This is a genomic window from Terasakiella sediminum (genome assembly GCF_033100395.1).
Lineage (GTDB): Bacteria > Pseudomonadota > Alphaproteobacteria > Rhodospirillales > Terasakiellaceae > Terasakiella.
The window spans coordinates 1-56,122 of record NZ_JAWLVJ010000008.1 but is presented as its reverse complement, the minus strand read 5'-3'; the positions used below and the strand labels follow the sequence as shown (position 1 = coordinate 56,122).

At 49.2% G+C, this 56,122-nt stretch carries 62 protein-coding genes and 1 tRNA gene (1 of these 63 cut by a window edge); 33 read left to right on the top strand and 30 right to left on the bottom strand.

Annotated elements, in window-relative coordinates; all coding sequences use genetic code 11:
• The 3 genes in view from RYZ26_RS07920 to gloB are tightly spaced (at most 21 nt apart) and all read right to left on the bottom strand, a layout consistent with a single transcriptional unit that may run on beyond the window.
• A protein-coding gene (locus RYZ26_RS07920) for a cupin domain-containing protein (RefSeq protein WP_317682646.1) crosses the window boundary here: on the bottom strand, positions 1-209 show its 5' portion. Its footprint begins 211 nt before the window's first position; only the first 209 of its 420 coding nucleotides appear in the window; its start codon is at positions 207-209; its stop codon lies beyond the left edge, outside the window.
• Positions 206-811, bottom strand: coding sequence for a glutathione S-transferase N-terminal domain-containing protein (locus RYZ26_RS07915; RefSeq protein WP_317682645.1), 606 nt, complete (start codon positions 809-811; stop codon positions 206-208). The genes RYZ26_RS07920 and RYZ26_RS07915 overlap by 4 nt, the downstream gene beginning before the upstream one ends.
• Before the next feature lie 21 nt (positions 812-832).
• The gene (gene gloB / locus RYZ26_RS07910) at positions 833-1,603 is read right to left on the bottom strand and encodes a hydroxyacylglutathione hydrolase (protein WP_317682644.1); all 771 of its coding nucleotides are present in this window, start codon (positions 1,601-1,603) and stop codon (positions 833-835) included.
• A 90-nt stretch (positions 1,604-1,693) separates the two neighbouring features.
• Here gloB and RYZ26_RS07905 point away from each other — a divergent pair, with 90 nt between their 5' ends.
• The gene (locus tag RYZ26_RS07905) at positions 1,694-2,455 is read left to right on the top strand and encodes a class I SAM-dependent methyltransferase (RefSeq protein ID WP_317682643.1); all 762 of its coding nucleotides are present in this window, start codon (positions 1,694-1,696) and stop codon (positions 2,453-2,455) included.
• A 55-nt stretch (positions 2,456-2,510) separates the two neighbouring features.
• Positions 2,511-3,278 carry a transporter substrate-binding domain-containing protein gene (locus tag RYZ26_RS07900; protein ID WP_317682642.1) on the top strand — a complete coding sequence of 256 codons (768 nt, stop codon included), beginning with the start codon at positions 2,511-2,513 and terminating at the stop codon, positions 3,276-3,278.
• On the opposite strand, the gene metW is transcribed toward RYZ26_RS07900, so the two are convergent.
• Together metW and metX are read right to left on the bottom strand one after the other, a co-directional pair.
• Positions 3,275-3,895 carry a methionine biosynthesis protein MetW gene (metW, locus tag RYZ26_RS07895; RefSeq protein WP_317682641.1) on the bottom strand — a complete coding sequence of 207 codons (621 nt, stop codon included), beginning with the start codon at positions 3,893-3,895 and terminating at the stop codon, positions 3,275-3,277. The two genes, RYZ26_RS07900 and metW, sit on opposite strands and share 4 nt — an antisense overlap.
• Positions 3,888-5,063, bottom strand: a complete 1,176-nt coding sequence (gene metX, locus RYZ26_RS07890; RefSeq protein ID WP_317682640.1) for a homoserine O-acetyltransferase MetX — start codon at positions 5,061-5,063, stop codon at positions 3,888-3,890. The genes metW and metX overlap by 8 nt, the downstream gene beginning before the upstream one ends.
• A 152-nt stretch (positions 5,064-5,215) precedes the next feature.
• On the opposite strand from metX, the gene RYZ26_RS07885 reads away from it, so the two are divergent.
• The 6 genes from RYZ26_RS07885 (at position 5,216) to RYZ26_RS07860 (ending at position 12,976) form a co-directional block, all read left to right on the top strand.
• Positions 5,216-6,085 carry a chorismate mutase gene (locus RYZ26_RS07885; protein ID WP_317682639.1) on the top strand — a complete coding sequence of 290 codons (870 nt, stop codon included), beginning with the start codon at positions 5,216-5,218 and terminating at the stop codon, positions 6,083-6,085.
• Positions 6,086-6,100: 15 nt separating this feature from the next.
• Complete coding sequence (gene hisC, locus RYZ26_RS07880) at positions 6,101-7,192, top strand: histidinol-phosphate transaminase (protein ID WP_317682638.1); 1,092 nt, start codon at positions 6,101-6,103, stop codon at positions 7,190-7,192.
• A 2-nt stretch (positions 7,193-7,194) separates the two neighbouring features.
• Entirely contained in the window at positions 7,195-8,085 is an 891-nt protein-coding gene (locus RYZ26_RS07875) for a prephenate/arogenate dehydrogenase family protein (protein ID WP_317682637.1), read from the top strand.
• Positions 8,086-8,474: 389 nt separating this feature from the next.
• Complete coding sequence (locus tag RYZ26_RS07870) at positions 8,475-9,287, top strand: hypothetical protein (RefSeq protein WP_317682636.1); 813 nt, start codon at positions 8,475-8,477, stop codon at positions 9,285-9,287.
• A gap of 11 nt (positions 9,288-9,298) precedes the next feature.
• Positions 9,299-11,140, top strand: coding sequence for a methyl-accepting chemotaxis protein (locus RYZ26_RS07865; protein ID WP_317682634.1), 1,842 nt, complete (start codon positions 9,299-9,301; stop codon positions 11,138-11,140).
• 150 nt (positions 11,141-11,290) lie between these two features.
• Positions 11,291-12,976, top strand: coding sequence for a methyl-accepting chemotaxis protein (locus RYZ26_RS07860; protein WP_317682633.1), 1,686 nt, complete (start codon positions 11,291-11,293; stop codon positions 12,974-12,976).
• Positions 12,977-13,014: 38 nt separating this feature from the next.
• On the opposite strand, the gene RYZ26_RS07855 is transcribed toward RYZ26_RS07860, so the two are convergent.
• The 5 genes from RYZ26_RS07855 to msrP form a co-directional block, all read right to left on the bottom strand.
• A complete protein-coding gene (locus RYZ26_RS07855) occupies positions 13,015-13,638 on the bottom strand; it encodes an indolepyruvate oxidoreductase subunit beta (RefSeq protein ID WP_317682632.1) in 624 nt (207 codons plus the stop codon).
• On the bottom strand, positions 13,635-15,485 hold the full coding sequence (locus tag RYZ26_RS07850; RefSeq protein WP_317682631.1) for a thiamine pyrophosphate-dependent enzyme: 1,851 nt from the start codon (positions 15,483-15,485) through the stop codon (positions 13,635-13,637). The genes RYZ26_RS07855 and RYZ26_RS07850 overlap by 4 nt, the downstream gene beginning before the upstream one ends.
• Positions 15,486-15,730: 245 nt before the next feature.
• Entirely contained in the window at positions 15,731-16,189 is a 459-nt protein-coding gene (locus RYZ26_RS07845) for a hypothetical protein (RefSeq protein WP_317682630.1), read from the bottom strand.
• Between the two features lie 74 nt (positions 16,190-16,263).
• Complete coding sequence (gene msrQ / locus RYZ26_RS07840; RefSeq protein ID WP_317682629.1) at positions 16,264-16,884, bottom strand: protein-methionine-sulfoxide reductase heme-binding subunit MsrQ; 621 nt, start codon at positions 16,882-16,884, stop codon at positions 16,264-16,266.
• Positions 16,884-17,828: a protein-methionine-sulfoxide reductase catalytic subunit MsrP gene (gene msrP, locus RYZ26_RS07835; protein WP_317682628.1), complete on the bottom strand. Its 945-nt coding sequence runs from the start codon at positions 17,826-17,828 to the stop codon at positions 16,884-16,886. Before msrP ends, msrQ begins: the two co-directional genes overlap by 1 nt.
• 94 nt (positions 17,829-17,922) lie before the next feature.
• On the opposite strand from msrP, the gene RYZ26_RS07830 reads away from it, so the two are divergent.
• The 3 genes from RYZ26_RS07830 to RYZ26_RS07820 are packed head-to-tail and all read left to right on the top strand — an operon-like array spanning position 17,923 to position 18,760.
• Positions 17,923-18,126 carry a SlyX family protein gene (locus RYZ26_RS07830; protein WP_317682627.1) on the top strand — a complete coding sequence of 68 codons (204 nt, stop codon included), beginning with the start codon at positions 17,923-17,925 and terminating at the stop codon, positions 18,124-18,126.
• 17 nt (positions 18,127-18,143) lie between these two features.
• The gene (locus tag RYZ26_RS07825; protein ID WP_317682626.1) at positions 18,144-18,389 is read left to right on the top strand and encodes a DUF1178 family protein; all 246 of its coding nucleotides are present in this window, start codon (positions 18,144-18,146) and stop codon (positions 18,387-18,389) included.
• Entirely contained in the window at positions 18,386-18,760 is a 375-nt protein-coding gene (locus RYZ26_RS07820; protein WP_317682625.1) for a DUF423 domain-containing protein, read from the top strand. Before RYZ26_RS07825 ends, RYZ26_RS07820 begins: the two co-directional genes overlap by 4 nt.
• Here the strand turns inward: RYZ26_RS07820 and RYZ26_RS07815 are convergent.
• The 5 genes from RYZ26_RS07815 to RYZ26_RS07795 form a co-directional block, all read right to left on the bottom strand.
• Entirely contained in the window at positions 18,732-19,139 is a 408-nt protein-coding gene (locus RYZ26_RS07815) for a hypothetical protein (RefSeq protein WP_317682624.1), read from the bottom strand. The genes RYZ26_RS07820 and RYZ26_RS07815 overlap by 29 nt on opposite strands.
• A 135-nt stretch (positions 19,140-19,274) precedes the next feature.
• Entirely contained in the window at positions 19,275-19,604 is a 330-nt protein-coding gene (locus tag RYZ26_RS07810; RefSeq protein ID WP_317682623.1) for a hypothetical protein, read from the bottom strand.
• A 100-nt stretch (positions 19,605-19,704) separates the two neighbouring features.
• Positions 19,705-20,013: a hypothetical protein gene (locus RYZ26_RS07805; protein WP_317682622.1), complete on the bottom strand. Its 309-nt coding sequence runs from the start codon at positions 20,011-20,013 to the stop codon at positions 19,705-19,707.
• 21 nt (positions 20,014-20,034) lie between these two features.
• Complete coding sequence (gene polA / locus RYZ26_RS07800; protein WP_317682621.1) at positions 20,035-22,875, bottom strand: DNA polymerase I; 2,841 nt, start codon at positions 22,873-22,875, stop codon at positions 20,035-20,037.
• Between the two features lie 146 nt (positions 22,876-23,021).
• The gene (locus RYZ26_RS07795) at positions 23,022-23,204 is read right to left on the bottom strand and encodes a zinc-finger domain-containing protein (RefSeq protein ID WP_317682620.1); all 183 of its coding nucleotides are present in this window, start codon (positions 23,202-23,204) and stop codon (positions 23,022-23,024) included.
• A gap of 128 nt (positions 23,205-23,332) precedes the next feature.
• On the opposite strand from RYZ26_RS07795, the gene RYZ26_RS07790 reads away from it, so the two are divergent.
• Together RYZ26_RS07790 and RYZ26_RS07785 are read left to right on the top strand one after the other, a co-directional pair.
• A complete protein-coding gene (locus RYZ26_RS07790; RefSeq protein WP_317682762.1) occupies positions 23,333-24,286 on the top strand; it encodes an ABC transporter ATP-binding protein in 954 nt (317 codons plus the stop codon).
• Complete coding sequence (locus RYZ26_RS07785) at positions 24,270-25,247, top strand: alpha/beta fold hydrolase (RefSeq protein ID WP_317682619.1); 978 nt, start codon at positions 24,270-24,272, stop codon at positions 25,245-25,247. Before RYZ26_RS07790 ends, RYZ26_RS07785 begins: the two co-directional genes overlap by 17 nt.
• 112 nt (positions 25,248-25,359) lie before the next feature.
• On the opposite strand, the gene RYZ26_RS07780 is transcribed toward RYZ26_RS07785, so the two are convergent.
• Positions 25,360-26,013: a glutathione S-transferase family protein gene (locus RYZ26_RS07780; RefSeq protein ID WP_317682618.1), complete on the bottom strand. Its 654-nt coding sequence runs from the start codon at positions 26,011-26,013 to the stop codon at positions 25,360-25,362.
• A 57-nt stretch (positions 26,014-26,070) separates the two neighbouring features.
• Here RYZ26_RS07780 and RYZ26_RS07775 point away from each other — a divergent pair, with 57 nt between their 5' ends.
• On the top strand, positions 26,071-27,456 hold the full coding sequence (locus RYZ26_RS07775; protein ID WP_317682617.1) for a leucyl aminopeptidase family protein: 1,386 nt from the start codon (positions 26,071-26,073) through the stop codon (positions 27,454-27,456).
• A 71-nt stretch (positions 27,457-27,527) separates the two neighbouring features.
• Entirely contained in the window at positions 27,528-27,884 is a 357-nt protein-coding gene (locus tag RYZ26_RS07770; RefSeq protein WP_317682616.1) for a MarR family transcriptional regulator, read from the top strand.
• A gap of 85 nt (positions 27,885-27,969) precedes the next feature.
• On the opposite strand, the gene RYZ26_RS07765 is transcribed toward RYZ26_RS07770, so the two are convergent.
• The gene (locus tag RYZ26_RS07765; RefSeq protein ID WP_317682615.1) at positions 27,970-28,986 is read right to left on the bottom strand and encodes a complex I NDUFA9 subunit family protein; all 1,017 of its coding nucleotides are present in this window, start codon (positions 28,984-28,986) and stop codon (positions 27,970-27,972) included.
• Positions 28,987-29,179: 193 nt separating this feature from the next.
• On the opposite strand from RYZ26_RS07765, the gene RYZ26_RS07760 reads away from it, so the two are divergent.
• The 6 genes from RYZ26_RS07760 to RYZ26_RS07735 all read left to right on the top strand — a co-directional run bounded on the left by RYZ26_RS07760 (position 29,180) and on the right by RYZ26_RS07735 (position 34,764).
• Positions 29,180-29,266, top strand: a tRNA-Leu gene (locus RYZ26_RS07760).
• A gap of 217 nt (positions 29,267-29,483) precedes the next feature.
• Complete coding sequence (glmS, locus tag RYZ26_RS07755; protein WP_317682614.1) at positions 29,484-29,981, top strand: methylaspartate mutase subunit S; 498 nt, start codon at positions 29,484-29,486, stop codon at positions 29,979-29,981.
• A gap of 17 nt (positions 29,982-29,998) precedes the next feature.
• The gene (locus tag RYZ26_RS07750; RefSeq protein WP_317682613.1) at positions 29,999-31,504 is read left to right on the top strand and encodes a methylaspartate mutase subunit E; all 1,506 of its coding nucleotides are present in this window, start codon (positions 29,999-30,001) and stop codon (positions 31,502-31,504) included.
• Positions 31,501-32,748: a methylaspartate ammonia-lyase gene (locus RYZ26_RS07745; protein WP_317682612.1), complete on the top strand. Its 1,248-nt coding sequence runs from the start codon at positions 31,501-31,503 to the stop codon at positions 32,746-32,748. The genes RYZ26_RS07750 and RYZ26_RS07745 overlap by 4 nt, the downstream gene beginning before the upstream one ends.
• A complete protein-coding gene (locus tag RYZ26_RS07740) occupies positions 32,749-33,897 on the top strand; it encodes a CaiB/BaiF CoA transferase family protein (RefSeq protein WP_317682611.1) in 1,149 nt (382 codons plus the stop codon).
• Between the two features lie 15 nt (positions 33,898-33,912).
• On the top strand, positions 33,913-34,764 hold the full coding sequence (locus RYZ26_RS07735) for an HpcH/HpaI aldolase/citrate lyase family protein (protein ID WP_317682610.1): 852 nt from the start codon (positions 33,913-33,915) through the stop codon (positions 34,762-34,764).
• Here RYZ26_RS07735 and RYZ26_RS07730 read toward each other — a convergent pair.
• The 3 genes from RYZ26_RS07730 to putA all read right to left on the bottom strand — a co-directional run bounded on the left by RYZ26_RS07730 (position 34,748) and on the right by putA (position 40,959).
• A complete protein-coding gene (locus RYZ26_RS07730; protein ID WP_317682609.1) occupies positions 34,748-35,686 on the bottom strand; it encodes a LysR family transcriptional regulator in 939 nt (312 codons plus the stop codon). The genes RYZ26_RS07735 and RYZ26_RS07730 overlap by 17 nt on opposite strands.
• Before the next feature lie 9 nt (positions 35,687-35,695).
• Positions 35,696-37,291 carry a FumA C-terminus/TtdB family hydratase beta subunit gene (locus RYZ26_RS07725; protein ID WP_317682608.1) on the bottom strand — a complete coding sequence of 532 codons (1,596 nt, stop codon included), beginning with the start codon at positions 37,289-37,291 and terminating at the stop codon, positions 35,696-35,698.
• A 209-nt stretch (positions 37,292-37,500) separates the two neighbouring features.
• Positions 37,501-40,959 (bottom strand): bifunctional proline dehydrogenase/L-glutamate gamma-semialdehyde dehydrogenase PutA, encoded by a 3,459-nt coding sequence (gene putA / locus RYZ26_RS07720; RefSeq protein WP_317682607.1) that lies wholly within the window; start codon positions 40,957-40,959, stop codon positions 37,501-37,503.
• Positions 40,960-41,081: 122 nt separating this feature from the next.
• On the opposite strand from putA, the gene RYZ26_RS07715 reads away from it, so the two are divergent.
• From RYZ26_RS07715 to ptsN, 9 genes are all read left to right on the top strand, one after another.
• Positions 41,082-41,552, top strand: a complete 471-nt coding sequence (locus RYZ26_RS07715; protein ID WP_317682606.1) for an Lrp/AsnC family transcriptional regulator — start codon at positions 41,082-41,084, stop codon at positions 41,550-41,552.
• Positions 41,553-41,650: 98 nt separating this feature from the next.
• Positions 41,651-42,262, top strand: coding sequence for a ribonuclease D (locus RYZ26_RS07710; protein ID WP_317682605.1), 612 nt, complete (start codon positions 41,651-41,653; stop codon positions 42,260-42,262).
• 106 nt (positions 42,263-42,368) lie between these two features.
• Complete coding sequence (locus RYZ26_RS07705) at positions 42,369-43,361, top strand: KpsF/GutQ family sugar-phosphate isomerase (protein ID WP_317682604.1); 993 nt, start codon at positions 42,369-42,371, stop codon at positions 43,359-43,361.
• A 22-nt stretch (positions 43,362-43,383) separates the two neighbouring features.
• Complete coding sequence (gene lptC, locus RYZ26_RS07700; protein ID WP_317682603.1) at positions 43,384-44,076, top strand: LPS export ABC transporter periplasmic protein LptC; 693 nt, start codon at positions 43,384-43,386, stop codon at positions 44,074-44,076.
• Positions 44,076-44,894: an LptA/OstA family protein gene (locus tag RYZ26_RS07695; RefSeq protein WP_317682602.1), complete on the top strand. Its 819-nt coding sequence runs from the start codon at positions 44,076-44,078 to the stop codon at positions 44,892-44,894. The genes lptC and RYZ26_RS07695 overlap by 1 nt, the downstream gene beginning before the upstream one ends.
• Positions 44,895-44,928: 34 nt before the next feature.
• Entirely contained in the window at positions 44,929-45,705 is a 777-nt protein-coding gene (lptB, locus tag RYZ26_RS07690) for an LPS export ABC transporter ATP-binding protein (protein WP_317682601.1), read from the top strand.
• A 15-nt stretch (positions 45,706-45,720) separates the two neighbouring features.
• Positions 45,721-47,247 carry an RNA polymerase factor sigma-54 gene (gene rpoN, locus RYZ26_RS07685; RefSeq protein WP_317682600.1) on the top strand — a complete coding sequence of 509 codons (1,527 nt, stop codon included), beginning with the start codon at positions 45,721-45,723 and terminating at the stop codon, positions 47,245-47,247.
• Between the two features lie 235 nt (positions 47,248-47,482).
• Entirely contained in the window at positions 47,483-48,058 is a 576-nt protein-coding gene (gene hpf / locus RYZ26_RS07680) for a ribosome hibernation-promoting factor, HPF/YfiA family (RefSeq protein WP_317682599.1), read from the top strand.
• 43 nt (positions 48,059-48,101) lie between these two features.
• Complete coding sequence (gene ptsN, locus RYZ26_RS07675) at positions 48,102-48,569, top strand: PTS IIA-like nitrogen regulatory protein PtsN (RefSeq protein ID WP_317682598.1); 468 nt, start codon at positions 48,102-48,104, stop codon at positions 48,567-48,569.
• A gap of 60 nt (positions 48,570-48,629) precedes the next feature.
• On the opposite strand, the gene RYZ26_RS07670 is transcribed toward ptsN, so the two are convergent.
• A complete protein-coding gene (locus RYZ26_RS07670; protein ID WP_317682597.1) occupies positions 48,630-49,019 on the bottom strand; it encodes a hypothetical protein in 390 nt (129 codons plus the stop codon).
• 191 nt (positions 49,020-49,210) lie between these two features.
• On the opposite strand from RYZ26_RS07670, the gene RYZ26_RS07665 reads away from it, so the two are divergent.
• The 3 genes from RYZ26_RS07665 to grxD all read left to right on the top strand — a co-directional run bounded on the left by RYZ26_RS07665 (position 49,211) and on the right by grxD (position 50,784).
• Complete coding sequence (locus RYZ26_RS07665; protein WP_317682596.1) at positions 49,211-49,447, top strand: BolA family protein; 237 nt, start codon at positions 49,211-49,213, stop codon at positions 49,445-49,447.
• A gap of 5 nt (positions 49,448-49,452) precedes the next feature.
• Complete coding sequence (gene rarD / locus RYZ26_RS07660) at positions 49,453-50,379, top strand: EamA family transporter RarD (RefSeq protein WP_317682595.1); 927 nt, start codon at positions 49,453-49,455, stop codon at positions 50,377-50,379.
• A gap of 72 nt (positions 50,380-50,451) precedes the next feature.
• The gene (gene grxD / locus RYZ26_RS07655; protein ID WP_317682594.1) at positions 50,452-50,784 is read left to right on the top strand and encodes a Grx4 family monothiol glutaredoxin; all 333 of its coding nucleotides are present in this window, start codon (positions 50,452-50,454) and stop codon (positions 50,782-50,784) included.
• Between the two features lie 63 nt (positions 50,785-50,847).
• Here the strand turns inward: grxD and RYZ26_RS07650 are convergent, their stop codons facing one another.
• From RYZ26_RS07650 to RYZ26_RS07610, 9 genes are all read right to left on the bottom strand, one after another.
• The gene (locus RYZ26_RS07650; protein WP_317682593.1) at positions 50,848-51,297 is read right to left on the bottom strand and encodes an NUDIX hydrolase; all 450 of its coding nucleotides are present in this window, start codon (positions 51,295-51,297) and stop codon (positions 50,848-50,850) included.
• Positions 51,298-51,580: 283 nt separating this feature from the next.
• Positions 51,581-51,796, bottom strand: a complete 216-nt coding sequence (locus RYZ26_RS07645; protein ID WP_317682592.1) for a hypothetical protein — start codon at positions 51,794-51,796, stop codon at positions 51,581-51,583.
• Positions 51,797-51,962: 166 nt separating this feature from the next.
• Positions 51,963-52,700 (bottom strand): AAA family ATPase, encoded by a 738-nt coding sequence (locus tag RYZ26_RS07640; protein ID WP_317682591.1) that lies wholly within the window; start codon positions 52,698-52,700, stop codon positions 51,963-51,965.
• A gap of 63 nt (positions 52,701-52,763) precedes the next feature.
• The gene (locus RYZ26_RS07635) at positions 52,764-53,108 is read right to left on the bottom strand and encodes a peptidoglycan-binding domain-containing protein (RefSeq protein ID WP_317682590.1); all 345 of its coding nucleotides are present in this window, start codon (positions 53,106-53,108) and stop codon (positions 52,764-52,766) included.
• A 191-nt stretch (positions 53,109-53,299) separates the two neighbouring features.
• Entirely contained in the window at positions 53,300-53,914 is a 615-nt protein-coding gene (gene rpsD / locus RYZ26_RS07630; protein ID WP_317682589.1) for a 30S ribosomal protein S4, read from the bottom strand.
• Positions 53,915-54,070: 156 nt separating this feature from the next.
• Positions 54,071-54,544 carry a hypothetical protein gene (locus RYZ26_RS07625; RefSeq protein WP_317682588.1) on the bottom strand — a complete coding sequence of 158 codons (474 nt, stop codon included), beginning with the start codon at positions 54,542-54,544 and terminating at the stop codon, positions 54,071-54,073.
• A 113-nt stretch (positions 54,545-54,657) separates the two neighbouring features.
• Positions 54,658-54,819 carry a hypothetical protein gene (locus tag RYZ26_RS07620; RefSeq protein WP_317682587.1) on the bottom strand — a complete coding sequence of 54 codons (162 nt, stop codon included), beginning with the start codon at positions 54,817-54,819 and terminating at the stop codon, positions 54,658-54,660.
• 10 nt (positions 54,820-54,829) lie between these two features.
• The gene (locus RYZ26_RS07615) at positions 54,830-55,354 is read right to left on the bottom strand and encodes a hypothetical protein (RefSeq protein ID WP_317682586.1); all 525 of its coding nucleotides are present in this window, start codon (positions 55,352-55,354) and stop codon (positions 54,830-54,832) included.
• A gap of 86 nt (positions 55,355-55,440) precedes the next feature.
• Positions 55,441-56,001: an HNH endonuclease gene (locus RYZ26_RS07610; protein ID WP_317682585.1), complete on the bottom strand. Its 561-nt coding sequence runs from the start codon at positions 55,999-56,001 to the stop codon at positions 55,441-55,443.
• Positions 56,002-56,122: the final 121 nt, after the last annotated feature.

Below are 56,122 nucleotides of genomic sequence, written 5' to 3'. Positions count from 1 at the left end.
TCCAACGGAGCGCCGGCATACCAGTGCCACATCTCCACCGCATCCACGCGATGCCAGTGGGATTTTTCACCTTCTTTCAGCAGATAATAAATCGCTGTACAGGACCCACGACCAGCCCCATCTTCATCGCGGAAGGTTTCTTTATAATAGCCCCCTTCCGGATGCGGTTGCAGGCCAAGGGTTTCGATCAATTCATCAGCAGTTGTCATTCTTTTGGTTCTGTCACTTTCATTGAAGGACGTTCAGCAAAAGCTTCAAACCAGGCTTTCAGACGTGGACGTCCTGCAAACAAATCGTCTTCCAATTTACGAAATAAAATCCAGTCGAGCGAACAGGCAACCGAGATTTGACCAATGGTCAACGGCCCGCCAGAAAGCTCATCAATTTCTTTTTCCAGTGCATCCAGCCCCCGGTTCATCACCGTTGTCTGACGCGCAATCCATTTGGCTGATTGTTCAGCTGAATCACGACGTCCTTCAAGTAAGCGCAAAATCCCCGCATCCGTAATGCCATCGCCCAAGGCCTGAAAATGCAACGCTTTCCAACGCGCTTTGCCAGGCGCCGGGAACAAGACAACACTAGGTACCAGTTCATCCAGATATTCACAGATAACCGGAGAGTCATAAACCACATGCCCGTCATCCAATGTCAACGCAGGCACCTTGCCCAACGGATTGGTCAGGCCGATATCAGTTTCAGGGTCCCACACGTTTGTTGCGACCAGTTCAATCCGATCGATCAAACCCAATTCATGGGCACTGACCATAACTTTACGGACATAAGGGGAAGTCGGGGAATAGCATAATTTCATTATTCTGATCCTTTCATTGCGTTAGAAGTTGTCTTTTCGGCGGCGCACTTCTGCAAATACGTCAACGGCATCCTTGCCAATCAGCGAAACGGCCTTTTGGACGGATGTTTCCTCTGCACGTAAAAACGGATTGGTATGTTTTTCAAGCCCGATGGTGGAGGGCACGGTTGGCAGACCTTCGGCGCGCATCTCTTTAATCTTTTCCTGACGACTGATCAGCGCAGCATTTTCCGGATCAACCGTGATGGCAAATTCGGCGTTGGCTTCGGTATATTCATGGGCGCAATAGACACGGGTGTCATCGGGCAGGCTTCTGAATTTACTTAAACTGTGCCACATCTGGGCAGCCGTGCCTTCAAACAAACGCCCACAACCCAGCGCAAACAATGTATCCCCACAGAAAAGCGCTTCATCCTCTTCAAACCAGTAAGCGATATGACCGCTGGTATGGCCCGGGACTTCAAAGATGCGACAGTGTTTTGATCCGAACTGGAACATCTCACCTTCGCGCACTTCAGTATCAATCCCGTCAATCCGGTTGGCATCAATGGCGGCACCCACGATTTCACATTCATAAGCCTGCTTCAGCTGCAAATTGCCACCGATATGATCATGATGATGATGGGTATTGAAAATATGGGTCAGTCGCCAGCCCAGCTCATCCAACCGGGATTTAATGGGGGCAGAGACTGCCGGGTCCACACAGGCGCAAGCCTTCGTGTCAGGATCATAAATAAGATAGACATAGTTGTCTGACAGGACGGGGACTTGTTCAATTTGTAAGGCAGCCATGTTACTTCCCTGAAAAAACACCAATTTTTAACGACTATAACAGTAAAATCAGGAACTGACATCGTTAATTAACAAGGCTAAACTCGTCATATGTGGATGGATGTTGTCGATTTGAGAGACTTTTACAGCTCCCCTTTGGGCGGGGTTGCGCGCCGGATGATCCGACGCCGTATCCGTGCGCTCTGGCCGGACTGTAAAGACATGAAAATTCTGGGGCTTGGCTATACCACGCCTTATCTGGGGCTGTTCAGAAGTGATGCAGAACGCACCCTTGCTTTCATGCCATCTTCGCAAGGCGTGCTGCACTGGCCCAATGAAAACCGATCGCTTACCACCCTGGTGGATGAAGCCGACCTGCCTTTAGATGATGTCAGTGTGGACCGGGTCCTGATCGTTCATGCGGTGGAATGCACTGAACAACTGCGCAGCCTCTTGCGCGAAGCCTGGCGGGTCTTAAACGGCAGCGGCAAAGTTCTGATCGTTGTGCCCAATCGTCGCGGTGTCTGGGCACGCATGGAGCGCACGCCTTTTGGTTTTGGTCGGCCCTATTCACCACGACAGCTAAATAACCTGCTGCGTGACAATATGTTCACCCCCTTACGATCTGATCACGCGCTTTTTGTACCACCATCAAAATCCCGCATGATTTTAGGATCTGCGCCTGCCTGGGAAAATATTGGACGGCGATTTTTCCCCGGATTTGCAGGAGTTTGCCTGATCGAAGCCACCAAGCAGATTTATGCTGCCAATACTGGAACGCCCGCGCGTGCCCGACGTCGCCCCATCGTGGCCCTGCCCAGCAGACAAAGCTGGACCAGCCATCACAATCAAAAAATTCTCAATAAGAAATGACGAAAAGCCCCAAATGCTCTATCATAACTGTGGGTAGATTTGGGGAGAATAAAACATGTTCAAGACATCAGCTGTACTATTTGGGCTGCTGATCGGCTGTGCAACGCCTGTGTTGGCAGAAACCATAATCATTTCCACCCCTGCCATTCCGCCCGTCTCCGGGGCGGATAACGAGCCGGGCTATCTTAAAAACATCGTGACGGAAGCCGGACGGCGTATTGGAATAAAAATCATGTTTCGCCATCAGCCCGCCAAACGCAGTCTGGTGTCATCCAATTCAGGCCAAACCCATGGAGAACTGCACCGCATTGAGGGGCTGGAGAAATACTATCCCAATCTGATCCGCGTCCCCGAAGTCATGCTGATTGACCGCTTTGTCGGATTTGCCGCTAAACCTGACATGCATATTGAAGACTGGTTGAACACCGGGGCAATGAAAATCCACTACCCTCGCGGCTGGGCTATCTATGCCAATACCTTTGGGGAAGATGCAGAACATCATTCAGGTGGCAAAGGCGAAGACCTGTTTAAAATGGTTGCCAGCAAACGGATCGACATCGCCATGCATACGCTGGATAAGGGTACCTACATCGCAAAACAAGCTGGTGTGCAAGTCTATCCCGTCAGCCCACCTTTTGCCGTCAAGAAAATGTACGTCTATCTGCACAAATCCAAGGCTCACCTGATTGAACCCTTAGCCCAAGCTTTTCGCGATATTAAAGCAAGCGGTACCTATGAGAAAATCAAAAAGGATGTGCTGTATCACTATGGCCTGACAGATCAAGCTTACTTCACAAGCTCTTTCGCCATGCCAGCACCTTAGTTCTTTCGCAATAGGAAAACGGCTTGTTCACCCAACAAGTTGGCAAAGAACAGATTGGTGCGTACACGGTGGGCCTGCCCTGCCGCATCCAACGCGATGGACCGTTCAATGGTCACCCCCATTTCATCACACATCACGATAAAATCCTTGATGGTGCAGAAATGCATGTTTGGTGAATTATACCATTGATAAGGCAACGTTTTATTGACTGGCATGCGGCCATTAAAAAATAGATAACTGCGCACCCGCCAATGCCCGAAATTTGGGAACGACACAATCGCATGTTTACCCAAACGCAACAGGTCCTGAACGATCTGGTCCGGATGGTGGGTTGCCTGCAGGGTCTGGCTTAAGATCACAAAATCAAATGCATTGTCCGGGTAATAACCCAAATCTTCTTCTGCATCACCCTGCACCACAGACAGGCCTTTTGCCACACATTCGTTCACGCCTTCCGGGCTGATTTCCAACCCCCGCCCCTGGCAATTCTTTTCTTTCACCAGATAATCCAGCAGCTGGCCATCCGCACAGCCAACATCCAGCACGCGTGATCCCGGTTCGATCAGATCAGCAATGACCTGTAAGTCCACACGGATCGACTTGATATTCTTATTCATGCTCAAGCCCTCTTCTGCGCGCGGCCCCTTCCAGAAAACCATTCAGAACTTTGGTGAATTCCGGTTCTTCCAACAAGAAAGCGTCATGCCCTTTATCAGACACCACATCCACATATGATACGTTGGCAGCTGCCCCTGTAAGCCCGCGCACAATTACCCGGCTTTCTTCGGGCAGATAGTGCCAGTCTGATGAAAAAGAAACCACGCAGAAACGAATTTCCGTATCCTTGAACGCTTCAGCCAGCTTGCCATTGCCATGTGAGGTCGCGAGATCAAAGTAATCCATAGCCCGCGTCACATAGAGGTACGAATTCGCATCAAACCGTTCCACAAAGGTGCTGCCCTGATGACGCAAATAACTCTCGATCTGAAAATCCGCTTCAAAGCCAAAGGTGACATTTTCACGATCCTGAAGACGGCGACCAAACTTCTGGGTCAGCGCGGCTTCAGACATATACGTAATGTGCGCCGCCATACGGGCCACAGCCACACCAGCGCGCGGTTTCTTGCCTTCTTCCAGGTATTTACCCGCGCACCAGTCCGGGTCTGCCATGATGGCCTGACGCCCAACTTCGTAAAACGCAATGTTTTGCGCACTATGCTGGGCAGCGGTCGCAATCGGCACACAGGAAAAAACACGATCCGGATAAGCAGCTGCCCATTCCAGAGCCTGCATACCACCCATAGACCCGCCGATGACACTGAATAACGTCTCAATGCCAATTTCATCCAACAGCAAAGCCTGCGCGCGCACCATATCACCGATGGTAATCACCGGAAAATCCACGCCCCAGGCTTTGCCTGTTTCAGGATTGATGGAGGCAGGACCGATGGTACCCATACAGCCGCCCAATACATTGGTGCAAATAATAAAATAACGATCCGTATCGATGGGCTTTCCCGGACCAATCATCGTCGTCCACCAGCCGGGCTTTCCGGTCACTGGATTGGTACCAGCAGCAAACTGATCCCCGGTCAACGCATGGGTCACCAAAATCGCGTTGGTTTTATCATCGTTTAACGTGCCATAGGTCTGATATGCCAGCGGAAAATTCGCCAGTTCCGCCCCACAATCCAGGCGCAAAGGTTTGTCTTTCCCAAGGATCACACGCTCGGTGGGAAAGTCTTCTGCATTCGGGTCAGCCGATATGTTTGTTTCTGTCTTCATAACTGCTTTTATGGCACAAATATTCTTTACGAAGTGTTATGTCCTGACCCTAGCTAGGCTTCATGACATATTGAGTCAATGTTTTCTTTGCCTTTGGCGCACTTTCGGATTATTCCTAGTGCAAATATAACCTTTCAAAATAGATAGTGATCATGTCTCAAAAAGATCTTGCGAGCTTACGTAACGAAATTGACCGCATTGACAACACCATCCACGACCTGTTGATGGAACGTGCGTTGGTGGTTGAAAATGTCCGCGCTGCCAAAGGCGCAGACGGCATCAAATTGCGCCCGGGTCGCGAAGCCGAAGTGCTGCGCCGCCTGATCGCACGCCACAGCGGACCTTTCCCCAAGGGCGCATTGGTGCGCATCTGGCGTGAAGTTATGTCTGCTTATCTAAAACTGCAAGGTCATTTGGCCATGGCTGTCTATATGCCAGAACCGGGAGCCGCATATTGGGATCTCGCGCGTGATCAATATGGATCACAGACGCCGATGACATCCCATGCCTCTTTACATGGTGTGATCAGCGCTGTGCAAAATGAAGATGCCGCCATCGGTGTTCTGCCTGTACCGGAACCAGCCGATTCGAATCCATGGTGGCGACATCTCTATTCAAATGCACAAAACACCCCGCAAATTCTCTCGCGCCTGCCTGTGGCTCAAACTGAAAAAGTCCGCGGCACCTATGAAGAAGCATTGATCATTGGCCTGCCGTCAGATGACCACACGGACAATGAACGCTACTACACAGCGCTTGAATTTGACAAAGAAATCAGCACGCGCACCATTGTATCCACCCTCGCAGACTGCGGTCTGGATGTGGTTGTTCAGGGTCAATGGTATGATGAGTCCTTGCGTGATCAATGGCTCTTCCTGGTTGAAAGCGACAAAATTCTGACATCCGATATGGATGAGATGAAAACATTCGCTGAAAAATCCGGAGCGCAGATTAAAGGAATGAAAAAGCTCGGTGGCTATGCTGTACCGTTTACAGCCGAAGAATTAGCCCAGGACGCTTAAACTGGATATTTAAAAATGAGTTCTCTCACACCCCGTCCGGGTATTATGGACATCACCCCGTACAAAGGCGGTGAATCTGCCCTTAAAAATGTTGACCGTATTATTAAACTGTCTTCGAACGAAGGCCCCTTCGGCCCGGCACCCAGTGCCGTGGAAGCCATGAAAAACGCTTCTGACACCCAGCATCGTTACCCTGATGGCGGGGCAACCCGTCTGCGCAACAAACTGGCAGACAAATTCAACATTGATGCAGACCGCATCGTTTGTGGCGCAGGATCGGATGAAATCCTCGGCCTTCTATGTCGTGCCTATGCAGGTCCGGGTGATGAAGTACTTTATTCCGATCACGGCTTCCTGATGTATCCCATCGCAGCCAAATCCGTCGGCGCCACGCCTGTAACAGCAATGGAAACCGACCTGACCACCGATGTGGATGCCATGTTGGCGGCTGTAACGGATAAAACCCGCATTGTATTTGTCGCCAACCCGAATAACCCGACAGGTACCTATATTCCAAAATCGGAAATGAACCGCCTGCGCAAAGGTCTTCGTGATGATATCCTGTTGGTGATCGATGCGGCTTACGCTGAATTCATGACCGAAGAAGATTATGATGCTGGCTTTGAACTGGCAGGCAGCACCGACAACACAGTCATGACCCGCACCTTTTCCAAAATGTATGGTCTGGGCGGTGTGCGTCTGGGCTGGTCCTATAGTTCCGCTGAAATCGCCGATGTGTTAAACCGGGCGCGCAACCCGTTTAACGTCACGGCCCTGGCTTTGGCGGCTGGCGAAGCGGCCCTGGATGATGAACTGTTTGTCGCCAAGACCCGCAAGCACAACACAAAATGGCTGCGTTGGACCGAAGAGGAATGCCGCAAGCTCGGGCTGGAATGTACCACCAGCTATGCCAACTTCGCGCTTGTGCGTTTCCCCCATCAGACCAATCAGTCTTCACGTCAGGCAGATGAATTCCTGCGATCACAGGGCATCATCGTGCGTGCCATGGCATCTTATGGTTTGGGCGACTGCCTGCGTATCACCATCGGGACCGAAGAAGAAATGCTGGCCGTAATGGATGCCCTGAAAGAATTTATGAGTAAGTAACCATGTCAAACGATGGCTTTATTTTTGAACGTGTAACCTTGATCGGGATCGGACTGATCGGATCATCGCTTGCGCGCAGTGTGCGTGAAACAAAATCCGCACGTCACATCACCGTCTGCGACATTAATAAAGCCCATCGTGACAAAGCCATTGACCTTGGCCTTGCTGACGAAGCCACAGGTGATTTTATCGAGGCTGTAAAAGATGCCGACCTGGTTGTCATCTGCACACCACCGGGGTCGTGTGGCGAAGTGGCAGCCGCCTTTGCCCCGGGCTTGAAAGACGGTGCGATCGTCAGTGATGTGGGATCTGTCAAACAAGCCATCATCCATGATGTCTCCCAACATCTGCCTGATGGCGTCCATTTTGTCCCCGCCCATCCCATCGCCGGGACAGAACATTCCGGCCCGGAAGCCGGATTTGCCAACTTGTTTGATGGCCGCTGGCTGATCCTGACCCCACCTGCGGGTACAGACGAAACTTCCGTCGCCAAAGTTCGGGAAATGTGGGAACGCGCAGGTTCCATGATCGAAATGATGGATGCCCAACACCACGATATGGTACTGGCGATTACGTCCCACCTGCCGCATTTAATCGCATACACCATTGTGGGCACCGCAGATGATCTGGGCGATCACCTGAAGAAAGAAGTCATCAAATTCTCTGCTTCCGGTTTTCGCGATTTCACCCGGATTGCAGCATCCGACCCAGTCATGTGGCGCGATGTTTTCCTGAACAATAAGGAAGCCGTTCTGGAAATTCTGCAGCGTTTTTCCGAAGACCTTACTTTCCTGCAGCGGGCCATTCGCTGGGGTGAAGGCGACAAACTGGAAGAACTGTTTGAACGTACCCGCAAGATTCGCCGTGAAGTCGTAGAGGCCAACCAAGCCTAACCTATAGTGCTTTTGTATGCCTACAAAGAGATCAGAAATTGGCTTTTTTACAGCACTTGTAAAGGACATTTCCTCGAAAAAGAGCATGGTTTTGGTTTATTTTCCTTTTTTGGCAAAATAAAAGCCGTCAATTCGCTTTGAATCTTCCCTCCGCGCCAATAAAAGCGTAACCTGCCAAGCATAGGTTTCAAAAACAATTAACGCATTCAACAAAATCGAAATGCGACAATAAAGAAACCGTAGGGAGCACCATAAAGCGGAGAACGAGAATGCTTAATCGCACTCTTACGAAGATGCTTGCCTTGTGTGTCTGTATTCTAGGGATAGGCATAACTTTAACAACGGCAAGTCAGGCGGAAGAAAAAATAACCCCCAGTCAGGTTTTTAAAGTGACTGAAGATATTCTTGCCCAGTTAAACAGAATGCATGATGCGAACATGTCCTTGCCGGACCTGTCCAACACCAAACTGGACATTCCAGATCGACTGCCGCGTCATGTCATCCAGCAAGCGCTGAATATCAGAACCAAAATTCAGGTCCTCAAACGGATCAACAATCTGGAAACAGCAACCATCACACCCCCACCGGTACGCGAGGTCATGCCCGCAGACGTGATGGATGTGACAAAGACCATTTTAAAAGAACTGACCGACTTCAACACAGCCTATGGATTGTCAGATTTTAAATCGACAGCGAAAGTCGTGGATGGAAAGACACCGACAGAGGTCTATCAGAATCTTTTAAAAGCAGAGACCATGATCACCCAGCTTGGCATTCCTGAAACAGTACCAAACGAGGTATACAACAATGCCAAAATGATCGTGCAGGAAATCGAATATATCCGCATTGCCCTGGGTGAAACGGCTGTGATTGAAGCCCCGTCCAAATCCATTGGCAAACAACCTGCTGATGATTACTCCCTTGCCTTCTATGCTTTAAAAGGCCTACAGGGGCTGACAAAAAAGCCGGATTTTAATATTCCGGGCGGTGTTATCATGCCAGAACGGCTGAAAAGGAATATTACCGCTGTCGATGTCCAGCAGTTGCTGCTTTACAGCCTGGCGGAACTTTCCTCCATGAAAGTTACAGCCGGAGCGAAAGACAAGTTGATGATCCCACCGGAAACAGCCGGACAAACCCCGTCAACGGTGTTTGATGAGCTGGGTCTGGTCAATCGTCAAATTCAGTCATTGCAATGGTAAAGGAGGTTTCCATGAACGATATCGCGCAAAAAGAGACCCCAAAATCCAAAGCAGGTCTGGGTCTGAAAATCATCCTACTGGGCGTTGTGCCCGTTCTTTTAATGGCCGGGTTGAATCTGGCTGTCAGTTTCAAGACAAGTGACCTGTTTGACAACACGCTTGAAACATTGAACAAACAGGCGCAAACAACCGACAAACTGTTAAACGCCAGCAATCTTGTCAGTGATGAACTGGTCAATGTTCGCGACAACTTTTTCAAGCTGAATGCCTTTCATCAGAAAAGCATCCTTCAGCGCAATAAATTTGCCGTCAAAAAAACGCGCGAGTTACGCGACAGCGTTGCAGAAACTTTTGATGGTCTGCAAAGCACCATTAGTCTTCTTGATCGCACGATGAAGAAAAACAATATGGTGGATGAAAAAACGCCCATCGGCGCCACGCAGGCCAAGCGGCTTCGCTTCCTTGTGCGCACTGCAGCCAACCTGCCACGCATGTTTGACCTTTATGCAGAATCAAACGAACGCAGCGTTGTCTTTTTATCCAACCGACGCGCCGACAGTGCGGCCAATAACTTCATCTATGAAGAAGCGTCGCGTCAAAGCGTCATTCAGGACACGCTCAATCATACCTCAAAGGTACTTGAAGACCTGTTACTGGACGTGACAGACGAAGCAACCAGCCAGCGCAACTTCTTTCAAGACAAGGTTTTGGATGAACTCCATTCCACCCGTAACCTGAACTTCATCATTCTGGCCGTAGTCTGCGGTATCTTGATCGTCATCAGTATTGGTTTTGCAACCAAGAAAATATCCAATCCACTGATCAATATGGTCGGCGCGATGGGGCGTTTAAGTAACGGTGACCTGGACGTTGAAATTCCAGAAAATCAGAAAGATGAGATCGGATCCATGGCCGATGCGTTGGCCGTGTTCAAAGCCAATTTGATCGAGACCCAACGTTTGAATGAAGAACGTGAAAAAGATCGTGAACGTGTGGCAGCTGAACAAAAAGCTCAACGCAACGAACTGGCGGCTGATTTTGAAAGCAAGGTTGGCGAAGTGGTCAATTCCGTTGCCTCTTCCTCCAGCCAGCTGCAATCAACAGCCAGAGGCATGAATGATATTGCCTCCACCAACCAGCAGCGTGCAAGTAATGCAACGCAAGCTGCGGAAAATGCGACAACCAACGTGCAGACGGTGGCTTCTGCGGCCGAACAGCTCAGCAATTCCATCAACGAGATTTCACGTCAGGTGGCGGAATCTTCGACCATGGCATCGCAAGCCGTTCAACAGGCCGACAGCACCAACAACACCATGAAGGAACTGGCAGAAGCAGCAACCAAGATCGGTCAGGTGATCAACCTAATTACCGACATTGCCGAACAGACCAACCTTCTTGCACTGAACGCAACCATTGAAGCGGCACGTGCGGGTGAGGCTGGAAAGGGCTTTGCGGTGGTGGCAAGTGAAGTTAAGAACCTTGCCAATCAGACAGCCAGTGCCACGGATGAAATTTCGTCCCAGGTGCAGACCATTCAATCCACAACCGACAATGCGGTATCGGCGATTGATGAAGTTTCCAACATGATTAACCACATGAATGAAGTCTCATCCGCCATTGCTGCTGCGGTCGAACAACAAGGGGCTGCAACGCAGGAGATCGCAACCAACGTTGAATCTGCAGCGCACAGCACTCAAGATGCCTCCACTGATATGGAGCAGGTTGTCCAAAGTGCACAACAAAATGGTCAGGCCGCCAACGACGTACTTGACGCGGCAGAAGCCTTGTCAAGTCAAGCCACAGCCCTTCGCGCTCAGGTAGATGATTTCCTGACACAAGTCCGAAAAGGCTGATAAAAAGATCAAATGAGCAATGGTCACTTCAACCATTGCTCATTTAATTTTAGAAACGTGCAATCCCTAAGTAATTCTCCCTAATGTTTTTTATAAGCGGCTTCTGATAAATTCCTGCATAAAAATCGAACATATTGGAGGTGTTCTGAAATGCAAAAAGAAATTACGTTTGAAGAACGATTAAGTTATTACCAAATTGGTTCAGAACGACAGGAAGCTTTGCGAGACAATAAAGCATCCCTGATGAAGGCTGTTCCTAAAATTCTGGATGATTTTTATGATTTTGTGACCAGTCATCCCGCCTCAACCGAAAAATTTCAGGGGAAAACCATTGATGGCCTGAAAAAGGTCCAGGCGGAACACTGGGCAAACCTGTTTTCCGGCAAATTCGACGATACCTATACAAAACGCAGCATTGAAATTGGCAAAATCCACGAGAAAATCGGGATCACACCTTTTCTTTATATCGGTGGCTATACCTTTATTATGACAAAGCTGACAGATTATATTCTGGAAGCATGCGGCAACAAAAAGAACTGCAAAACCCTGATCCGGGCTGTAACAGCTGCTGTCTTGATGGATATTGAACTGGCAATCACCAGTTACGCACATGCTGCCAACGAAGCACAAGCTAAAGCCTCATCCAACGCATTTGCCGATAGTCTAATGGATAAAAATATCACTCTTTCCATGGCTGTGAACGAAGTAGCCATCGAAAACGCCTCCATGATGAATTCACTTGGCAATGTAAATACACAGGCCCAGTCAATTGCGGCTGCGGTTGAAGAAATGGCCACAGGCATTTCCACCATCAGCCAAAATGGAGATGAGGTTGTAGCCAGTGCACAAAGTGCGGAAGAACAAACCCAAATCGGTCGCGCCACCATCGAAGAAACCGCCAGCAACATGAACCGCGTTTCCGGTGCCGTGCGTCAGGCATCCGAACGTGTAGAATCTCTGGTCGCAACATCAAAAAACATCGCAGAAATGGTGCAATCAATTGAAAAGATCGCAACCCAGACCAACCTTTTGGCCCTGAACGCAACGATCGAGGCTGCCCGTGCAGGCGAAGCTGGCAAAGGCTTTGCGGTTGTAGCAGGGGAAGTGAAGAACCTGTCGCAACAAACCGCACGCGCAACAGATGAAATCCGCAATACTATCGAGGCTTTAACCGAAGAGATCGGCGGCATCGTGACGTCTATGAACGCAGGTGCCAAGGCAGTCTCAGACGGTGAAGCGTCCATGCAGTCGGCTGTGGCATCCATGGATTCCATCAGTGACGCAATCAACAATACATCGGCGCGTATGTCTGATATTTCAGATATCCTGAACGAGCAAAATGCGGTTGCAACTGAAGTTTCGGGTAATGTGTCCACCATCGCCACAGCAACGGGCGAGAATGTGGATGCGATCAACCACAGCATCAGAGCAACAGACAGTGTGGTGAAATTGATTGCCGAACAGATCACTGCACTTAGTGAATTTGACATTCCAAACAAATCCATCCGGATTGCCAAGTCCGACCATATCGTCTGGAAAAAACGACTCGCCGATATGATGGTTGGTCTGGAAAGTCTGGACCCTGATGAACTTGCCAGCCATAAAAACTGCCGCCTGGGTAAATGGTACTACGGTGCAGAAGGGGCGAGCCAGCAAGCGCAAGCTGCCTATAAAGAACTGGAACCGCCCCATGAAGTCGTCCATGAATGTGGCATCGAAGCGGTACGTCGTTATAACGCAGGTGATATTAATGGCGCGATGGAGATGCTGGAAAAAGTGGATGAGGCCTCCAAAGATGTGGTCCGCCTGCTGGATCAGCTTATCGCGCAAAAGTAAAAGGACAAAGGGAAGGCACCAAAAGGCCTTCCCTTTTTCTATTCCGCTGCCGTTTGTGCTGACTTCGCGGCAGCGTCCCTGCCTGCCTCAAACGCCCGATCATTCAACTCGGCCAGTTCCGGCTTTTTCTGACGGAAGCGATCCACAATGATAGTCTTTAAAATCTCTGCATCAAAAGGCAAATGTTCTGAAATCGCGCCCATCATGATGGTGTTCACCAATCGCATTTCTCCCAGTTCCAGCGCAATGGCCCCCGCATCAAAATCATAAACTTCTGTGCCTTTCCTGCGCATCTCCGCAATTGGGTCATCGGGATAGTCAAACAAGCCCACATTCACCACGGGCGGCTTGATGCGGAAGGTATTGACCATGGCAACACCGCCGTCTTTTAGATGGTCACACCAGCGCATGGATTCAGCAGGTTCAAAGCCAACGATCAAATCGGCCTGCCCTTTCGGGATCGCCGGGGAAAGAACTTTTTTGCCAAAGCGCACGTGTGACGTCACCACGCCACCGCGTTGCGCCATGCCTGCAACTTCGGTTTTTTTAACATCCATGCCCAATTCTATTGCGGCCATGGCCAAGACTTCCGACGCCGTCATCACACCCTGACCACCAATGCCAACCACCAGAATGTTGGTCAACCCTGTTTCCTTTCTCATGCGATAAACTCCTTTCTGAAATTGATCGGTTTAATCACATCCGGCCCGCATGTCTTGACGCAGAGATCACAGCCCGTACAGGCGATGGATTCAATTTTCACAAAGGCTTTTTCAACTTCCTTGCCGGATTTGCGCGTTTCGGTTTCCCGGTGCGTCACGATAATGGCAGGGCACCCAGTAGACAGACAGTTACCACAGCCCGTACAGCCATCAATCACTTCCAGAGGCTCATGCTTCACAAAGCGATCTGTCAAAACGCACGGCTGATCTGTAATGATGACCGAAGGTTCATTCTGTTTGATCTCTTCCTTGATGACCTTAAACATCTCTGGCATTTCATAGGGGTTTACTTTGCGGATTCGTTCCGGCTTTACACCAACAGCTTCAACAATTTTAACAAAGTCCGCACGCGGGGCCTCGTTCCCGTTGATATCAAAGCCGGTGCCGGCATGTTCCTGCCCGCCTGTCATCCCGGTGGTACGGTTATCCAGCAACATTACCGTGACATTGCCCTGGTTATAGATCACATCCAACAACGGCTGCAGTCCCATATGTAGGAAAGTGGAATCACCGATCACCGCCACCACAGGCTTGTCTTTATCTTCATCCGATGCCCCCAGCGTCATGCCGAGCGCCATAGAGATCGATGCGCCCATGCAGGTGGTCGTATCCAGCGCTTTCCACGGATGCCCAGCGCCCAATGTGTAGCATCCAATGTCGCCAGCAATGCGGATTTTCTTATGGATTTTGGACAGGCAGTAATAGGGCGAAAGATGCGGACAGGCCACACACATGGTGGGTGGGCGTGGGAAGACAGGCATGGCGTCATCTTCCAGTTCTTCCACCGTTTCCCCCAGCAATTTCCGGATCGGTCCTTCGATCACGAGCGGGCTAAGTTCCCCGGTCTTTGGCAGAATATCTTTACCGTGCACCTGAACACCTGCGGCCAGCAATTCTGTTTCCACAAGAGGTTCGGTTTCTTCCACGACAATCAGCTTGTCCACTGTTTCAGAAAAGCGTCTGATCTTCTCAATCGGCACCGGACAGGACAGGCCCATCTTGAAGATAGAGGCATGTGGGAAAGTTTCTTTGACATGAAGATATGCCGGACCAGACGTCACAAAACCAACTCGCGTATCTGATCCTTCTTCGATGCGGTTGAGGTCACATTCATTGGCATAGTTTTTCAGGATGATGTCGCGTTCGCCCTGCGTCTTTAAAAGATTCTTTGCATTGGCAGGCACCATGACCCATTTGGTCGGATCATCCAGAAAGCCTTTATGTTCATAGGTCTGACGTTCCCCAACTTCGACAATTCCTTTAACGTGACAGACCCGCGTCGTCATGCGGATCAGGACAGGCACACCAAACTGTTCAGAAAGTTCAAACGCGCGAATGCCCATCTCGTAAGCTTCCTGACTATCGCATGGTTCCAAAATCGGCAAATGCCCAAAGCGCCCCCAGAAGCGAGAATCCTGTTCATTCTGTGAGGAAGACAAGCCCACATCATCGGCAATCGCAATCACCAACCCGCCGTTCACCCCGGCAAGGGTTTGCGACATCAGCGCATCGGAGGCCACATTTACCCCCACATGTTTCATGGCACAGAAAGCACGAGACCCCACAACACAGGCCCCGATGGCGACTTCCAGAGATACCTTTTCATTCACCGACCATTGGGCATGAATATCAGGATAGAGTGCGAGATTTTCCAGAATTTCCGTTGAAGGTGTGCCGGGATAAGCGGTCGCCACATTGACACCGGCTTCCCAGACGCCACGCGCGAGCGCTTCATTCCCGGACAACAGATGTTTGGTCTGAGCGTGGGCTTTTACAATTGCATTCATGCTTTCCAACCTGTCTTACATAATTCACCATTTTTAGCAGGGGCAAAATTACGTGAAAAAGGTCGAGAAACCTAGATTTTTTGAAATATTATTTTTAAAAATTTAAATCTTATGAACTATAAATTCAAAGCGTTACATATTGAATCATAAATTTCATGTTAATGTGTCATATTTTTTAATGATTACATTTAGCCCATACCCACACAAATTTTCCGAGTTTCTGTGAGAAAGGGATAAAACCCGGATCAGGCCACACCATCAAACAGCCGATTCGATCCAATCACCGCATAAAGCCCTGCAACTTCGCGGCGTGCTGGAGGGGTGGTGAATTTGAGGGTCAGATCAATATCAATCTCCTTAAAGATAGCTGCAATATTCCCCAAGTCTTCTTCAAACTGATCCACCGCCCAATGAGGCAATAACCAGTTCAGGAACTGGCGGACTATATCCTGATGTCCCGATTGTGCCGCAGCCATGGCGTTGATCAGGCATCTTTCGTCACCGGAAATGGAGGGATAATTTTGCGAATAAAGTTCAATTTGTCTGCGCGATGACATTTGCAGCTTCTTTTTAAAACGGCAAATATCGGCGCAATGACGTTCTTCCAACCCGCTTCCCTGCAAAGCCTTTGGACAGGACCGGATGATCCGTAGGGCCAAGGTCTCGTTTAAATCTACATAAGTTTGAGTCTGATTAACCTGCATTGATCGCTCCATTGTTGATGGAGGCTAAATAACGCAATTAATAATTATTTGCAACAACTATTCTCTGGGAGAATTTAGCTCATGGCCTTTTTTGATGGCAACGGCAGCATATGGGGGTACTTGCGATACAAACGTTCCCCCAGCAACACGACCAGAATGGCCGCGTAAACCAAAGGCTCACGCACATCGGCTTTGACCAGCAGGAAGAAATGGACAACGCCTGCAATGGCAATGGGATAAACCAGCTTATGCAATTTCTTCCAACGCCCCGCCCCCATCTTGCGCACCATGGCTTTTGGTGATGTTACCGCCAGTGGGATCAGCAATAACAAGGCCGACATACCGATGGTGATATAGGGACGTTTGACGATATCTTTCCCGATGGTCGCCCAATCAAAGAAATGATCCACCCCGATATAGATCGCCAGATGCATGAAGGCATAGAAAAAGGCATAAAGCCCGATCATGCGGCGATAGCGCATCACCCAGGCCCAGCCTGTCACCCGGCGCACCGGACTGATGGCAAGACCCAACAAGATAAAACGCAACGCCCAATCGCCCAGGTCACGCAAGATGGTTTCAATCGGATTTGCGCCCAGTAAACCATTAAAGGTGCCATAGACCAGCCAAAGGGCAGGCCCAAGACAAGCAACAAAGACAAAGGGCTTTACCGGAATTTTCTTCTTGCGGGCCATTAATAGAACTTCCTTAAATCCATCCCTTTATAGAGATGGGCAACCTCTTCCCCATAGCCATTAAAGGCGGAGGTCGGACGGCGGAAGAATTCACCAATACGGCGTTCTTTGGCCTGGGACCAGCGCGGGTGGTCCACCGCCGGGTTAACGTTGGCATAAAAACCATATTCAGCCGGGGCCTGCTGCATCCATGTGGAACGGGGTTCTTTATCAACAAAACGGATGCGAATGATAGACTTGATGCTTTTAAAACCATATTTCCAAGGCACCACCAGACGCAGGGGTGCGCCATTTTGGGCTGGCAGTTCTTCCCCAAAAATACCTGTCGCCATCAAAGTCAGCGGGTGCATGGCTTCATCCATACGCAAACCTTCTGTATAAGGCCAGGGGATAGTTGGATATTTCTGACCAGGGAAACGGTCTTTATCAACCAGTGTGGTGAATTCGACATATTTGGCCTTTGAATTGGGTTCGAACTTCTTAAGGATTGATCCCAGTTCCACACCGACCCAAGGGATTACCATGGACCAGGCTTCTACACAGCGCATGCGATAAATCCGTTCTTCCTGCTGGAATTTGGTCAGCAGGTCATCAATATCCAATGTGCCGGGCTTATCACACAGACCATCGACCTGCACCGTCCAGGGGCGGTTGTTGAAATCGCCGGAATTATTGTAGGGGTCGTCCTTGCCCGTGCCGAATTCATAGAAATTGTTATAGCTGGTGACATCGTCATATTTATTGACAGGTTCATCAGTGCTAAAGGGGCTTTTCACCAGATTTTCGAATTTCATTGGCATGGCGGCATTTACATTCCAGGGAAATAAAGCAGCCCCGGCCAAAGCAGCGCCCCCTTTCAAGAACGTCCGGCGATCCAGATAGGTGGATTTGGGCGTAATCTCAAAAGATTTCGGGTCACTTGCAATTCGATTTTTGATCAACATGATTTTCTCGCTTTAAAAACGTTACCTGCCCCTTACTCTAATATGGTAAAGAGAAGCGCGCCTCCAACATTTGATAACTTTTTCGTGAGCAGCCATGAGCATCGAAGATCGGATCACCGAGCTTGAAATCCGCCTGACCCATCAGGATTCCACCATTGATGAACTGAACAGCACCATCTACGAGCAATGGCAGGTCATTGAAAAACAGGGCAAAGAGATACAAGCCTTGAAGCAGCGTCTGAAAACACTTACACAGACAGAAATTGATGATGCGCCGTATCTGCCGCCGCATTATTAAGCCAAAAGGAAAACGCCATGATTAAATATAAACTGCGCTGTGATCAGGGCCATGTCTATGAAGACTGGTTTGCAAGCTCTTCCAAATTTGATGAACAACTGGCCGCCGGTGAATTATCTTGCCCGGAATGTGGATCAACAGATGTGGCGAAAACCATCATGGCCCCCAATGTTGCCGCTGCTGCTGCGCAACCGCCTGCCCCCTCCTGTGCCTCTGCCCCCATGTGCGGCAATACGGGCTGTCCAGCGATGCAAAACGCATGACACCGTGGTTTGCGCTTTCCGGTCTCTTTGGCGCAACAGCCGTCATAACAGGGGCGGTATCTGCCCATGCGGACCTGTCTGACTATGGTCGGGAACTGATTGACAAGGCCGTGCAATATCAAATGTGGCACGCACTTGTGATCTTTGGCATCGCAGTCTTTCTGAAAAGCCACACTTCCAAAATACTGACAATCTCCGGCGTCTTTTTCACCGCCGGGATACTTCTTTTCTGCGGTAGCCTTTATAGTCTGGGCTTTCGCGAAACCAGCCTGTTTGCTATGTCAGCCCCCATTGGCGGCAGCTGCTTTATTTTGGGCTGGCTATCGATCCTTGCCTATGGGCTCACATCGATGCGTTCATCGGCTGACTAGCTTTTGCCTGGGCCATTTTCATGGCAGGCATCACGCCATCGGCAACACTGTGGTTATATCGAATGGTCATCGCCACCCCGCCAAACTTGGTTGGGGCCAGCATTTTGCGCCCTTTTCGCGGCAAGGGAATACCTGCGCGTTTTGAAAACAGCACCATCACCGCCACCGTGGTGGCATGATCAAAGACCTTGCGGCCGACTTCATGCTGTTCTGGTGAAGAGACTTTGGCAACGATGTTGAATTCATCGCCTCCCATAACCTTGATCCCTGAAACGCGGCCATCTGTGGCTTCGCCCCCTTCCATTTTGGACTGGTAAAGCGACAGTGCATTGCGCAGTTCAATTTCCGTATAATCTATCCGTCTGACTTCTGATGGCATCTTGCGTACCCCTTGAAAAGTTATACATAATGTATGACCTCTCTCAACCCAGACGACATCCCCTATTTGAGTGATATAGCTAAAAAATTTTAAATTTAAAAAAGATAAACAACCATAAAGGGGCATCTCGCGCGATCAAATCACCTTATGCAGATAGCGCACACTCAGGGAAATCCCGCCAAATTCCGTCGCAGATAGGCTTTTGTTCGCGGCCTTTGGCAAAGGAATACTCGCTTGTTTGGCATAGAGCACCAGAACCGCCAAACTTGTTGGAATATCAAAGACTTTCTGGATCGTTTGACCATCGGTTGATGATACTTTTGCAACGATTGAAAAGTCATCACCATTGCCCATAGCCCGGATATGAGACACGGCTTTACCGCCCACTGTCTTTTCCTGATAAAGGGACAGGGCGTTTCTCAACTCAACATCACTAAAATCAATTCGGCGGGTTTCAATGGGCATCGTGGGGCTCTGCATACTTGAAGTTATAACTTCAATATATACAAAAGGCAGAATCCCCGCCTATCAGTAAGACCCCTAGGGTGCGACACTTTTTTTGTGTTTATCCCATCTTCACCAGCATGACGACTTTTGCGCCTTCTGCCTTCAAGACCTTCTTGCCGCCTTTGGGAACAGGTATTCCCTTTTCCTGACAAAAGACCAGCAAGGCCGTCAGCATATCCTTATCGCGCATGGGCATGATTTTGCTGTCGTCATTATTAAATTCAATCTTCAGGCGGCCACCTGCTTCGGCAGCCACCATCGATATTTTACCTGCGGGGAATTTTTGTCCGGTTTTATCGCAAAAGACCTGCATGGCCATTTGCGTTTCTTCCAGATTGAATTCGATTTTTCTTATTTCCTGCGCCATCTATTCCCACAGCCCAAAAGATCAATGTGCTTCCTGCCAGTTCTGGCCTGTTCCCACATCCACCACCAGCGGTACGCTGAGCTGAGCTGCCCCTTCCATTACTTCTTTTAAAACTTCTTTTGTTTTTTGCTCTTCTTCCGGAGTCACTTCGAGGACGAGTTCGTCATGGACCTGTAACAAAAGCTTAGAAGATAAATTGGCTGCATGCAAGGCATCCGGCAATCGGATCATGGCACGTTTGATGATATCAGCCGCCCCGCCCTGGATCGGTGCGTTAATGGCTGCACGTTCACCCATAGCACGCAATGCGCCATTTTTATCATTGATACCGGGGATAAAACATTTACGGCCAAACAATGTTTTCACATAGCCATGTTCCTTGGCTTCTTCCTTGGCGTTATCCATAAAGGTGCGGATACCCGGATACTGCTCAAAATAGGCCGTGATATATTCTTTAGCTTCATCATTACTGATACCAAGTTGCTTCGCCAGGCCATATTGGGATTGACCATAAATGATCCCGAAGTTAATGGCCTTGGCATTTCGACGCACCATCGGGTCCATCCCGTCAACAGGCACACCAAACACTTGCGATGCCGTCAATGCGTGGATATCCACCCCGTCATGAAACGCTTGTTTCAACGTTTCAATTCCGGCCACATGGGCAAGCAGGCGCAATTCGATCTGCGAATAATCAGCCGCCATCAAAATCTTGCCTTCTTCCGGCACAAAAGCATGACGAATACGACGACCTTCTTCGGTGCGGATCGGAATATTCTGCAGGTTTGGATCAGATGAACTGAGACGCCCGGTCGAGGTCACCGCCTGCTGGAAGGATGTATGCACCCGTCCGGTCTTGGCATTCACCTGTGCGATCAAGGCATCAGAATAAGTACTTTTCAGTTTGGACAGCTGGCGATACTCCATCACCTTGACCGGGATTTCATGGCCAGCATCAGCGAGCTTTTCAAGCACACCGACACCTGTTTGGTAAGCGCCAGTCTTGCCCTTTTTCCCACCGGGCAGTTCCAGGTCATCAAACAGCACTTCACCCAACTGTTTGGGCGAAGCAATGTTAAATTCCTTGCCTGCCAATTCGTGAATTTCTTTTTCAAGTTCATTCAGACGGTTGCCGAATTCTTCACTGATGTTGCGCAGCTCCTGCACGTCTACCTTGATGCCGTTGCCTTCCATCAGGGCAAGGATGGGAATGAGCGGTCGTTCCATCTTCTCATAAAGGGTAACGTTTTGTTCTGCGGCCAATTGTGGCTTCAACAGCTTGTGCAGACGCAGCGTAATATCAGCATCTTCTGCTGCGTAATCGCGTGCTTTTTCCAATTCCACCAGATCAAAGGTGATCTGCTTTTTCCCGGTACCACAAACTTCTTTAAACGGAATGGGCGTAATGCCGAAATGAAGCTCAGAAAGCGCATCCATCCCGTGCTTATGTTTCGCCCCATCATTGATGTAAGACAGCACCATCGTGTCGTCAATCGGTGCGACATTGATCCCACCGTTATCCGGATTGCCTAAAACCAGCAGATCATATTTGATGTTCTGCCCCACCTTCAGCACACTTGGCGCTTCCAGAAGTGGTTTTAACAGGGCAATCGCCGTATCAAAATCCACCTGTTCTGGTGCGGCTGCTGTTGTTTCTTCCTCATCACCAAACAGGGATGTCTGTTCTGGCTGCGCAGATTTGTGACGCAACGGGATATAACAGGCAGACCCGACTTCATAAGATAGCGACACACCCACCAGATTGGCAGAGGTTGCATCCAGACTGTCGGTTTCCGTATCCACTGCAACGGTACCTGCGATCATGGATTGATCAACCCAGCGCTTCAGGTCAGCTTCTGTCTGCACCAGCTCATAAGATGTTTCTTTCGGACACAACTGTGCAATAGACGGAATGGCAACACCGCCGTTTTCACCGCGTTCTTCATGCCGTTCTTCGCCTTCAACTTCCACACCGAACTTGGTAGCGATACGGGTGATCAGGGATTTGAAAGATTGTTCTTCAAAGAAAGAGATCAGCTTTTCCGCATCCAGTTCTTTATTGGCGAAACTTTCCAGCGGCACATCGACTTCAACGTCCTGATCCAGTGTCACCAGCTGTTTGGAAATACGCGCAAGGTTCGCCTGTTCGATCAGACGTTCACGGCGTTTGTTCTGTTTGATCTCGCCTGCACGTTCCAACAGCGTTTCCAGATCACCATATTCATTGATCAATTGCGCTGCGATCTTGGGACCGATCCCTTCCACACCAGGGACGTTATCTGATTTATCACCGGACAGCGCCTGTACATCAACCACCCGGTCCGGGCCAACGCCGAATTTTTCCACCACCTCGTCATGGGTGATCACCACGTTTTTCATGGTATCCAGCATGGAGATATTATCATCTACCAGTTGCATCAAATCTTTATCGATCGACACGATGGTCACCTGTGCCCCCATCTTGGAAGCTTGCTTGGCGTAAGTCGCGATCAGATCGTCCGCCTCAAACCCTTCTTTTTCCACGCGTGCAACGTTAAAGGCTTCAACCGCTTCACGTACCAGATCAAACTGCGGGATCAAATCTTCCGGGGGTGGCGGGCGATGTGCTTTATATTCCGGGTAGATATCGTTTCGAAACGTCTTGCGCTTGGTATCAAACACCACGGCCACATGATCAGCGTCCGTATCGCTCAACAGCTTCATCAGCATGGAACAGAACCCGTAAACAGCGCCAACGGGCGTTCCGTCTTTACGGGTCATCGGGTTGCGCATATTGGCAAAATAAGCGCGGAAGATAAAGCTGGAACCGTCAATCAGATAAACGTGTTCAGGCTTTGCAGGTGCGTTCGAAATATCAGTCATAGGGGTGACTATAGCGAAGCTTTAAATCAGCACAAGAAAGAAGATGGCTTACAGAAAAAAACACAGCCCCGAACAAAAGAAGGCCCTTCCATCCCTTGACGGAAGAACCTTCACAAACTAAATCGAAAAATCAAACGGCGTCGGTCTTAGTGACCGTGCAGTGCAACGCCTTCTTTCAAACGATAAGTCCTGGAACAATATGGGCAAACGACTTCATAGCCGTTTTCCTGCTCTAGGCTTAGGAAAACACGCGGATGGCCTGCTGCGCCCCCGCCCCCATCACATGCAACGGATGCTGTTTCTACCTCGATGATTTCTTCAGGCTTCATGATTGCCCCCTAAAAACATTGTCATATACTATTCTGAATGGTACCGATTGCTGGATAAGATTACAACCGGAGCAAACCCCGTGACAGCTTCTATAGCGCAAAAACAAACCGATGACACTACTCAATTGATGCCCGATGCGGCAATTGAGGTCAAAAACCTTTCAAAAACATACAAAGGCGCCCATGGCCAGCCGGAAAAACACGCGCTGAACGACGTGTCTTTGACGATTCCACGCGGATCCTTCTTTGCGCTGTTGGGTCCAAACGGGGCGGGTAAGTCCACTTTCATCAATATCCTGGCAGGACTTGTGACCAAGACATCGGGTGATGCCAACATCTGGGGCTATGACATCGAAGACCAGATGCGCGCAGCACGTCGTTCCATCGGCATTGTCCCGCAGGAACTGAACCTGGACCCCTTCTTCAACCCGCGTGAACTGCTGGAAGTTCAAGCGGGTCTTTATGGTGTTCCGAAAAATCAGCGCCGCACGGATGAAATTCTGGAAGCCGTTGGTCTGGCTGATAAGGCAACTTCTTATGCGCGTACGCTTTCCGGCGGGATGCGCCGTCGTCTGCTGGTCGCCAAGGCCATGGTTCATTCCCCGCAAATTCTGGTTCTGGATGAACCGACAGCTGGCGTGGATATCGAACTTCGCATGCAGCTGTGGGATTATGTACGCGAGTTAAACCGCATGGGCACCACGGTCCTGCTGACCACCCACTATCTGGAAGAAGCCGAAGAACTGTGTGACAAAGTCGCCATCATCAACCATGGCCGGCTGGTCGCGTGCGATGAAACACAAACCCTGCTGTCCAAAATGGATGCGAAAGAACTGATCATCACCATCAGCGAAATTGTATCCGAAGTCCCAGTATCGCTTCGTGGATTCGGTTTCAACGTCACCCTTCAGCCCGGTAACAAACTGTCCTTCCAATATAGCCCAAGCAAACTTGACGTTGCCAAAATTCTGGAACTGGTGAGTGAGGCTAACCTCACCATCACGGACCTGACGACGAAAGAAAGCGATCTGGAAGACCTGTTCCTCAGACTGACCCGCGAAGACAATGCGAAGATCGCTTAGCACCCTTTTCACCCTGCTTTTCCTTGCAGCCTGCACGCCGCATATCGAAGGGCTGGGTGAAAAAATCCGCGTGGCTGATCTGGTAGATGATCACTATATCGCCGAAGACGGGGTTAAACTGCCTTTGCGCATCTGGGAACCTGTTGAAGCACCAAAAGCCATCCTGATCGGTGTCCATGGCTTTAATGATTATGGCAATTTCCTCACGCCCGGGATGGAAACATACCTGCAGCAAAATGCCATCAAGCTGATCACCTACGACCAGCGCGGCTTTGGCGCAGCCCCCCACCGGGGCCTTTGGGCAGGGACAGAAGCTTTAACCCATGATCTGGCATCTATCATCCATCTGGTCCATGCCCGCCATGAAAAGCTGCCGCTTTATGTGATCGGAGAAAGTATGGGCGGGGCAGTTGTCATGACGACCCTTGCCAAGATCAAACCGCTGCCCGTGACGGGCGCTATCCTCTCTGCCCCGGCTGTCTGGGGGCCAAGCACCTGGCCCTGGTATCAAAAGGCAAGTCTCTATGCTGTCAGCTACACAATGCCCTGGCTGAAACTATCCGGCGGCGGAATTGTGCAACCCACAGATCATATTGAAAACTGGAAGAATTGGAGCCTCGATCCCCTTGTCATTCGCGGCACACGAGTAGATGGCCTTTGGGGGATAAGCTGGCTGATGCAGGACGCATTGGATCACACATCCGACCTGAAGGTCCCCACCCTTGTTCTCTATGGGCAAAAAGACGAGCTCATCCCCATGGGCCCGACAGGTCAGATGATCAGCGCCTTAGATGACAAACACAAAGTCGCCTTCTACCCCGACGGCTGGCACTGGCTGCCACGGGACAAGAACGGCCCTGTGGTGTGGAAAGATGTGGTGAGCTGGATTGGTGACCCGGACAAGGGATTACCGTCAGGGGCCGATGTCGGCGCGCGTGAGAAGATCATCCAACACCCCTAAACCGTCATGCCGCACCCGTTGCGGCATAATGGGTAAAAGCAATACTCTGGCTTCCACCCATTATCGCGCAACAAGTGCGCGATGACGGGTTTTAGATAACTTTTCGGCTGAATTAAAGCTCAACCGCGTCCATCACCCATTCTTCCGCTTTCGCAGCCTCAACCCAATCCTGCATGATCTCCATTTCACGCACGGCTCTGGAATAGTCCGCAAGCGCCCCTTCCAGCACAATGCCATAACTGTTAAAGCGCCAGATGACAGGGGCGAACATGGCGTCAGCAATGGAAAATTCACCAAACAAGAATGGACCTTCGGCAGTTTTCATGTTCAGGCAATCCGTCCAGATTTCCTTGATCCGGTCAATCTCTGCCTGACAGTCAGCACTGGGATTAAACCCATCCACAATACGACGAATATTCATCGGCATGTCATTGCGCACGGTGAAAAAGCCGGAATGCATTTCATAGGCCACTGATCGTGCCAGTGCCTTTTCGCCTGCATCAGATGGCCAGAGCTTGCCTGCGCCATGTTCTTCATTCAGATATTCACAAATTGCAAGGGAATCCCAAACATCAAAACCGTCTGCCTTCAGGATCGGAACCTTGCCTGCCGGAGAATGAGCCAGAATTTTTGCCTTGAAATCATCCTGCATCAGCGGGATCACCACTTCATCAAATTCAAGCCCAAGATGCTTCATCACCAGCCAGGGGCGCAGGCTCCAGGAAGAATAATTTTTATTCCCAACGACGAGAGTATAGCGTGACATGATTTTCTCCGTTAATGTAATGGCTTAAAGAAATATGCTGATCATAAAGGAAAGTCCATGGCTGCGACCGATTATTTGGTAAAGAAAAGCGACACCGCCCCCATTTCCCTTATTCCCGTTGCCAGAGACGGGTTTGACAAATGGCTTAAAAAACAGCCCAAGGACTTACAAAACTGGATCGATGCCAATGACTTCAAAGCGGCAGGTGGATCAACACTGGCTGTTGCGGGCAAGAAAGGAACCGTTGAAAGCATCCTTGTCGGGATCAGTGATGATAACATCATGTGGGATTTCGCCGCCCTGCCCGCCAAACTGCCCAAAGCCACCTATAAAATCAAAGGCCGCCTAAAAGCCGGGCAAGCCGATGCGGCCTGTCTGGGTTGGGCGCTTGGGACTTATAGCTTTGACTGGTACAAGGAAAGCACCAAGGATTTTGCAAGCCTGATCCTGCCCAAATCCGTTGACAAGACATTGCTGGATGCGCTTGCGGGCGGGATTGAACTGACCCGTGATTTGATCAACATCCCCGCAGCCGACATGGGCCCGATGGAACTTTCGCAAGCCGCACGTGATCTGGCAGCAGAATTTGACGGGGAATGCTGTGTCATTGAAGATGAAGGGCTGATTGAACATAACTTCCCGGCTGTCTATGCAGTCGGCAAAGGGGCAGCTGATGACCGCCGCCCCTGTCTGGTAGATATGGTCTGGGGCGATGACAAGAACCCAAAAGTCACATTGGTCGGCAAAGGTGTGTGTTTTGATACAGGCGGGCTGGATATCAAACCTGCACAGTTTATGAAGCTGATGAAAAAAGATATGGGCGGTGCGGCCCACGTTCTGGGGCTTGCCAAGGCCATCATGACGGCCAAGCTGCCGATCAACCTGCGTGTAATCATCCCAGCTGTTGAAAATGCGGTTTCCGATAAAGCCATGCGTCCTCTGGATGTGGTCGATAGTCGCAAAGGCGCCACCATTGAAATCGGCCACACGGACGCCGAAGGGCGCGTTGTTCTTGCCGACGGTCTTGCACTCGCCTGTGAAGATAAACCAGAAATGATCCTGGATTTTGCCACACTTACCGGGGCTGCCCGCGTTGCGTTGGGTACGGAACTGCCTGCCCTTTTCAGCAACAATGATGATCTGGCAAACGGATTGATGGAAGCAGGCAAGGAAACAGACGATCATATGTGGCGCCTGCCACTTTGGAAACCTTATCGCAAAGCTATTGACGGCAAGACGGGTGATATCTCCAATGAAGCCAATATGCCTTATGGCGGGGCGATTACAGCCGCCCTTTTCCTGGAAGAATTTGTTGAAAAGAATATCGCCTGGGCGCATATGGATGTCATGGGCTGGAACACATCGTCGCGTCCTGGCAAGCCAGAAGGTGGGGAAGCCATGGGCCTGCGCGCGGCCTTCCTGATGATAAAAAACAAATTTTAACAATTTAAGGGTTGCCCTTGGGCAGGACCTCCTCTAAAACTGTTCGAAACCGTAACGAATTGGCGAGAATTATGAGCGTAGAACTCGAACCAGTCCAGGCCCTGGATCTTTGGCGAAAAGCAATTCTGGAAAGTGTCCGACGCGATGGACCAGACCTGTCTGCCCGTCAGATGGCTTTGCTGCTGACCGTTTACCTGACACCACCGCCACACACCGTTCGCGGACTGGCTGATAGCCTGAATGTTTCCAAACCCGCCATCACCCGCGCCCTTGACCGTCTGGGTCAAATGGAACTTCTGCGCCGCAAAATCGATGACAATGACCGCCGCAGCGTGCTGGTTCAGCGTACCGTAAAGGGGTCAGTTTTCCTGCGTGAATTCGGTGAAATCATCGTCCATAGCGCTGAAAAAATGGGCGACGAAGAGTAATTCTTCCCTTTCCCATATATGTAATAAATAAAGGCCTTGAAGGATTATCCCTCAAGGCCTTTTGTTTTTTATATTCACTTTGAGCTTAAACGCGGCGTTCAATATGGCGCGCCTGACGTTTAAGTTGCTTGAAACGCCCTAGGTAGGAAGGCAGGATCAGATCTGCCAGCGTGGCCTCAACGCCCAAATCTTTCAGGCCCAAAGCCCCTTCGCTTACCACATTGTCAGTTTCCAGCATGGTCACCTGATCACGGGTCAGAAGTGGGTTCGGCAAAAAGCCGAGAATGCCGCCGAGAATCTTCGCGAACGGATAAGCAACCGGAGCGAGGAATCGATCACGTTCTGTATGTTTCAAGATACGTTTCATGATGCCCATAAAGGTCATCACTTCCGGTCCGCCCAGTTCAAACGTCTTGCCTTTGGCAGCATCGTTATTGATGGCATTAAAGGCCGCCTGTGCCACATCACCCACATAAACCGGCTGCAATTTCGCACCGCCATCGCCATAAAGGTTTATATCCAATTCGCCATTTTCAAATTTGACCTTCGGCATCAATGGTGCCCCGATCACAGGCAGAGCTGGTGTAAAACGCATGATGCCCGCAAACAGGTTGAAGAACCCATCTTCCGGACCAAATACCACACTTGGGCGCAGAATGGTTGCAGTTGGATACGCCTTCAACACAGCCTTTTCCCCGGCAGCCTTTGTGCGGGCATATTCAGCTTCGGCATTTTCATCAGCACCAAGGGCGGACATATGGATTAGATTCGCAACACCTGCGTCAGCACAGGCTTTGGCCACATTGGCAGCGCCTTCGGTATGAACCGCACCAAATGTCTGCTTGCCCCACTGAGACAAAAGACCAACCAAATTGACAACCACATCTGCACCTGCCACGGAACGCGCGACCATATCGGCGTTTCTGACATTACAGGCCTGTAGAATGATCTGACCGGGGTCCCCATATGGTTTCACCAGCATGGCGGATTCGACATCCCGCACGGCCACACGAACCGTGTAGCCATCTTCAGCCAGACGTTTTACAATATGACGACCCAGAAAACCGGATCCCCCGAATACTGTCGCAATTTGGCGCCCCATCACCCATCTCCTTAAAATGTGGTCTTCCCTATAGACTACATTGATTTATATACCCCTTGTGGGCACGCAGCAACCATCGGATTGGGGAAAATGACAGATGTTTCAATTTTCTTTCATTATTCCTATTGACATCTGCTTCACATAGCCCTAAAAACCGCCTCGCAAACACGACAGTACATGTCGTTGCAACTAAGCCCAGGTGGCGGAATTGGTAGACGCGCTAGCTTCAGGTGCTAGTTCTCGCAAGGGAGTGGAAGTTCGAGTCTTCTCCTGGGCACCATAAAAAAGGCCTTGTAACTCCGGTTACTTAAGGCCTTTTTTTATTGCTTCATCCCAAACATATCACACGCTATTTCCCGAACGCGACCACGCATGCACTACTCCCTGCTCATATTGATAAGCAATAATTAACAAAATAACTTAATAACTAAGCAAAGTTGACTAAATCAGAAGTGTCGACTAGGCATGTGTGCTCACTTCAGAACTGGATATTTTAGATGACGACTAAAACTGATGAATACACGATTGTCTTGGGTGTGATTGGGGCTGACTGTCATGCGGTTGGCAACAAAATCTTAGAAAATGCGCTCACCACAAAAGGGATCAATGTTGAAAACCAGGGTGTTATGGTTTCTCAGGATGAATTCGCCCAAGCTGCACTGGATTGTAATGCAGATGCTATTCTGGTCTCTTCCATCTATGGACATGGTGAAATCGATTGTCAGGGCTTTCGTGAAAAATGCGAAGAATATGGGATCGGTGACATCGTTTTATATGTCGGCGGCAACCTGGTGATCGGTAAGAAAGATTTTCAAGATGTGGAAAAGCAATTCCAGGAAATGGGATTTGACCGCGTCTTTCGCCCAACAGCAGACATCGCCCATGTCGCAGATTTATTGAAAGACGATATCAATCTTCACAGATCAAGAATTGGTCACAACTATTCTGCTGTTTTCCAGAAAACAGACACGTCTTCTGAAATCTCAAAAAACTGATAGCCTAAGCATAGACGATGATTGACTCCATTAATGTATCGAATAAACAGCTTTCAGATGCCGAATTTGAAGCTGAACGTGAAAAAGTCCTGCAGACCTGGCACACTGGCAAAGACGTCGATTTCCAAAAAGGCGTGAAACTGCAACAGGACCTGCCGAAAGAAAAGCAATTCTCTTCTGCCCTTGCAGATGCCCATGCCCAGGGGCGCACCTTGTTACAACCGCGCGCAGGTGTGGCTTTGCTGCGTGAACACACAAAGCTTCTGCAGGATTTAACCCCTTATTGTGATGTCCTGCCAACGACAGTTGATGCCTACACACGTCACAACAGATATGAAGAAGCCCAAAAAGGGATTGATAAATCCCGCGCTGCCGGAACCTCTCTTCTAAACGGTTTCCCCCCGGTCAACCATGGTGTTGAGGCTTGTTCCAATCTGGTTGCAAGCCTGGAAAAACCTGTCCAGGTCCGTCATGGCACACCAGACGCCCGGCTTTTAGGTGAAATCACGCTGGCGTCCGGTTTTTCAAGTTACGAAGGCGGTGGCATTTCCTACAATATTCCTTATGCCAAACGCATCCCGCTGGAACAGTCCATTCGACACTGGCAATATTGCGACCGTCTTGTGGGTCTGTATGAACGTGAAGGCGTGCGCATCAACCGTGAACCATTCGGCCCCTTAACCGGAACGTTGGTCCCACCCTTTATTTCACACGTGGTTGCCATCCTTGAAGGATTGCTGGCCCTGGAACAAGGTGCGCGTTGCATCACGCTTGGTTACGGCCAATCCGGTAATGTGGCACAAGACATTGCCGCAATCAGATCTCTTCGCAAACTGGCGAACCATTATTTCATGGATGCAGGTTTTGACGACTACGCTTTAACCACTGTCTTCCACCAATGGATGGGGGGGTTCCCCGAAGATGAAGACCAGGCCACCGCCGTTATCAGTCTTGGTGCGATGACAGCCAAATATGCAGGTGCGACCAAAATCATCGTGAAAACCCCACATGAGGCCGCAGGCATTCCAACCATGGAAGCTAACCGCGCAGGCCTGCAGATGACCCATCAGATGATTGGCATGATCGCCAACCAGAACCGCATTGAAACCATGGACATCACCCAGGAAATGGAAGTGATCGAAGCCGAAGTCCGCGCCATCATGCGCCGGGTCATCAAATTCGGTGAAGGTGATATTGCCAAGGGGGCGATTTTGGCTTTCAAAAAAGGGATTATCGATATTCCGTTCGCCCCTGCTGTCGAAAACGCAGGCAAGCTGACACCCATCCGCGACAATTTCGGCGCTATCCGTGTTCTGGAAACCGGACATGTCCCCCTGCCGCCAGACGTGCGTGATTTCAACCGTGAAAAAATTGATGAACGCGCCCTTGCCGAAGGTCGCAGCGCATCCTTTGACATGGTTGTCGATGATGTGCGTGCCATTTCCAGCGGCAAACTGATTGGCCGCCCTGATGGCTACCGAGAAACTACGAAAAAACGTTTGGCAGAGTATAACAAACTATGAAGATCGAAAAAGTCTACTTCGCACCTGGTTTTTCCTCCTTTTACTTTGACGACCAGGCAGCGATCAAAGCGGGTTCGAAACAGGACGGATTTATATATGTGGGGGAAACTCTCACCCCCGGGTTCAACAGCATTCGCCAGTCTGGGGAATGTGTGTCGATCATGCTGGAACTGGAAAACGGATTGCTGGCCGAAGGTGATTGTGCCGCTGTCCAATATTCCGGTGCAGGCGGACGTGATCCTCTCTTTACCGCAGAACGGTTTATCCCGTTGTTAAAAGAACATATTGAACCGTTGCTGATTGGTCGCGACATCGATACGTTCCGTGAAAATGCCGCCTTCTTCGACACGTTGGAAATTGACGGCAAACCGCTTCACACCGCCATCCGTTATGGCCTGTCTCAAGCCCTGCTGGATGCAACAGCCAAGGCAAACAAACTATTAAAGGTCGAAGTCGTGTGCCGGGAATATGACCTTCCGTTACAGACATCTCCCTTGTCCCTGTTTGCACAAAGTGGAGATGACCGATATGGCGCTGTCGATAAGATGATTTTAAAACGGGTAGACGCCTTGCCCCATGCGTTGATCAATAACATCCCAACCAAGCTGGGTGAAAATGGTGGCAAACTGTTAGAATATGTCACCTGGCTGACACGCCGCATTGAAGCCTTGCGCGATGGCCCGACCTATAGCCCCAAGCTCCATATCGATGTTTATGGAACCATTGGATTGATCTTTAAAAATGATCCATTAAAAATTGCTGATTACCTTATTCAGCTGGAAGAACGCGCCAAACCGTTTCAGCTCTATATTGAAGGTCCGGCAGATGCAGGGTCTAAAGACGGGCAGATCAAGCTTCTGGCAGAAATTAAAAAGCATCTGGATGACAAAGCCTCAAATGTGCGCATCGTTGCGGATGAATGGTGCAACACTTACCAAGATGTCGTTGATTTTGTCGATCAGAAATGCTGCCACATGGTGCAAATTAAAACGCCGGATCTCGGCAGCATCCACAATACAATCGAAGCCGTCCTTTACTGCAAAAAGCACACTGTCGAAGCCTATCAGGGCGGTACCTGTAACGAGACGGATATCTCGGCACGTACCTGCGTCAATGTAGCCCAAGCTACCCGGCCCGAGCGGGTACTGATCAAGCCCGGTATGGGGTTTGACGAAGGCATGACCGTCGTTGCCAACGAAATGAACCGTAATCTGAGCATACTTGCACAAAAAGGAGAGGCTTAAATGTCTCAGGATAGCCTGAAGCCCTATGAAGGGCTGCTGATCGTTTCACTTGAACAAGCCGTTGCTGCCCCACTTTGTTCCTGCCATTTCGCCCAGGGTGGTGCGCGTGTGATCAAGATTGAACGTGACACTGGTGATTTTGCCAGAAAATACGATAAGGCCGTCAAAGGCTCTGCCTCTTATTTCGTCTGGGCAAACCATGGCAAAGAATCTCTCTGCCTCAATATCAAAGATCCGGAAGATGCTGCCCTCCTCCATCGTATTCTGGAAAAGGCAGATATCTTTATTCAGAACCTTGCCCCCGGTGCGATTGAACGGGCTGGCTTTGGGTACGAAACCTTAAAGAAGAAAAACCCGAAAATCATTACCTGTGACATCAGTGGCTATGGTGACGAAGGACGTTACAAAGACATGAAAGCCTATGACTTCCTGGTTCAGTGTGAAAGTGGACTGGTTGCCGTAAATGGTGCACCGGGGCATCCAGGGCGCATCGGGGTTTCAGTTTGCGACATTGGAGCGAGCATGAACGCCATCATCGGCCTGCAAAAAGCCCTGATCGCACGCAGCATTTCTGGTAAAGGCAGTTCGGTCAAAGTCTCTTTGTTTGATACCGCCGCTGACTGGATGACCGTGCCGTTGATGCATACGGTTTATGCAGGCAAAGCCCCACAGCCTGTTGGATTGCATCATCCATCAATCGCGCCTTATGGCGGTTTTAAAACGGCGGATGGGGAAACCCTGGCAATCTCGATCCAGAATGAACGTGAATGGGTTCGCTTATGCCGCGATGTCTTTAACATGCCGGAAATTGCAACGGATGAGCTGTTCTGCAATGCCAGCGCACGTGTTGAAAACCGCCAGGCATTAGATGGACTTGTGACGGAGATTTTCAAATCCAAGACACGTGCGGAACTTGAAGAGTTATTGCAAAAGGCAGCCATTGCCTATGGCGGGGTGAATTCCGTTCAGACATTTTCCGAACATCCACAGCTGCGCCGAACAGAAGTCACCCTGGAAGATGGTGAAAAAGCTGAACTTGTATCCGCACCTGTTGTACATAGTTTCGAAAAAAGTGATTATAAATTCGGTCGTGTGCCGGCACTGGGTGAACATAGTGCCGATATTCGAAACGAATTTGCCCCTAGCTAAAGACAGGAAAGCCAGATGTCTGCCTCTTACCTTTTTGTGCCTGCCCATGAACGCCGCTTTGTTGAAAAAGCCCATCAGAGAAATGCCGATGTGGTCATTCTTGATATGGAAGACAGCGTTCCACTGGCCCAGAAACAATTTGCCCGCGATGTGCTGACTGAACATGTTTCTTTGCTGGCACAAAAAGGGCAGAAGGTCTGGGTGCGTATCAATCGTGACTTTGGCGATTGCGCGAAAGACATCCCGGCTACAACCCTAAGCGATGTTGCTGGAATCATCCTTCCGAAAGTCATGGGGTCAGAACATATCCGCCTTGTCGATGAACATCTGTCTTCCTGTGAACGCGAAGCAGCCCTACAGGCAGGGCAGATCAAACTGGTGGCGCTGATTGAAACACCTGAAGCCCTGATGAAAGCATGTGAGATTGCAAACGCATCCAATCGACTTCAGACCCTTGCTTTTGGAACAGAAGATTTCAGCACGGAATGTGGATTTGAAGCCAATGCTGATAACCTGTTTAACCCTGCGCAAACATTGATTATGGCCGCACGCCAAGCCCAGGTCGATGTGATCGGCTTGCCCGGGTCAATAGCAGAAGTCCATGACATGGATCGCTTTGGGGCCTTGGTAAAAAAAGCCAAGAACATGGGGTTTGACGGTGTGCTTTGCATTCATCCACGTCAGGTCGCCTGTGTAAATGACGTTTTCGCCATTCAGCCCGAAGAAATTGAATATGCCAAACGCGTTGTCGCTGCCTATGAAACAGCGATTGCAGAAAAACGTGGCGCAATTCAGCTGGACGGCAAAATGATTGATTTACCCATTGTCGTGCGTGCGCAGGCCTTGCTGTCTAAATCTCAGTCTTGAAAAATCTTTTCATAAATTCCGGGCCATTTTCCACAATGAAGGAACAGAGTTTCTTGGCCGCAGGTGGCAGTCTTTTGGTGCGCCGATGCACCACATACCAATCAGACTGAACGGGCGTTCGTTTAACATCCAAAACGGTCAGCTTCCCCAATTGACATTCCAGATCAATCGTATGACCGGAAATAAAAGCGATCCCAAGGTCTGCCATTACCGCCTGCTTGATATTGGCGTTACTATTCATCACCTGCCCCGTTGGCACATTCAAACCAGCTTGCTTGAAAAACTGTTCATGCACCATATGGGTGCCACAACCGTCTTCACGCTGAATAAACTTACAGCTCAGCAGGTCTATGGGACGGATTTGTTTTTCTTTTGCCATCGCATGTTCTGGATGGGCAATAATGACATAAGGGTGTTCGGCAAACCGGATGGCTTCCACGTCCAGACCTTCCGGCAAGCGCCCCATGAACGCCAGATCGATTTCTCCCTTTTCAAGTTGCGTGATCAAAACGTCGCGATTTGAAATGGAGATATCAATATCAATGTCAGGAAAGGCGTTTGAAAATTCTTTTAAAAGCTGAGGTGCAAAGTTCCGCGACGTCGTCACAATACCGATACTGACACTGCGCTCACGCCGATCAACTTCAGCACCGATCACTTCATAGGCTTCAGCCAACGTCTCATTCACCTTCGTTGCATAAGGCATCAACGCTGTTGCGGCGTGCGTTGGCTGAATGTTGCGTCCGTCTTTTTCAAACAGGTCGGTGCCGAAGGCATCACTCAGGCGGCTCATTTGCATGGAAACAGCCGGGGGCGTTAAGCCAAGTTGTTCTGCCGCTTTGATAAAATTGCGGTGTTCAACAGCTGCGATAAATATCTGCAATTGACGTCTTGTGACTTTAGACAGCTTCTCTTCACTCATGTCCTGTCCCTAGCTTGTGAAGAAATCATTTCCTTTGTTGTCAATTACCACAAAAGCCGGGAAATCCTGAACAACAATTTTAAAGACCGCTTCCATGCCGAATTCTTCAAAATCAATTTGTTCAATCTTCTTGATAACGTCGCGCCCTAAAACAGCGGCCGCTCCACCAACAGAACCCAAAAAGAAACCATTATGATCTTTGCAACTTTGAACCACATCGCGCGAACGATTACCTTTTGCGATCATCACCAGCGATGCACCATTTTGCTGCAAGTCACGCACATATGGGTCCATGCGCGCCGCTGTTGTCGGCCCAAAGGACCCTGACGCCCGTCCTTCCGGCGTCTTGGCGGGTCCGGCATAATAAATCGGATGTTCCTTCATATAATCCGGAAGTGGTTTTCCCTGACTCAATTGTTTGGCCAGTTCTGCATGCACGAGGTCACGCGCAACAATCATCGTCCCAGACATTAAAACAGGCGTTGAAACCTCCAAGGTCGAAAGTTTGTCGCAAATCTCACTCATCGGTTCATCCAGATTGATTTTCACCGCATCTGCACTATCAAAAAGGACATCCTGTAGATAACGCTGCGGTTCTCTTTCCAGCGCTTCAAGCCACACGCCATCACGATCAATGCGTCCCTTGATTTGACGATCAGCCGAACAACTGACACCAATCCCCACCGGAAGACTGCCCCCATGGCGTGGCAATCGGATGATGCGAATATCATGACAGAAATACTTGCCGCCAAATTGCGCACCCAATCCAATAGAGCGTGTGATCTCCAGAACTTCCCGTTCCAGTTCCACATCCCTAAAAGCACGTCCACTCTCATCACCGGATTGAACCAGATGATCCAGTTCTTTCGCCGATGCCATTTTGACGGTCTTCAGATTCTGTTCAGCAGACAGCCCGCCAATGACAATGGCTAAGTGATAAGGTGGGCAGGCCGTTGTCCCCAGGGATTTGATTTTTTCTTCCAGAAAAGAAAGCAATCTTTCCTTTTCAAGCAAACGGCGGGTTTCCTGAAAGAGAAAGGTTTTATTCGCCGACCCACCGCCTTTTGCCATGAACAGAAAGTCAATCGCATCGCCATTGACGGCCTCTACATCAATCTGTGCTGGCAGGTTGGTCCGGGTGTTTTTTTCTTCAAACATTGTCAAAGGCGCCATCTGGGAGAAACGCAGATTTAGCTTCTGCCAGGTTTCTTCAATCCCAGCACAAAACGCATCATGCAGATCACCATCTACGAGGACGTTCTGCCCTTTTTTGGCAGAAATGATCGCTGTGCCCGTATCCTGACAGCTGGGGAATTCCCCTTCTGCAGAGATCACGGCATTTTTCAATAATTGCTGGGCAACAAACTGATCATTGGTCGTTGCATCCGGATCCTGAAGAATATTCTGCAGCTGCTGCAAATGTGCGGGGCGCAGTAAATGAGACACATCTTTAAAAGCTTCTTTGGTTAAGGCCGTAATAGCTTCCGGTGAAATTTTAATAAAGCTGTCACCGTCAATTTCAATGTGACGAATGCCATTTGTCGAAATTTTACGAAAAGGATTGTCGTCTGTGCTTTTCTGAAAAAGCGCGGAATATGTCTTCATGGGACCTGAAACCTAAGGGGGATTAAAAAGATAAACAAAACTTATCTATTTTTACAAAATAGTAATTCTTATTTAACATATACCATATTCCATCATCAACTGTTTCTTTATGCACACCTCACTTAAGATACCATCGGCATCAGCCAAAAAAATCCCCGCCTCAAGACATAACCTCGATGCAGGGATTTCTTTTTTCAGATGATTAATAATTATGACGCCACCGCCAACAAGGCCGCATTGCCGCCTGCTGCTGTGGTATCAATACAGATATGACGTTCCAGCACACAACGATCTGCAAAATCATCGGCTGAAATCAGCGGAATGATCATCCCATCGCGCTTTGCCAGCGCCGAACGAATGGCTTTCAGGTCCGTTTCTTCACTCCAACTGACCACCGCATCAAAGCCAACAAGGCGGCTTAGAAAATCCCGTTCCAGATGACCTTCCAGCACCACAGGTACGGCACCACTTCTTCGAACGATGTCAGCTTGTTTCTCTGCAGCTTCAACAGTTGGGCCAAGGCAGAGGATCACACCACGCCCATAAACAGAAAGTTCGTTTTTCTCCCCGGTTGGACCAGGCAAAATATGACGGCTGAGCTTACCCCTTTTTTCAGGGACCGCTTTCGAAATTAACTCTTGAACCGCATCAAACGACAGAACCTCATCCATAGCAGGCAATGGGAGGGAAACTGTCTTTTCCTTCGTAAAGCGTTTCACATAAGCCGGACCACCCGCTTTTGGGCCTGTCCCCGACATGCCTTCCCCACCAAAAGGTTGGGAACCGACAATCGCACCGATCTGGTTGCGGTTTACATACATATTACCGACACACAGGTTCGACGTAATATGCTGAACCCGGTCATCAATCCGAGTATGAAGCCCAAAGGTCAACCCGTAACCGGACGCATTGACATCTTCAATGATCTGATCGATTTCAGAAGCCTTGAAAGTTGCCACATGCAGGACCGGACCAAAGATTTCTTCCGCCATCTCCTTGATGCCCGACACTTTCAAAACCGTTGGTGCAACAAAGGTACCTGTATCTGGACAAGCAATCTGTTTCATTACCCGACCTTTGACCGCAGCAATATAGCTATTGATCTTGGTCCGTGCCGTTTCGTCAATCACCGGACCCACGTCTGTTTTATAATCCCACGGATTTCCGACGCAAAGCTCATCCATTGCACCATAAAGCATTTCCAGGAAAGTCTCTTTAATATCTTCTTGCAGATACAACAGACGCAAGGCAGAACAGCGCTGCCCGGCAGACTGGAAAGCCGAAGCCACAATGTCTTTGACCGCCTGTTCCGGCAAAGCTGTGGAATCAACGATCATGGCGTTCAGCCCCCCCGTTTCCGCAATCAAGGGCGCACTGGAAACCGCGTGTTCCGCCATGCCCCGGTTAATATGCTGAGCAGTCTGCGTAGACCCTGTAAAACAGACGCCGGCCACCTGTTTATTGGCAACAAGACCAGCACCCACAACAGCCCCTGTCCCGGGCAGCAATTGCAAGGCTGTGCGCGGCACGCCTGCCTGATGCAATAGTTCCACTGCCACATGAGCCATGATCGGGGTCTGTTCAGCAGGTTTCGCCAGAACGCCATTACCAACCGAAAGGGCCGCCACAATTTGCCCGGTAAAGATCGCCAGCGGGAAGTTCCAGGGTGAAATGCAGGTAAAGATACCGCGCGCCGCACGACCTTCCAGTTCTGCGGCACGTGCAGCGTAATAGCGTAGAAAATCAACGGCCTCACGCAGTTCCGCGATGGCATCCATCGGTGTCTTGCCAGCTTCACGGGTCAGGATGGCGAAGATTTTACCGAAGTTTTCTTCATAAATATCAGCCGCTTTATTCAAGACGAACGCACGGTCTTTTGCAGACACACCTGTCCAGTCTTCAGCTTCTGCAATCGCTTTTTCAACATCCCCAGGACTTGCTAGCAAGACATGCCCCAAAACATCATCCGGGTTAGCAGGATTGGTGACGGTCATGGTTTCTGCCCCTGTTGCCTTCTCAGCAGTCAGCGGGGCAATTTCCCATGTGGTATTCATGAACGGACCACGGGCCGCGTCAATAGCTTCCACATCATCATCATTATGCAGATCCCACCCCTTTGAATTCGGACGTTCAGCCCCATAAAGATCTACAGGCTTTTTAATAAAACCACCCGCATTCTTCAGACTTTCGCTGTGGGTCACAATCGGATCATCCGCGATTTCAGAAACTGGAACAGAGGTATCAACGATTTGGTTCACAAAGGATGAGTTCGCGCCATTTTCCAGAAGGCGACGCACCAGATAAGCCAGCAGATCACGGTGCGGCCCGACAGGAGCGTAGATGCGACAACGCACATTTTCACGTTCATGCACCAATCGGTGTAACACTTCGCCCATGCCATGCAGACGCTGGAATTCAAATGCCGCCTCATCTGTTGCCAATTCCAGGATCATCGCAACACTGTTGGCATTATGGGTCGCGAACTGCGGATAAATCCGATCCGTCATCGCCAGAAGCTTTTCTGCACAATAAATATAAGAACAATCAGTCGCTGATTTTTTGGTAAAGACGGGGAAATCAGAAAGCCCTTCGACCTGAGCGCGTTTGATCTCCGTATCCCAATAGGCACCTTTCACCAGACGCACCATGATTTTACGATCAAGCTTGACTGATAGATTATAAAGCCAGTCGATGACAAAGCTTGCCCGTTTGCCATAGGCCTGAACCACAACACCAAATCCATCCCAGCCTTCAAGGCGTGGATCAGACAAAACAGCCTCAATCACATCCAGGGATAAATCCAGACGATCGGCTTCTTCCGCATCAATGTTCAGCCCCATATTGGCCTCTTTTGCCAAAAGGGTCAGGGCAAGGGTGCTTTCCACCAACTCTGTCATCACCCGATCACGCTGCCCCACTTCATAGCGTGGATGAAGGGCGGATAGTTTGATGGAAATGCCGGGATTTTCTGCAACTGTATCAGCTTTGGCATGGCTTGCGAGATATTCGATAGACGCTTTATAGGATTGGAAGAACTTGTCCGCATCTTTCTTGGTCAGGGCTGCTTCGCCCAGCATATCATAGGAAAAAGTGTAACCGTCTTCTTCCTGTTTCTTGCCGCGTTTGACCGCATCACCAATAGTTTCACCCAACACAAACTGGCTACCCAGTTCTTTCATGGCATGTTTGACGGCCAGACGAATGACAGGTTCACCCAATCGTTTGACCAAGCCATGAATGGTGGCACCAATACCTTTGGAGGCATGATCATCCAGCACTTTCCCGGTCAGCATCAACCCCCAGGTCGAGGCATTGACCAGCATGGAATTGGAATGGCCCTTATGTTCGGACCAGGCAGACGGCGCGATCTTGTCTTCAATCAGATGATCCATGGTTTCCGCATCCGGCACCCGCATCAAAGCTTCTGCCAGACACATCAGGGCCACCCCTTCATTGGTGGACAATCCATATTCTGCCAAAAACACTTCCAGCAAGGCGGGCCTGTCATCATTTCGGATATCTTCAATCAACGTACTGGCACGGCTTACCATGCGATTTCGCTGATCCATAGACAGGACAGAATTTTCCTGAAGGGCAGACAGAACTTCAACTTCATCTTTTAAGTGGAAGTGGCGGATTTCTTCTCTGATTTCTTGAATAGTTTTCATCTGGTTTCACTTTTCTAGGCTGTTACCCCGTAATTATACCAATGATGAAAAGGTTGATTTTCTTTAAATTTTGAATTATCACTGATTATATCCTTTATTTTTATAATTTATCGGTGAAATCGATGGTCAAAAGCATTGAATGCAGTGAATTAGACGCTTACGATATTAAAATCCTCACCCATCTTGCCAAAGAAGGTCGCCTGACCATTACCGAACTGGCCAATCGGGTAGGCCTATCCAAAAGCCCGTGCCAGGTGCGGCTCAAGCGATTGATCGAAGAAGGCTATATCATGGGATTTCAGGCGATGCTGAACCCGGCCAAGCTGGGGCTGGAACATATCGCCTTCACCACAGTTAAACTGTCCAACACCACGGAAAAAGGCCTGACCGCCTTTAACGAAGCCGTAGTCAAAGTGCCGGAAATTGAACTGTGCCACATGATCGCCGGGTCATTTGACTATCTTTTGAAAGTGCGAACGTCCGACATTCAGGCCTATCGTCGCGTTTTGGGCGAAGAGATTTCCACCCTGCCCCATGTGGCCAGTACATCCACATTCGTCGTGATGGAAGCGATCAAGGATACCTTTAATTAAATCGCAAAGTGATTTTTCCAAAATGGGGGGCTTCTCTTTTGTTTGGGAACCCCATATAAATACGTATCAAATAAAGACGAACGACGAAAGGGAACGCTGTGGCGATTGAACTTCATTACGGGGACCTCCCCGCTGGTATCGATTTTGGAAAATCCGTCGCCATTGACAGCGAAACCTTGGGCCTGAACCCGCACCGTGACCGTCTGTGCGTTGTGCAACTTTCAAGCGGAGATGGCAATGCCCATCTGGTCCATTTTAACGAACCTGTCTATGACGCACCGAACCTGAAAAAACTCCTGTCTGATCCCAGCGTGGAAAAGCTGTTCCACTACGCCCGCTTTGACGTTGCCATCATTCAGAAGTATCTGGGGATCACCTGCAGCCCGGTTTACTGCACAAAGATTGCTTCCAAGCTGGTGCGCACCTATACCGACAAACACGGCCTGAAAGCCCTATGTCAGGAACTGCTGAAAATTGATCTCTCCAAACAGCAACAATCTTCAGACTGGGGCACGGATAAGCTGAGTGATGAGCAAATCAATTACGCCGCATCCGACGTTCTATATCTCCATCAGCTTCAGGAAATTCTGGACGGCATGCTGGTGCGTGAAGGGCGTAAAGAGATTGCGCAGGCCTGCTTTGATTTCTTGCCGACTCGTGCAGCATTAGACCTTGGCGGATGGCCGGAAGTCGATATTTTCTCGCACTAAGATTTTCTAAATATCTCTATTACTTAAGAGACTCTATCTCCCATTGACGAATAGGGGTAATCGCGCCTATATCTAGGCGCAAATTCAACTCCTGAAAATTAAAGATATGGCACCACACTCACGCATTGCGAAAGCCCGTCCGGCTGAACTTGATATCGCCTCCGCAAAGTCTGTTCTGAAACTGGAATCAGACGGGTTGCTCGCGCTTGCAGACAGTCTTGATGACACCTTTGCAAAAGCCGTTGATATTCTGGCAGGCGTCAAGGGACGCATTGTCGTCACTGGCATGGGAAAAAGCGGTCATATCGGGCGCAAAATTGCCGCGACGCTAGCCTCCACCGGAGCGCCCGCCTTTTTCGTTCATCCCGGTGAAGCCAGCCATGGTGATTTGGGTATGGTCACGCAAGAAGATGCAATTTTGGGATTATCCAATTCAGGTGAAACGGCTGAACTGAGCGATTTTATCGCCTATAGCCGTCGCTTCACCATCCCGTTGATTTCCATTACATCACGCCAATCCAGCACCTTGTCGGAATCGGCAGATGTCAGTCTGGTTCTGCCCAATGCAAAGGAAGCCTGCCCCTTAGGCTTGGCCCCCACAACATCAACGACGATGACACTGGCTTTGGGCGATGCCTTGGCGGTTGCCTTGCTGGAGCGTCGTGGCTTTTCATCGGATGATTTCCAGCAATTCCACCCCGGTGGCAGCCTTGGTAATCAGTTGATGAAGGTAAAAGACCTGATGCATACGGGCGATGCTTTGCCCATCGTCAGTCCCACTGATCCCATGAGTGATACATTGTTGGTCATGACGGCCAAGCATTTTGGCTGTGTTGCGGTGACGGATGAAAACAATAGGCTTCAAGGCATCATCACTGACGGTGATTTACGCCGCAATATGACAGATGAATTGATTAAACGCTGCGCAGGCGATATCATGACCACTGGTGCAAAAACAATCAGCGCGGGCGCACTTGCCGTTGAAGCATTGGGCATCATGAATGCAAAATCCATCACCAGCCTTTTTGTGGTGGATGAAAATCAAAAAGTCATGGGTGTGATCCATATCCATGATTGTCTGCGTGCAGGCATCGCTTAACCAATTGGTAGGAATCGGCTTGATGGCCTTGGCAACTCAACCCATGCAGGGAACACCCAAATCGCGCACAAGCTACCGCGATACGCATGCCATCAGCCTGTCCAAACGCTCCAAAATCAGTCGCGCTTATAGCCGCTTCGTTCAAATCCTGAAACTTCTGCTACCTGTAATCGCCGTTTTATTGGTGATCATGATCATCATCTGGCCACACCTGCGCGCCGATTCCAAACGGTTTTCCATTGGCTTTTCAAATATTGAACTGTCCGAAGCGAAAGACCCCTCCATGATCAATGCCCGCTACACCGGGACCGACAGCGAAAACCAGCCTTTTTCCGTCACCGCCGATATTGCCAAACGCATTGATGGCGACACGCAAAGCATCCTGCTGGAACTCCCCAAGGCCGATATCACCCTAAGTGACGGGTCCTGGCTGGTACTGACATCCGATAACGGTATTTTTGATCGCCCGACGCAATATCTGGAACTGGATGGTGCCGTAAACCTGTTTCATGATTCCGGTTATGAAATGCATACCAAAACGGCTGGGATCGATCTCGCCAATGGATCGGCCGAAGGCCACAATCCTGTTGTGGGCCAAGGGCCGTTTGGACGGATCGAATCTGAAGGTTTTCGCTTGATCGACAAGGGAAAAACCATCATCTTCACGGGCAAGACATCTGCCAAACTTTATTTGAACCGGATAAACGAAAACTAATGATGAAATCAGTTGTTCCGCTTGCCCTAGCCTTTGGATTTCTGGCCTCAACAGGCTTTGCTCAGGATATCAATCTTGCCAGTGGGTCACCTAATGCACCGCTAGAGATTTATGCAGATAACGGGATTGAATGGCAGCAGAACGAACAAATCATCATCGCCCAGGGCAATGCCGTTGCCAAACGCGCCAATGTGGACGTAAATGCGGACGAACTGCGTGCATATTACACGGAAAATGAGGGTGATCAGACGGGCAACACCAACATCCACCGCCTGGAAGCTTTAGGCGGTGTGACCATCACATCTGATACGGAAAAAGCAACGGGTGACCGCGCTGTTTATGATTTGAAACGCGCCATTATGGTGATTTCCGGCTCCCGCCCCACCCTTCGCACCCCGGATGATACCATCAGCGCCGATAACACATTGGAATATTGGGAAGAAAAAGCCCAGGCCGTCGCACGCGGTAATGCAACTGCCGTTCGTGAAGACCGCAAGATCAAGGCCGATGTCATCGCCGCCCTGTTTCGCAAGGACAAGCAGGGTAAAAGTGAAATTCACCGCGTGAATGCTTTCGGCAATGTGGTGATTGTCACCAAGACAGAACATGTTTCTGCCGACAAAGGTATCTATAACGTCAATAGCGGAGTCGCCACCCTGACAGGCGCGGTCAAAATCAAACGCGGCGGCAATTTGTTAAACGGTTGTTCTGCAACTGTGAATTTAAAGACCAATATCAGCCGTTTGAAGGCCTGTGCGGGCACAAATGACAACCGCGTACGCGGGTTAGTCTTGCCAACTGCAAAATCTGTGCAATAATGGTGCCAACAACAAACAAGTCTGGCCTAGCTATATGACCGAAAAAAACAAAGATCCGAAATCAGCGTCGCCTAAATTGATCACAAGTAATCAAGGGCTTGTGGCTGATGGTCTGGGAAAACGCTTCAAGAAACGCCCTGTGGTGCGTGGCGCAAGCCTGTCCATCCAGCGCGGCGAAGTTGTTGGTCTGCTGGGACCGAACGGGGCCGGGAAAACCACCTGTTTCTATATGATCACCGGATTGATTGCCCCTGACTACGGCAATATCACCCTGGACGGTCAGAATATTACTGATCTGCCCATGTACCGCCGTGCCCGCTTAGGCATTGGCTACCTGCCACAGGAAGCCTCGATTTTCCGGGGCATGAGCGTGGAGCAAAACATCCGCGCCGTTCTGGAAGTGGTTGAACCCAAACGCAACCGCCGCGAAGCCCGTCTGGAAGCTTTGCTGGCTGAATTTTCCATCACGCATCTGCGCCGCGCACCAGCACTTGCCTTATCAGGTGGGGAACGTCGCCGGGTGGAAATTGCACGTGCGCTTGCGTCCCAGCCGCACTTTATTTTGTTGGACGAACCTTTTGCCGGGATTGACCCGATTGCCGTTGGCGACATTCGTGAACTGGTAAAACATCTGAAAGACCGGGGCCTTGGTGTCTTGATCACGGACCACAACGTGCGTGAAACACTGGATATCATTGATCGCGCCTACATCATCCACGATGGCTCAGTTCTGATGGAAGGCACCCCGCAAGATATTGTGGGTAACGAAGATGTGCGCCGTGTCTATCTTGGCGACCGTTTCAGCTTGTAAGCAGGCATCTTATCTATGGCCCTTAGCGTTAGATTAGACCTCAAACAGTCTCAGTCTCTGGTGATGACACCACAGCTGCAGCAAGCCATTAAGCTTTTGCAGATGTCCAATATGGAACTGGGTGCTTTCGTCGAAGAAGAACTGGAGAAAAACCCGCTTCTTCAACGCGATGAAGGCGACAATACACCCATGCAGGAAGCAGTTGAATCACAAGACACAGCTGATCAGGGCAGCGCAGAAGATGCCCCTGCGCCTGCGTTGGAAGATATCAACCTCAATACCCAGGAAAACAGCAACAGCGATTCCATCGATGCAGATGTGGATAATCAATGGAGTAGTGACACCCCCGGCGATCAAACGCTGGCAGGATCCGGTGGTCTGGACACCACAAGCCCGGCCAAGTCCAGTGGCTCCCTTGAAGGGGACAGTTATGACTGGGAACAAAATCTAAGCGCTGATATTTCTTTGCGTGATCATTTGGTGGAACAGATCAATCTTGATCTCGATAGCCCGACAGAACGCCTGATCGGTACCCATATGCTGGAATTTCTGGATGAAAGCGGCTATTTCACCGCTGATCTGGAAGATATCGCCGCCAGCCTGTCCTGTGATGTGGCCCTGGTGGAAAAGGTTCTCTTAAAGCTGCAGAAACTGGACCCCATCGGCATTTTTGCACGCAGTCTGTCTGAATGTCTGGCCCTGCAACTGATTGAAAAAGATCGCTTTGATCCGGCCATGGAAAGCCTGATCAATAATCTGGAGCTGCTGGGCAAACGTGACTTTGCCGCATTGATGAAAATCTGCGGGGTCGATCAGGAAGATCTGGCCGACATGATGAGCGAAATTCAGGCCCTTGATCCGCGCCCTGCCCTTGCCTTTGATACGGGTGATGCACAAGCGATTACACCTGATATCATGATGAAACGCGGCCTTAAGGGTAAGTGGCTGGTGGAACTGAACAGCGACAACCTGCCCAAGGTTCTGGTGGACAATTCCTATTATGCCGAGGTCAATCAAGCCGGGCTGGATAAGGAATCAAAACATTACATCAGTGAATGTTTCCAGAATGCCAATTGGCTGGTGAAATCCCTCCATCAACGTGCAACCACCATTTTGAAAGTCTCCACCGAGATTGTACGCCAGCAGGATATGTTCTTTAAAAAGGGCGTAGAACATTTAAAACCCATCGTCCTGCGCGACATTGCCGATGCGGTTGAAATGCATGAAAGTACGGTATCGCGCGTCACATCCAACAAATATATCGCCACACCGCGTGGTATTTACGAGCTGAAATACTTTTTTACGTCGTCAATTAACAGTTCTGAAGGCGGTGATGCCCACTCCGCAGAATCGGTAAAATACAAGATAAAACGCCTGATTGATGACGAACCGCCCAATAAAATACTTTCGGATGATAAGCTGGTCCAATTATTGAAGAATGAAGGGATCGACATTGCCCGTCGAACCGTGGCAAAATACCGCGAAGCCTTAAACATTCCTTCCTCGGTACAAAGGAGACGAGAGAAGAAGGCTTTGATTTAGGTCGTGAAATTGAAATTTCAGAATCAGCACCTAAATATTATGACACACATCAAGTTGAGTCCGACCTGAAAGGCATATATTAATACTATTGACACATAAGGACTCTGCCACTAAGTTCCCGGCCTTCGCGTATAAAGTAAAGCTTTATCACTCTCGTGTGACCTTTATGAAATGAAAGAAACGCTTGAAGGGCCGGATTTACCGCAAGGCCAATAACAAGCAGGAACATTCAGATATGAAAATTGCTGTACAGGGTAAACAAATGGACGTAGGCGACAGCTTGCGTGCACACATCGAAGACGCGCTTAAAGCAAATACCGAGAAGTATTTCGACAAGGCCGTAAATGGCACAGCTACCGTCTCCAAGGACAAACACGAGTTTAAATCAGATATCACTGTTCACGTCGGTAAGGAAATCCGCGTACAGGGCCGTGGTCAGGCGGGTGACGCCTATGCTGCGGTTGATGAAAGCATTGAACGGATCTCCAAGCAGCTGCGCCGCTACAAGCGTCGCCTACGTGATCACCACCGCGAACAAGACCGTATTGAAATCGAAGCCGCACAACAAACAGTTTTTGACGGACATGAGGATGTGGAACAAGAACCAACGGCGCCAGCAATCGTTGCCGAAGTGGACACAAAAATCCATAAACTGGCTGTTGCAGACGCTGTGATGCGCATGGATTTGGCCGATCTGCCTGTTCTGGTTTTCAGAAATAGTGCAAATGGCAACGTAAATGTGGTATACCGTCGCGAGGACGGCAATATTGGATGGATTGATCCTGCCACAGCAGAATCCACCAGCGCATAAAGCGTAGCGATTTTTCGAGTAAGGACCGAAAGAGTAGTCTAAAATGGAAATCTCAGAAATTCTGACACCGGAACGTGTTGTTGCAGACTTGCGTGCCACAAGCAAAAAGCAAGCCCTGCAAGAACTGGCAAGACATGCCGCAGACGTCACCGGATTGAATGAACGGGCCATCTTCGACGTTTTGTTGGAGCGTGAACGCCTGGGCACCACAGGTGTCGGCAAAGGCATCGCGATCCCGCATGGCAAGCTCAATGATCTGGATGGGCTCTATGGCCTGTTTGCGCGCATTGAAAAACCCGTTGAATTTGACGCCATTGACGACGACCCCGTCGATCTTATCTTTCTTCTGCTCGCACCGGAAGGTGCCGGGGCAGATCATTTGAAGGCTCTGGCCCGGGTTTCCCGCCTGTTGCGCGATGACAGTGTCTGCGAAAAGCTTCGCGGCTCTGACACCAATGAAGCGCTCTATGTCGTTCTGACAGAACAGGGGGAGAATAACCAGGCAGCCTGAGCCTGAACGCAAAAAAGAAAAAGCCGATCCCCCGTAAAAAGTGGATCGGCTTTTTTTATTTTATGTAGATTGGTTGCAAGCGCTGTAGCTACAATGGCTGCAGCGTTCTTCACTTTCGATAAAACTGCTCATAAACCAGGACATCAGAATTTTTTCTTTTTCATCAATGTCATCTTCTGCTTCGATTTCCTGAATAAGATTATGGATCGCAATACGCTCTGCGCGCAGCTTTTCCCGACAGAAATCTTCAGGCACCCCGTCCAGCTTAATACTGGTCGATTTCAGTTCAATATGAGACAGCGCCCAGGAGCGAATGCGTTCAATGATATCGCTGCGTTGCTGCGGCGTACAAATCTCTTTCGATGCGACCAAACGATTCACCAGTTGAAACACCTTGGTGGATGAATAGTCACAGAACGTCAGATAGTTGCAGACCGGGCTGTAGGTCATAGACAAAGCCTCCCACCCAAAACATACGCATTCAGCTAAATCATATTATCGTTACAGATATAATAATTCAAACGTTCATAAGTATTAGAAAGTACGCCTTCTTGTTAAATATCAGCGACTTGAAATTGACAGACGGGGTCAGCCACCTTATATCCATAAGGAAGAATTATTCCTAAAATGGAGATGCTGTTATGGCAATGGAAGCCCACGAAATTGAAACACTCATCAAAGAAGGTTTGCCGGATGCGGACGTTCGCATTGAAGATTTACGTGGCGATGGCGACCATTATGCCGCTTATGTGGTATCCAAAGCTTTTGAAGGCAAAAACCGCGTTCAGCAACACCAGATGGTCTATGCAGCCCTGAAAGGCAAAATGGGCGGTGATCTGCACGCGCTTGCCTTGCAAACAACCACACCTGAAGATTAAGTCATTTGGCGCCCCCCCAACCGGCTGAAAACCATACCCAGCGCGAAATCAGGATGGCGGCCCTTTCCGCCATCACCGCTTATATTGCCTGGGGTCTGTTTGGCCTCTATTTCAAATCGCTGGATCACGTCTCAGCCCTTGAGATTCTGTCTCACAGGATTTTATGGTCTGTGGGATTATTGGCGATCATCATCACGGCCCTGAAAAAATGGTCGGATGTTATCCCCCTACTGATAAATCTGAAAAGCTTATCCGTTTACGGGCTCAGTGCCTTGCTGATCTCGGTGAACTGGGGCATCTATATCTATGCCGTCGTTTCCGGACAGGCCCTTGAAGGCAGCATGGGCTACTTCATTATGCCGTTGGTTGCAGTCATGTTAGGCGGTATCTTCTTTGGGGAACGGTTTACCAAAGAACAAACCATCGCAATCCTGCTGGCGGTAGCTGGTGTGCTTTATCAGATCATCAACTTTGGCCAACTGCCATGGATTGCCCTGTCCCTGGCCTTTTCCTTTGGCTTCTATGGCATGATCCGCAAGAAAGCTGCGGCTGATTCCATTGTTGGTCTGTTTTTGGAAACCCTGTTGATCAGCCCCATTGCCCTTGGCTTCATGATCTATTGGGCACAATCAGGAGACTTCTACTTCCTGACGGCTGAGATTGACATGAAGATTCTATTGATGCTGGCTGGCCCCATCACTGCAATCCCTTTAATCTTATTTGCCTTTGGGGCGCGCAAGCTCAGATATTCCACCGTCGGCCTGCTGCAATATATCAACCCGACCTGTCAGTTCCTGCTGGCGGTCTATGTATTTGGCGAAGATTTCAGCGTCCATGACCTGGTCACCTTCGGCTGTATCTGGACCGCACTGTTGCTTTATTCCCAAAACAGCTATCGCCAGTCACGCAGAAACAAAGCGGCTAATTCTTGACAAATGGGCTCAGGTAAGCCATATCCCATACCAAGCTGCTAAAGACAAATACTTTATAAGGAATACTATGTCATGAGTGACAATCCGGTTTTCGAACGTATCGAACAAGACATCAACGAAAATGCCGTTCTGCTTTTCATGAAAGGCTCCCCGATGTTTCCACAGTGTGGCTTCTCTGCTGCGGTGGTACAGGTTCTGACTCACCTGGGCGTTAAATTCAAAGGCGTTGACGTTCTGACTGATCCGGAAATTCGCGAAGGCATCAAACAGTTCTCTAACTGGCCAACCATTCCACAGCTCTACGTCAAAGGCGAATTCGTCGGTGGCTGTGATATCGTGCGTGAAATGTTCGATAATGGCGAGCTGGCACAACTGCTCAAGGACAACGGCATCGAAGCTGCTTAAGCGCTACTGCTGCTCTTTCAAGAAAGCCTCCTGATGTGATGTCAGGAGGCTTTTTTATGATGACTACGAACCTGCCTTCTTCGATTTTTTATTTTTCAAACGCGGTAAAGTTTCAGAAAAGCTGATCAGAATCTTCTTCAGCTTCTTTTCCTTCACGCTTTTGATCGCTTTGCCGGGGGACATCCAGATCTTGGTGCGTTTGTCCATCTCCGGCCATTTATCCAATTCTTCACGCACTTCCAGGGCAAACACTTTGACCCGACAATGATCCCCACCTTTTTGCGGTGTTTTCTTATAGTTATATTCACCGATCAGCGTTTTAGAGAGAATACCGCGCACACCTGCTTCTTCATAAGCCTCTTTCTCAGCCGAATGGCGTGCCTTCATATTCGGCTCAACCGTTCCTTTCGGCAGAACCAGCCGCCCGATTGATAAGGATGTAATCAGCAAGACCTCGATCTTGCCCTTACGCCGTCGATATGGAATGACTGAAGACTGTTTGCGGTATTTCATGATCCCCTCCCCCCTCAATACGGCATATAAGTATATACTGGTATGAGAAAGAATGTCGCCTTCGAAAACCGGAAATACAAAGTTTTCTCGTTTCCATTTCCGCCAATCAGCCATAAAAAAAGCTGCCGCACATGGGTGCAGCAGCTTTTCATACTGTCATAATCTATCTTCTGAGCACGATAGCCATGTATTATTCACATGGTATTACCAACCGATCCAGGAGACAGAAAAACATCTCGCTTTGGTCACGGCTTTGCACCCTCAGGAAAATAGATTTAACGGATTAGCCGCGCGCAGCTGAATGATCGTCTGTGAAGACAACAGCTTTGCTTTTCGCGCTAGTCTCAGCAAAGACAGAAACAGCTTTTTTTGCCAGTTTCACTAGGCTTTTTCCCAGGAATACAAAGCTTCTACGAATATATTTCGCACGTTCGATTTCGACCTGACGGATCAGTTCTGCCATTTCTTCGTGGGACAGCGGCTTAACAGTATCTTGCATTTTCTTTTCATTGCAGCTTGCCCTGCAATGCTCCTATTCACCTGGGGGGATGTGGTTTTGGACCACTCAATTTCGTTAACCCGGATAATAGAGAGATATTTTCAGAAGAAAAACGTAATTACTGCGCCGCAGCATTGCGAAATTTGCATAGCTCAATGAGCCATGATTAATCCATCAGTTCTCTTAAATACCGTCTAGGGTTATTTAAAAAGGTTTTGGTGATTTTGAAATGTTCCGTTTCTTCATAAGCCACATCTCGTAAACCATCCGCCGTAAACTCAATTATTCGGGCATTGGGATAAGCCAACAAAATCGGTGAATGGGTTGCTATAATCAACTGGGCATTGCCTGACTTCTCCCATTCACTTAACAGGGACAAAAACGTCAATTGCCGTTGCGGTGAAAGCGCTGCCTCCGGTTCATCCAGCAAGTAAGTCGATTTGAACTGCGCCCCTAAGCGATTACTGAACAAAGATAGAAATGCTTCCCCGTGGCTTTGTTTATGCATTTCCTGCCCACCATAGTACTTATCCAAATCACCATAGGTGTCGATATAGTTAGCCAGGTTAAAGAAACTCTCTGAACGAAAAAAGAAACCTTGGCGCACCTTTGGCAACCAAGTCGACTTCATCGCCTTTGCCAATGCAGATTCTGTATGATCCGATGATTCATAGTGAACGTGATCCAAACTGCCACCACTTTCATGATAGCCACACATCTTTGCAATTGCTTCTAGCATCGTTGATTTGCCAGACCCATTTTCACCAACAAAGAAAGTAATTGTCCGATCAAAATGAAGCTCAAATTCGTCATTCAAATAAGGCATTACGTTAAAAGGAAAGCTGCCCTTATCGATCTTTTCAGAAACAAGCGATATTTTCTTGAGGAATGGGGCCTTTAACATATCAATTTTCCCGCACGAGAAGGGCTAGCATTCGAAATCACCCCATTGTTATCAATTCTGCCATTAACTTAATAGTTTCTTATAACAATCTGGGCAATATATAGTTCCACTTGAACCTCCATGAAATGCACCGCAAGGACATTTGAGTCTTGGTGAGCGTGCCATCAAAGCACCAATTGTCGGGCCATCCGGTTTGACAATTCCGTCTACCGTTAGGTTATTTTCACTTTGAAATGACTTGATACCATTAATCATCGGTGTATCTGGATAAGGTGAAATGCCATGTATTGGAACTTGATAATGGCCGTTCTCAGACAACAATTTTTTCAACAATTTCACATCATCAGGGTTTGTGTTGTGTGAAGCACTAATTGTTGAACTCAATCCAAATTTATTTTTGGAAACCATAAGATATCCCTTTCTTTTGACATAAAAAAACCGTGCATCCGAAAGAACGGAGCACGGTTTGGATTAAAGAGGATGGCAGGTATTTCAATCACCCATCCAGTTAACAAAAAAAGCTGCCACACAATTGTGCAGCAGCTTCTCTTATTTGTCGCTTCCTATCCAGCATATCGCGGACAGTTGGCTCCCCCGGATTAACGAGAGTAATATTCGATAACCAGGTTTGGTTCCATTTGAACTGGGTATGGAACGTCTTCCAGCTTAGGTACGCGGATGAACTTGCCAACCATTTTCTTGTGGTCAACTTCAATGTATTCAGGAACGTCGCGCTCACCAGAGGCAACAGCTTCCAGAACCATCGGGATTTCGCGAGACTTGGCGCGAACTTCAACAGTGTCACCTTCTTTAACCAGGTAAGAAGAGATGTTAACGCGCTTGCCATTTACCAGCACGTGACCGTGGCTGATGAACTGACGTGCAGCGAACATTGTTGGGACGAATTTCATACGGTAAACGATCGCATCGAGGCGTGTTTCCAAGAGACCGATCAGGTTTTCGCCTGTATCGCCAACGCGACGAACAGCTTCTTTGTAGTAACGACGGAATTGTTTCTCAGTCATGTTAGCATAGTAGCCTTTCAGCTTCTGCTTACCCATGAGCTGCATGCCGTAATCTGATACTTTACGACGACGTTGGCCGTGCTGACCCGGGCGAGAATCGCGACGGTTGATCGGTGATTTTGCACGTCCCCACAGGTTTACACCCAGGCGACGGTCAATTTTGTATTTAGCAGCAATACGCTTTGACATTGGTTAAATCCTTATTTTAAAACCATTTTTTCTTGTCCCGATAGGCCACTCTGTGGCGTGATCCTTACGAATCAACGTTCTCGGGAATATGTAAGGCGCGGATTATATGAACTTCCGCGCCTTTGTCAAAGGGAATCTACAGAAAGGAAAACACCCTTAATTCATCGGCTGCATCAGACTGCCGCCTCCAGATCCGCCACCCATCATGGAATTACCAAACGAGCCGGCCGACTGACCCAGCTGCTTGTATAGAGTCCGATTAGTCGCTTTGGATTGTTCCAGCAGGTTTGACTGAATACTGGACAACGCACTATCCACATGTTCTTTGCGCTGCGTAAAATCTTCATGGCTTGCCTCAGCTTCATCCGTGCGCAGCCCCTGAATGATCGCGCCAGCTGAGCCATCAGCGGCTGAAAGACCCGAGGCTCCAAATCTGGCGCGACGTTTTGCCAGCGCCTTTTTCAGTTGATCCTTACGCTGCTTTTCCTGTTTTTCATAGGTCGCCCATTGTTCTTTCGCCACCGCATCCGCCTTTTGCTGGGCAGCCTTGGCAGCGGCTTTTTTCTGATCAGACGCCTGCTTCATCGCCATAGCCATCTGAACCACCATAATAATAATCTGTACCCACATAAAATATGCTCCTCACAATAAAAAAGGCCCCTCCTGATAAGGAGAGGCCTTCTGACAAATAAAAACAGCCACTGAAAAAAACAGTGGCTGCTGAAATAATTTTAGCTAAAAAACTAAGCTGCTTCTAAAGTTTCGTCCTGCACTTCTTCCACATTAACCTGTTCCCAAGTCCCAAAGAACCATGAAAGTTCTTGCACTTTCTCATCCCCCAAACGGCCCAAAGCAAAAAGGGCTGCTTCATAGAATGCGTCATACTGTTCTTGCTTGTTAAACATGGTAATCTCCTTAGTTCACATACTCTATATGCAACCAACCGCCTACAATTTCAACCGTAAAATCCTTTTGCTTGCCATTGTAAACAAAGGCCCAAGCACTTACAAACTCACGGTCTACGACATTACTTAAATGCATTTTGATACGATCTGCCTTCAATTCATTAAGCGACAACTCAATAGCACTAACCATTAATCCTGCTGAAAAATCAGCAAGTTCTGTATGATTCCATTGACCAAGATCGAAGTTTGGTGATTGCTGAATCCATGGCACCCTCATAGTCACACCCGGGTGCCCTTTTATCGGTTTTGCATGAGCATGAAAAATTGCCTTGCACACCTTATTTTCGTCGAAAAGACCGAATATTTGCGAATTCCCTTCAGGGTTTTTGATGAGAATCTCAGCATGCTCTAAATAAATTGCTCTAAAATCTTCTGTATCCCCACGAATTTTTTCGACTTCTGCAATCCATTGTTCGCGCACTTCTCTCAATAGACCTTCATTCAAAACAGAACAGTCTAGTGGTTTCGGTCCCATATATCTCCCCCTGGATAAGTTAACTCAAACTAGTTTGCATGATTTTCATTAAAACACAATTAAAAGATGCTTCACTTCAAACAAATCTACTCTTCGAGTTCCGTATCCCAATAAAGAAAATCCCGCCAGCTCTCATGGAGATGATTTGGCGGGAAGAAGCGTCCGTGTTCCTGTAATTCAAAAGCGCTCGGACGATAAGGCGGGGTTGCAAGCTGCATCCTTGCTTCACGCACACTCAAATGCCCTTTTTGGGTATTGCACGACCTGCAGGCCGTCACGATATTTTCCCAGTTGGTCCGTCCCCCTCGGCATCTCGGCACCACATGGTCAAAGGTCAGGTCCTGTGCGGGCAATTGAATGCCGCAATACTGACAGGAAAACATATCGCGCAAAAACAGGTTAAATCGAGTAAAGGCCACACGCGGGACTGGCTTGGCATATTCTTTCAGCGCAATCACACTGGGCAGCTTCATGTCGATGCTGGGGGAATGAACATGTTGATCATATTCAGAGACCACCTGCACCCGTCCGGTAAAGACATTGCGGATCGCATCCTGCCAAGACCAGAGCGAAAGGGGGTAGTAGCTCAACGGGCGATAGTCCGCATTAAGCACAAGAGCAGGATAATGTACGTTCGAAGCCAGCATAAAGAAGAACTCCTGTCGTTACGTCAGTATACCCTAGGTTCTGTTGACAAAGTGCTTTACCCAAACCCGAATTGATGTGACCTGAACGAAGCCGAGAAAGCTTAACATCGTTTTGTCATAT

Coding starts and splice junctions, on each gene's coding strand:
- RYZ26_RS07915 (WP_317682645.1), bottom strand. CDS start 811: ATGAAATTATGCTATTCCCCGACTTCCCCTTATGTCCGTAAAGTTATG.
- gloB (WP_317682644.1), bottom strand. CDS start 1,603: ATGGCTGCCTTACAAATTGAACAAGTCCCCGTCCTGTCAGACAACTAT.
- RYZ26_RS07905 (WP_317682643.1), top strand. CDS start 1,694: ATGTGGATGGATGTTGTCGATTTGAGAGACTTTTACAGCTCCCCTTTG.
- RYZ26_RS07900 (WP_317682642.1), top strand. CDS start 2,511: ATGTTCAAGACATCAGCTGTACTATTTGGGCTGCTGATCGGCTGTGCA.
- metW (WP_317682641.1), bottom strand. CDS start 3,895: ATGAATAAGAATATCAAGTCGATCCGTGTGGACTTACAGGTCATTGCT.
- metX (WP_317682640.1), bottom strand. CDS start 5,063: ATGAAGACAGAAACAAACATATCGGCTGACCCGAATGCAGAAGACTTT.
- RYZ26_RS07885 (WP_317682639.1), top strand. CDS start 5,216: ATGTCTCAAAAAGATCTTGCGAGCTTACGTAACGAAATTGACCGCATT.
- hisC (WP_317682638.1), top strand. CDS start 6,101: ATGAGTTCTCTCACACCCCGTCCGGGTATTATGGACATCACCCCGTAC.
- RYZ26_RS07875 (WP_317682637.1), top strand. CDS start 7,195: ATGTCAAACGATGGCTTTATTTTTGAACGTGTAACCTTGATCGGGATC.
- RYZ26_RS07865 (WP_317682634.1), top strand. CDS start 9,299: ATGAACGATATCGCGCAAAAAGAGACCCCAAAATCCAAAGCAGGTCTG.
- RYZ26_RS07860 (WP_317682633.1), top strand. CDS start 11,291: ATGCAAAAAGAAATTACGTTTGAAGAACGATTAAGTTATTACCAAATT.
- RYZ26_RS07855 (WP_317682632.1), bottom strand. CDS start 13,638: ATGAGAAAGGAAACAGGGTTGACCAACATTCTGGTGGTTGGCATTGGT.
- RYZ26_RS07850 (WP_317682631.1), bottom strand. CDS start 15,485: ATGAATGCAATTGTAAAAGCCCACGCTCAGACCAAACATCTGTTGTCC.
- RYZ26_RS07845 (WP_317682630.1), bottom strand. CDS start 16,189: ATGCAGGTTAATCAGACTCAAACTTATGTAGATTTAAACGAGACCTTG.
- msrQ (WP_317682629.1), bottom strand. CDS start 16,884: ATGGCCCGCAAGAAGAAAATTCCGGTAAAGCCCTTTGTCTTTGTTGCT.
- msrP (WP_317682628.1), bottom strand. CDS start 17,828: ATGTTGATCAAAAATCGAATTGCAAGTGACCCGAAATCTTTTGAGATT.
- RYZ26_RS07830 (WP_317682627.1), top strand. CDS start 17,923: ATGAGCATCGAAGATCGGATCACCGAGCTTGAAATCCGCCTGACCCAT.
- RYZ26_RS07825 (WP_317682626.1), top strand. CDS start 18,144: ATGATTAAATATAAACTGCGCTGTGATCAGGGCCATGTCTATGAAGAC.
- RYZ26_RS07820 (WP_317682625.1), top strand. CDS start 18,386: ATGACACCGTGGTTTGCGCTTTCCGGTCTCTTTGGCGCAACAGCCGTC.
- RYZ26_RS07815 (WP_317682624.1), bottom strand. CDS start 19,139: ATGCCATCAGAAGTCAGACGGATAGATTATACGGAAATTGAACTGCGC.
- RYZ26_RS07810 (WP_317682623.1), bottom strand. CDS start 19,604: ATGCCCATTGAAACCCGCCGAATTGATTTTAGTGATGTTGAGTTGAGA.
- RYZ26_RS07805 (WP_317682622.1), bottom strand. CDS start 20,013: ATGGCGCAGGAAATAAGAAAAATCGAATTCAATCTGGAAGAAACGCAA.
- polA (WP_317682621.1), bottom strand. CDS start 22,875: ATGACTGATATTTCGAACGCACCTGCAAAGCCTGAACACGTTTATCTG.
- RYZ26_RS07795 (WP_317682620.1), bottom strand. CDS start 23,204: ATGAAGCCTGAAGAAATCATCGAGGTAGAAACAGCATCCGTTGCATGT.
- RYZ26_RS07790 (WP_317682762.1), top strand. CDS start 23,333: ATGCCCGATGCGGCAATTGAGGTCAAAAACCTTTCAAAAACATACAAA.
- RYZ26_RS07785 (WP_317682619.1), top strand. CDS start 24,270: ATGCGAAGATCGCTTAGCACCCTTTTCACCCTGCTTTTCCTTGCAGCC.
- RYZ26_RS07780 (WP_317682618.1), bottom strand. CDS start 26,013: ATGTCACGCTATACTCTCGTCGTTGGGAATAAAAATTATTCTTCCTGG.
- RYZ26_RS07775 (WP_317682617.1), top strand. CDS start 26,071: ATGGCTGCGACCGATTATTTGGTAAAGAAAAGCGACACCGCCCCCATT.
- RYZ26_RS07770 (WP_317682616.1), top strand. CDS start 27,528: ATGAGCGTAGAACTCGAACCAGTCCAGGCCCTGGATCTTTGGCGAAAA.
- RYZ26_RS07765 (WP_317682615.1), bottom strand. CDS start 28,986: ATGGGGCGCCAAATTGCGACAGTATTCGGGGGATCCGGTTTTCTGGGT.
- glmS (WP_317682614.1), top strand. CDS start 29,484: ATGACGACTAAAACTGATGAATACACGATTGTCTTGGGTGTGATTGGG.
- RYZ26_RS07750 (WP_317682613.1), top strand. CDS start 29,999: ATGATTGACTCCATTAATGTATCGAATAAACAGCTTTCAGATGCCGAA.
- RYZ26_RS07745 (WP_317682612.1), top strand. CDS start 31,501: ATGAAGATCGAAAAAGTCTACTTCGCACCTGGTTTTTCCTCCTTTTAC.
- RYZ26_RS07740 (WP_317682611.1), top strand. CDS start 32,749: ATGTCTCAGGATAGCCTGAAGCCCTATGAAGGGCTGCTGATCGTTTCA.
- RYZ26_RS07735 (WP_317682610.1), top strand. CDS start 33,913: ATGTCTGCCTCTTACCTTTTTGTGCCTGCCCATGAACGCCGCTTTGTT.
- RYZ26_RS07730 (WP_317682609.1), bottom strand. CDS start 35,686: ATGAGTGAAGAGAAGCTGTCTAAAGTCACAAGACGTCAATTGCAGATA.
- RYZ26_RS07725 (WP_317682608.1), bottom strand. CDS start 37,291: ATGAAGACATATTCCGCGCTTTTTCAGAAAAGCACAGACGACAATCCT.
- putA (WP_317682607.1), bottom strand. CDS start 40,959: ATGAAAACTATTCAAGAAATCAGAGAAGAAATCCGCCACTTCCACTTA.
- RYZ26_RS07715 (WP_317682606.1), top strand. CDS start 41,082: ATGGTCAAAAGCATTGAATGCAGTGAATTAGACGCTTACGATATTAAA.
- RYZ26_RS07705 (WP_317682604.1), top strand. CDS start 42,369: ATGGCACCACACTCACGCATTGCGAAAGCCCGTCCGGCTGAACTTGAT.
- lptC (WP_317682603.1), top strand. CDS start 43,384: ATGGCCTTGGCAACTCAACCCATGCAGGGAACACCCAAATCGCGCACA.
- RYZ26_RS07695 (WP_317682602.1), top strand. CDS start 44,076: ATGATGAAATCAGTTGTTCCGCTTGCCCTAGCCTTTGGATTTCTGGCC.
- lptB (WP_317682601.1), top strand. CDS start 44,929: ATGACCGAAAAAAACAAAGATCCGAAATCAGCGTCGCCTAAATTGATC.
- rpoN (WP_317682600.1), top strand. CDS start 45,721: ATGGCCCTTAGCGTTAGATTAGACCTCAAACAGTCTCAGTCTCTGGTG.
- hpf (WP_317682599.1), top strand. CDS start 47,483: ATGAAAATTGCTGTACAGGGTAAACAAATGGACGTAGGCGACAGCTTG.
- ptsN (WP_317682598.1), top strand. CDS start 48,102: ATGGAAATCTCAGAAATTCTGACACCGGAACGTGTTGTTGCAGACTTG.
- RYZ26_RS07670 (WP_317682597.1), bottom strand. CDS start 49,019: ATGACCTACAGCCCGGTCTGCAACTATCTGACGTTCTGTGACTATTCA.
- RYZ26_RS07665 (WP_317682596.1), top strand. CDS start 49,211: ATGGCAATGGAAGCCCACGAAATTGAAACACTCATCAAAGAAGGTTTG.
- grxD (WP_317682594.1), top strand. CDS start 50,452: ATGAGTGACAATCCGGTTTTCGAACGTATCGAACAAGACATCAACGAA.
- RYZ26_RS07650 (WP_317682593.1), bottom strand. CDS start 51,297: ATGAAATACCGCAAACAGTCTTCAGTCATTCCATATCGACGGCGTAAG.
- RYZ26_RS07645 (WP_317682592.1), bottom strand. CDS start 51,796: ATGCAAGATACTGTTAAGCCGCTGTCCCACGAAGAAATGGCAGAACTG.
- RYZ26_RS07640 (WP_317682591.1), bottom strand. CDS start 52,700: ATGTTAAAGGCCCCATTCCTCAAGAAAATATCGCTTGTTTCTGAAAAG.
- RYZ26_RS07635 (WP_317682590.1), bottom strand. CDS start 53,108: ATGGTTTCCAAAAATAAATTTGGATTGAGTTCAACAATTAGTGCTTCA.
- rpsD (WP_317682589.1), bottom strand. CDS start 53,914: ATGTCAAAGCGTATTGCTGCTAAATACAAAATTGACCGTCGCCTGGGT.
- RYZ26_RS07625 (WP_317682588.1), bottom strand. CDS start 54,544: ATGTGGGTACAGATTATTATTATGGTGGTTCAGATGGCTATGGCGATG.
- RYZ26_RS07620 (WP_317682587.1), bottom strand. CDS start 54,819: ATGTTTAACAAGCAAGAACAGTATGACGCATTCTATGAAGCAGCCCTT.
- RYZ26_RS07615 (WP_317682586.1), bottom strand. CDS start 55,354: ATGGGACCGAAACCACTAGACTGTTCTGTTTTGAATGAAGGTCTATTG.
- RYZ26_RS07610 (WP_317682585.1), bottom strand. CDS start 56,001: ATGCTGGCTTCGAACGTACATTATCCTGCTCTTGTGCTTAATGCGGAC.